The organism is Streptomyces sp. NPDC047002, from assembly GCF_040704505.1.
GTDB lineage: Bacteria > Actinomycetota > Actinomycetes > Streptomycetales > Streptomycetaceae > Streptomyces.
This window is the reverse complement of the sequence record NZ_JBEYWC010000009.1, coordinates 1-57336: the sequence shown is the minus strand read 5'-3', so window position 1 is coordinate 57336 and position 57336 is coordinate 1. Positions and strand designations below refer to the sequence as shown.

General features: G+C 74.7%; 49 protein-coding genes and 1 rRNA gene (1 of these 50 only partly in view). 12 read left to right on the top strand and 38 right to left on the bottom strand.

The window, feature by feature from the left end:
• Positions 1 to 573: the 5' portion of an SGNH/GDSL hydrolase family protein gene (locus AB0910_RS11575; RefSeq protein ID WP_366744347.1), read on the bottom strand. The gene continues 312 nt to the left of window position 1, outside the view; only the first 573 of its 885 coding nucleotides appear in the window; its start codon is at positions 571 to 573; the stop codon falls past the left edge of the window.
• 694 nt (positions 574 to 1267) lie between these two features.
• Between AB0910_RS11575 and AB0910_RS11570 the strand changes: the two genes are divergently transcribed.
• From AB0910_RS11570 to AB0910_RS11560, 3 genes are read left to right on the top strand one after another with little or no spacing between them, the layout of a single operon-like run.
• Positions 1268 to 2119, top strand: a complete 852-nt coding sequence (locus AB0910_RS11570) for a glycosyltransferase family 2 protein (protein WP_366744481.1) — start codon at positions 1268 to 1270, stop codon at positions 2117 to 2119.
• Positions 2116 to 3144 (top strand): glycosyltransferase family 2 protein, encoded by a 1029-nt coding sequence (locus tag AB0910_RS11565; protein ID WP_366744346.1) that lies wholly within the window; start codon positions 2116 to 2118, stop codon positions 3142 to 3144. The genes AB0910_RS11570 and AB0910_RS11565 overlap by 4 nt, the downstream gene beginning before the upstream one ends.
• A 38-nt stretch (positions 3145 to 3182) precedes the next feature.
• Positions 3183 to 3953, top strand: a complete 771-nt coding sequence (locus tag AB0910_RS11560; RefSeq protein WP_366744480.1) for a polysaccharide deacetylase family protein — start codon at positions 3183 to 3185, stop codon at positions 3951 to 3953.
• Positions 3954 to 4076: 123 nt separating this feature from the next.
• Here AB0910_RS11560 and AB0910_RS11555 read toward each other — a convergent pair whose 3' ends face one another.
• From AB0910_RS11555 to dnaE, 3 genes are all read right to left on the bottom strand, one after another.
• Positions 4077 to 4457, bottom strand: coding sequence for a GntR family transcriptional regulator (locus AB0910_RS11555; protein WP_366744345.1), 381 nt, complete (start codon positions 4455 to 4457; stop codon positions 4077 to 4079).
• Positions 4458 to 4558: 101 nt separating this feature from the next.
• Positions 4559 to 5518, bottom strand: a complete 960-nt coding sequence (locus AB0910_RS11550) for a hypothetical protein (protein ID WP_366744344.1) — start codon at positions 5516 to 5518, stop codon at positions 4559 to 4561.
• Positions 5515 to 9072, bottom strand: coding sequence for a DNA polymerase III subunit alpha (dnaE, locus tag AB0910_RS11545; protein WP_366744343.1), 3558 nt, complete (start codon positions 9070 to 9072; stop codon positions 5515 to 5517). Before dnaE ends, AB0910_RS11550 begins: the two co-directional genes overlap by 4 nt.
• Positions 9073 to 9260: 188 nt before the next feature.
• Between dnaE and AB0910_RS11540 the strand changes: the two genes are divergently transcribed.
• The gene (locus AB0910_RS11540) at positions 9261 to 10301 is read left to right on the top strand and encodes a DUF3533 domain-containing protein (protein WP_366744342.1); all 1041 of its coding nucleotides are present in this window, start codon (positions 9261 to 9263) and stop codon (positions 10299 to 10301) included.
• Between the two features lie 39 nt (positions 10302 to 10340).
• Here AB0910_RS11540 and AB0910_RS11535 read toward each other — a convergent pair whose 3' ends face one another.
• The 3 genes from AB0910_RS11535 to AB0910_RS11525 form a co-directional block, all read right to left on the bottom strand.
• A complete protein-coding gene (locus AB0910_RS11535) occupies positions 10341 to 10799 on the bottom strand; it encodes a lamin tail domain-containing protein (RefSeq protein WP_366744341.1) in 459 nt (152 codons plus the stop codon).
• Positions 10800 to 11107: 308 nt separating this feature from the next.
• Positions 11108 to 12208, bottom strand: coding sequence for a S1 family peptidase (locus AB0910_RS11530; protein ID WP_366744340.1), 1101 nt, complete (start codon positions 12206 to 12208; stop codon positions 11108 to 11110).
• Positions 12209 to 12765: 557 nt separating this feature from the next.
• Positions 12766 to 13983 carry a DUF5685 family protein gene (locus tag AB0910_RS11525; protein ID WP_366744339.1) on the bottom strand — a complete coding sequence of 406 codons (1218 nt, stop codon included), beginning with the start codon at positions 13981 to 13983 and terminating at the stop codon, positions 12766 to 12768.
• Between the two features lie 304 nt (positions 13984 to 14287).
• Between AB0910_RS11525 and sepF the strand changes: the two genes are divergently transcribed.
• A complete protein-coding gene (gene sepF / locus AB0910_RS11520; protein ID WP_366744338.1) occupies positions 14288 to 14728 on the top strand; it encodes a cell division protein SepF in 441 nt (146 codons plus the stop codon).
• Between the two features lie 73 nt (positions 14729 to 14801).
• Here sepF and AB0910_RS11515 read toward each other — a convergent pair whose 3' ends face one another.
• Positions 14802 to 15998: an acyl-CoA dehydrogenase family protein gene (locus AB0910_RS11515; RefSeq protein WP_366744337.1), complete on the bottom strand. Its 1197-nt coding sequence runs from the start codon at positions 15996 to 15998 to the stop codon at positions 14802 to 14804.
• A gap of 373 nt (positions 15999 to 16371) precedes the next feature.
• Between AB0910_RS11515 and AB0910_RS11510 the strand changes: the two genes are divergently transcribed.
• Entirely contained in the window at positions 16372 to 17367 is a 996-nt protein-coding gene (locus AB0910_RS11510; RefSeq protein ID WP_366744336.1) for a phosphatase PAP2 family protein, read from the top strand.
• A gap of 145 nt (positions 17368 to 17512) precedes the next feature.
• On the opposite strand, the gene AB0910_RS11505 is transcribed toward AB0910_RS11510, so the two are convergent.
• Positions 17513 to 17728, bottom strand: coding sequence for an I78 family peptidase inhibitor (locus AB0910_RS11505; protein WP_366744335.1), 216 nt, complete (start codon positions 17726 to 17728; stop codon positions 17513 to 17515).
• A gap of 540 nt (positions 17729 to 18268) precedes the next feature.
• Here AB0910_RS11505 and AB0910_RS11500 point away from each other — a divergent pair.
• Together AB0910_RS11500 and AB0910_RS11495 are read left to right on the top strand one after the other, a co-directional pair.
• Positions 18269 to 19057, top strand: a complete 789-nt coding sequence (locus tag AB0910_RS11500) for a hypothetical protein (RefSeq protein WP_366744479.1) — start codon at positions 18269 to 18271, stop codon at positions 19055 to 19057.
• A 161-nt stretch (positions 19058 to 19218) separates the two neighbouring features.
• The gene (locus tag AB0910_RS11495) at positions 19219 to 19509 is read left to right on the top strand and encodes a hypothetical protein (RefSeq protein WP_366744334.1); all 291 of its coding nucleotides are present in this window, start codon (positions 19219 to 19221) and stop codon (positions 19507 to 19509) included.
• A 78-nt stretch (positions 19510 to 19587) separates the two neighbouring features.
• Here the strand turns inward: AB0910_RS11495 and der are convergent, their stop codons facing one another.
• The 16 genes from der to AB0910_RS11415 form a co-directional block, all read right to left on the bottom strand.
• The gene (gene der / locus AB0910_RS11490; RefSeq protein ID WP_366744333.1) at positions 19588 to 21054 is read right to left on the bottom strand and encodes a ribosome biogenesis GTPase Der; all 1467 of its coding nucleotides are present in this window, start codon (positions 21052 to 21054) and stop codon (positions 19588 to 19590) included.
• A gap of 132 nt (positions 21055 to 21186) precedes the next feature.
• Positions 21187 to 21855: a lysophospholipid acyltransferase family protein gene (locus AB0910_RS11485; RefSeq protein ID WP_366744332.1), complete on the bottom strand. Its 669-nt coding sequence runs from the start codon at positions 21853 to 21855 to the stop codon at positions 21187 to 21189.
• The gene (gene cmk / locus AB0910_RS11480; RefSeq protein WP_366744331.1) at positions 21852 to 22574 is read right to left on the bottom strand and encodes a (d)CMP kinase; all 723 of its coding nucleotides are present in this window, start codon (positions 22572 to 22574) and stop codon (positions 21852 to 21854) included. The genes AB0910_RS11485 and cmk overlap by 4 nt, the downstream gene beginning before the upstream one ends.
• A 192-nt stretch (positions 22575 to 22766) precedes the next feature.
• On the bottom strand, positions 22767 to 23852 hold the full coding sequence (locus AB0910_RS11475; RefSeq protein ID WP_345654423.1) for a prephenate dehydrogenase: 1086 nt from the start codon (positions 23850 to 23852) through the stop codon (positions 22767 to 22769).
• Entirely contained in the window at positions 23849 to 24211 is a 363-nt protein-coding gene (gene aroH, locus AB0910_RS11470) for a chorismate mutase (protein WP_345654478.1), read from the bottom strand. The genes AB0910_RS11475 and aroH overlap by 4 nt, the downstream gene beginning before the upstream one ends.
• Before the next feature lie 118 nt (positions 24212 to 24329).
• On the bottom strand, positions 24330 to 25364 hold the full coding sequence (locus tag AB0910_RS11465; protein WP_366744330.1) for an ADP-ribosylglycohydrolase family protein: 1035 nt from the start codon (positions 25362 to 25364) through the stop codon (positions 24330 to 24332).
• The gene (locus AB0910_RS11460) at positions 25361 to 26137 is read right to left on the bottom strand and encodes an NUDIX domain-containing protein (RefSeq protein ID WP_366744329.1); all 777 of its coding nucleotides are present in this window, start codon (positions 26135 to 26137) and stop codon (positions 25361 to 25363) included. Before AB0910_RS11460 ends, AB0910_RS11465 begins: the two co-directional genes overlap by 4 nt.
• A gap of 319 nt (positions 26138 to 26456) precedes the next feature.
• Positions 26457 to 27539 (bottom strand): pseudouridine synthase, encoded by a 1083-nt coding sequence (locus AB0910_RS11455; RefSeq protein WP_366744328.1) that lies wholly within the window; start codon positions 27537 to 27539, stop codon positions 26457 to 26459.
• Complete coding sequence (scpB, locus tag AB0910_RS11450) at positions 27539 to 28171, bottom strand: SMC-Scp complex subunit ScpB (RefSeq protein ID WP_366744327.1); 633 nt, start codon at positions 28169 to 28171, stop codon at positions 27539 to 27541. The genes AB0910_RS11455 and scpB overlap by 1 nt, the downstream gene beginning before the upstream one ends.
• Positions 28168 to 29376: a segregation/condensation protein A gene (locus tag AB0910_RS11445; protein ID WP_366744326.1), complete on the bottom strand. Its 1209-nt coding sequence runs from the start codon at positions 29374 to 29376 to the stop codon at positions 28168 to 28170. The genes scpB and AB0910_RS11445 overlap by 4 nt, the downstream gene beginning before the upstream one ends.
• 49 nt (positions 29377 to 29425) lie before the next feature.
• Positions 29426 to 30034: a hypothetical protein gene (locus AB0910_RS11440; protein ID WP_366744478.1), complete on the bottom strand. Its 609-nt coding sequence runs from the start codon at positions 30032 to 30034 to the stop codon at positions 29426 to 29428.
• On the bottom strand, positions 30031 to 31152 hold the full coding sequence (locus tag AB0910_RS11435; protein ID WP_366744325.1) for a ParA family protein: 1122 nt from the start codon (positions 31150 to 31152) through the stop codon (positions 30031 to 30033). Before AB0910_RS11435 ends, AB0910_RS11440 begins: the two co-directional genes overlap by 4 nt.
• Positions 31153 to 31554: 402 nt before the next feature.
• Positions 31555 to 32670 carry an alanine dehydrogenase gene (ald, locus tag AB0910_RS11430; protein WP_366744477.1) on the bottom strand — a complete coding sequence of 372 codons (1116 nt, stop codon included), beginning with the start codon at positions 32668 to 32670 and terminating at the stop codon, positions 31555 to 31557.
• A gap of 221 nt (positions 32671 to 32891) precedes the next feature.
• Positions 32892 to 34937, bottom strand: a complete 2046-nt coding sequence (locus tag AB0910_RS11425) for a tetratricopeptide repeat protein (protein ID WP_366744324.1) — start codon at positions 34935 to 34937, stop codon at positions 32892 to 32894.
• A gap of 372 nt (positions 34938 to 35309) precedes the next feature.
• Positions 35310 to 35936 (bottom strand): NUDIX hydrolase, encoded by a 627-nt coding sequence (locus tag AB0910_RS11420; protein ID WP_366744323.1) that lies wholly within the window; start codon positions 35934 to 35936, stop codon positions 35310 to 35312.
• A 119-nt stretch (positions 35937 to 36055) separates the two neighbouring features.
• Positions 36056 to 37720, bottom strand: a complete 1665-nt coding sequence (locus tag AB0910_RS11415; RefSeq protein ID WP_366744322.1) for a CTP synthase — start codon at positions 37718 to 37720, stop codon at positions 36056 to 36058.
• Positions 37721 to 38099: 379 nt separating this feature from the next.
• Here AB0910_RS11415 and AB0910_RS11410 point away from each other — a divergent pair, with 379 nt between their 5' ends.
• Complete coding sequence (locus AB0910_RS11410) at positions 38100 to 39908, top strand: glycoside hydrolase family 15 protein (protein WP_366744476.1); 1809 nt, start codon at positions 38100 to 38102, stop codon at positions 39906 to 39908.
• A 62-nt stretch (positions 39909 to 39970) separates the two neighbouring features.
• On the opposite strand, the gene AB0910_RS11405 is transcribed toward AB0910_RS11410, so the two are convergent.
• Positions 39971 to 41485, bottom strand: a complete 1515-nt coding sequence (locus tag AB0910_RS11405; RefSeq protein ID WP_366744321.1) for an APC family permease — start codon at positions 41483 to 41485, stop codon at positions 39971 to 39973.
• 237 nt (positions 41486 to 41722) lie between these two features.
• Here AB0910_RS11405 and AB0910_RS11400 point away from each other — a divergent pair, with 237 nt between their 5' ends.
• Positions 41723 to 43375, top strand: coding sequence for a PucR family transcriptional regulator (locus AB0910_RS11400; protein ID WP_366744320.1), 1653 nt, complete (start codon positions 41723 to 41725; stop codon positions 43373 to 43375).
• Positions 43376 to 43405: 30 nt separating this feature from the next.
• On the opposite strand, the gene AB0910_RS11395 is transcribed toward AB0910_RS11400, so the two are convergent.
• The 5 genes from AB0910_RS11395 to AB0910_RS11375 form a co-directional block, all read right to left on the bottom strand.
• Entirely contained in the window at positions 43406 to 44521 is a 1116-nt protein-coding gene (locus tag AB0910_RS11395) for a glycosyltransferase family 4 protein (RefSeq protein ID WP_366744475.1), read from the bottom strand.
• Positions 44522 to 44730: 209 nt separating this feature from the next.
• Positions 44731 to 46467: a DNA repair protein RecN gene (recN, locus tag AB0910_RS11390; RefSeq protein WP_366744319.1), complete on the bottom strand. Its 1737-nt coding sequence runs from the start codon at positions 46465 to 46467 to the stop codon at positions 44731 to 44733.
• Positions 46468 to 46515: 48 nt separating this feature from the next.
• The gene (locus tag AB0910_RS11385) at positions 46516 to 47445 is read right to left on the bottom strand and encodes an NAD kinase (protein ID WP_366744318.1); all 930 of its coding nucleotides are present in this window, start codon (positions 47443 to 47445) and stop codon (positions 46516 to 46518) included.
• A complete protein-coding gene (locus tag AB0910_RS11380; protein ID WP_366744317.1) occupies positions 47442 to 48257 on the bottom strand; it encodes a TlyA family RNA methyltransferase in 816 nt (271 codons plus the stop codon). The genes AB0910_RS11385 and AB0910_RS11380 overlap by 4 nt, the downstream gene beginning before the upstream one ends.
• Before the next feature lie 7 nt (positions 48258 to 48264).
• On the bottom strand, positions 48265 to 48657 hold the full coding sequence (locus AB0910_RS11375) for a hypothetical protein (protein ID WP_366744316.1): 393 nt from the start codon (positions 48655 to 48657) through the stop codon (positions 48265 to 48267).
• Between the two features lie 42 nt (positions 48658 to 48699).
• Here AB0910_RS11375 and AB0910_RS11370 point away from each other — a divergent pair, with 42 nt between their 5' ends.
• Positions 48700 to 49050 carry a sterol-binding protein gene (locus AB0910_RS11370; RefSeq protein ID WP_366744315.1) on the top strand — a complete coding sequence of 117 codons (351 nt, stop codon included), beginning with the start codon at positions 48700 to 48702 and terminating at the stop codon, positions 49048 to 49050.
• Here AB0910_RS11370 and AB0910_RS11365 read toward each other — a convergent pair.
• The 4 genes from AB0910_RS11365 to AB0910_RS11350 form a co-directional block, all read right to left on the bottom strand.
• A complete protein-coding gene (locus AB0910_RS11365; protein ID WP_366744314.1) occupies positions 49039 to 49872 on the bottom strand; it encodes an ABC transporter ATP-binding protein in 834 nt (277 codons plus the stop codon). The genes AB0910_RS11370 and AB0910_RS11365 overlap by 12 nt on opposite strands.
• A gap of 68 nt (positions 49873 to 49940) precedes the next feature.
• Complete coding sequence (locus tag AB0910_RS11360) at positions 49941 to 51008, bottom strand: iron chelate uptake ABC transporter family permease subunit (RefSeq protein WP_366744474.1); 1068 nt, start codon at positions 51006 to 51008, stop codon at positions 49941 to 49943.
• 38 nt (positions 51009 to 51046) lie between these two features.
• Positions 51047 to 52102, bottom strand: a complete 1056-nt coding sequence (locus AB0910_RS11355; protein WP_366744313.1) for an iron chelate uptake ABC transporter family permease subunit — start codon at positions 52100 to 52102, stop codon at positions 51047 to 51049.
• Positions 52103 to 52208: 106 nt separating this feature from the next.
• Positions 52209 to 53276 carry an HAD-IIA family hydrolase gene (locus AB0910_RS11350; protein WP_366744312.1) on the bottom strand — a complete coding sequence of 356 codons (1068 nt, stop codon included), beginning with the start codon at positions 53274 to 53276 and terminating at the stop codon, positions 52209 to 52211.
• A gap of 70 nt (positions 53277 to 53346) precedes the next feature.
• Between AB0910_RS11350 and AB0910_RS11345 the strand changes: the two genes are divergently transcribed.
• Positions 53347 to 54621 (top strand): DUF1015 domain-containing protein, encoded by a 1275-nt coding sequence (locus AB0910_RS11345; RefSeq protein WP_366744311.1) that lies wholly within the window; start codon positions 53347 to 53349, stop codon positions 54619 to 54621.
• Between the two features lie 125 nt (positions 54622 to 54746).
• On the opposite strand, the gene AB0910_RS11340 is transcribed toward AB0910_RS11345, so the two are convergent.
• The 3 genes from AB0910_RS11340 to rrf all read right to left on the bottom strand — a co-directional run.
• Positions 54747 to 55706, bottom strand: coding sequence for a hypothetical protein (locus AB0910_RS11340; protein ID WP_366744473.1), 960 nt, complete (start codon positions 55704 to 55706; stop codon positions 54747 to 54749).
• Between the two features lie 65 nt (positions 55707 to 55771).
• Entirely contained in the window at positions 55772 to 56896 is a 1125-nt protein-coding gene (locus tag AB0910_RS11335) for a hypothetical protein (protein WP_366744310.1), read from the bottom strand.
• Between the two features lie 348 nt (positions 56897 to 57244).
• Positions 57245 to 57336, bottom strand: a 5S ribosomal RNA gene (gene rrf, locus AB0910_RS11330); the annotation flags it as partial.

Below are 57336 nucleotides of genomic sequence, written 5' to 3'. Positions count from 1 at the left end.
TGCGTGGGGCGCCTTGGCGCGGATGTCGCTGTAGAGGGTGTCGAGCGCGCCGGGGAGCGTGTTGTCGATATAGCTGTTGGCGGTGGCGATGCCGCTGAGGCAGGTGGCCTCCGACTTGAGGACACATGTCGTCATGACGTCGGAGAATCCGGCGTCGTTGCCGCCGATGGTGATCGAGACCAGGTCGGTCGCGGAGCTGAGGGCCGTGAGCTGGCTGGACTCGACATCACCCGTACGAGCGCCCGAGCAGGCGACGAAGCTGAAGGTGGCGGGGGCGTGGGCGGCGGCCCACAGGGCGGGGTAGCCGGCGGAGCTGCGCTTGCAGTCGCCGCTCGCGCTGTCGTAGCTGCCGGAGCCGAGGCCGGAGGAGTACGAGTCCCCGAGCGCGACGTAGGCGGTGCCTGCGGCGGGCGCGGCCTGCGCCGCCGCTGCCGTGGTGAGGGAGAGCGCGAGGCCCGCGGCGAGCGCGGAGGCGAGGGCGCCGAGTCTGCGCCTGCGGGGGCGCGGCGCCCGGCCGGGGGCCGCGGCGGAGGATGCGCCCGAGGAGGGCGAAGTGGAACGGGACAGTTTCATGGAACCTCCCCTAACAGTTCTGACCGCCACTCAGCGGTGTGCGGCCGTCAACTGTCGTACCAGCGGGCCCCCTCCACTGGAAGTGGACATGTCATTGATATGTCGGTTCACCGACCTGTCGCCCAACACGCCCGCGCACGGCACGTACGGGGCTTACGGCACGCACGGGCACGGGGCGCGCGCAGCGCGCGGAAAAGAGCCCGCGTACACCCCGTCGGGAAACGGGAAAACAGCCGGCGACTTCCGGCGACCACTGGGGCGGAAGAAAACCAGTGGGACGGAATGAGACGTGTAAAGACCCGGCGGGGAATGGCCAATACCGAGAAAGGCAAGGCTCCTCACCCGGTCTTGCCCTACAGCCCCCTTCGTCAATATCGTCGTACATCCACCCGCATCGGGGTCCGTGGCGCATACCGGCAAAAGGGGAGGGGCTCGAAAGCCGGAAGGACCGATGCGGAGCGCGGCAGGGGGGTGCCGCACCCGGTGTCAGCGACGGGCATCGCGCCTGCGCGGACGGCGCCGAGTCGCGGCCGTGCACGGCCAGTTGGACCAGCTCAGCAGGGTGCGCACAGTCCGCTGCCGCGCGCCGGGGCTGAGAACCCCCCTTTCGAACCGGAAACCCAGCCGGACCGCCCGGGGGCGGGCGGTCCGCCGGACGAGAGGGAATTGAATCGTGAGCTCCATTCTGCGCCCGGTGGTCACGGGCCTCGACCGGTTGACGCCGCCTCGCAGGAACGCCGAGGAGTACCGGCCGGTCTCGTCCCATCTCGCGATCGCTCCGCCGGTCAGCGTGGTCATTCCGGCGATGAACGAGGCGGAGAATCTTCCGTACGTGTTCAAGACGCTTCCCGACTGGATTCACGAGGTCGTCCTCGTGGACGGCGACTCCACCGACGACACCGTGGCGGTGGCCGAGCGGCTGTGGCCGGGCGTCACCGTCGTGCGGCAGCGGGGCAAGGGCAAGGGCGACGCCCTGATCAGCGGCTTCGCGGCCTGCACCGGCGACATCATCGTGATGGTCGACGCGGACGGCTCCGCCGACGGCCAGGAGATCGTCAGCTACGTCTCCGCGCTCGTCTCGGGCGCCGACTTCGCCAAGGGGTCCCGCTTCGCCAACGGCGGCGGCACGGACGACATGACCTTCGTACGAAGACTCGGCAACCGCGTCCTGTGCGCGGCGGTCAACGCCAAGTTCGGGGCGCGGTACACCGACCTCTGCTACGGATACAACGCGTTCTGGCGCCACTGCCTGGACGCCATCACGCTGGACTGCACCGGCTTCGAGGTCGAGACCCTGATGAACGTACGGGTCGTCAAGGCGGGCCTGAAGGTGCAGGAGATACCGAGCCACGAGTACGGGCGCATCCACGGCGCCTCCAACCTGAGCGCCGTCAGGGACGGCCTGCGCGTGCTCAGGGTCATCGTGCGGGAGAAGGGGGTGCCGCGCTCGGGCCGCCGCTGGACCGGGCGCCCCGGCGCGTTCGGCGGCGTCCCCGCGGGCCGGGCGCCCCTCGGCCGGGCGCCGCTCGGCGGGGAGGCGCCGTGAGCGGGCGCGTGCGGGCGTACACGGTGGTGATCTGCGTCTACACCGAGGAGCGCTGGACCGGCATCCTCGCCGCGGTCGACTCGGCGCGCGGGCAGTCGCTCGCGCCGCTCGAAACGCTGGTCGTGGTGGACCACGACGAGGCGCTGCGGGCGCGGCTCGCCGCGGTGTTCGCGGCGGCCGAGGGGGTGCGGGTGCTCGCCAACGCCGGGCCACGCGGCCTGTCGTCGGGGCGCAACACGGGTGTGGCGGCGGCGCGCGGGGAGATCGTCGCGTTCCTCGACGACGACGCCGTCGCCGAGCCCGGCTGGCTGCGGCACCTCGACGCCGCGTACGACGACGAGCGGGTCATCGCGGTCGGCGGGCGCACGCTGCCCGTCTGGGCGTCGGGGCGGCGGCCCGCCTGGTTCCCCGAGGAGTTCGACTGGGTGGTGGGCGCCACGTACCGGGGCCTGCCCGAGGGGCTTGTGCGGGTGCGCAACGTGCTCGGCGGCAACGCGTCGTTCCGGCGCACGGCGTTCGACGCGGCCGGCGGGTTCGCCACCGGCATCGGCCGCGACGGCGGCAGGCGGCCCCTCGGCTGCGAGGAGACCGAGCTGTGCATCCGCGTGGCGCGCGCCGTGCCCGGCGCGGCGATCGTCATCGACGACCGCGCGGTCATCCACCACAAGGTGCCGCACGCGCGGGAGCGGTTCGCCTACTTCAGGGCGCGCGCGTACGCGGAGGGCCTGTCGAAGGCGCTGGTGGCGCGCAGCGTCGGCGCGGCGAAGGGCCTCGAAGCCGAGCGCCGCTACGTGACCCGGGCGCTGCCCGCAGGGGTGGCGAGGGGCCTGGGCGACGCGGCGCGCGGGCGGCCGGGCGGGGCGGGCCGTGCTGCGGCGATCGTCGTCGGCGTGCTGACGGCGGCGTGCGGCTACGCCGTGGGCCTCGCCCGCACCCGGGGCGGCGCCGCGGCCTTCTCCCACGGTCCCGTCGGCCCGCCGGAGCGGTCGGCCGCCGTGCCGGGCGGCGGGGCGGGTGCGGCGTGAGGTGCCGGGAGCCGCGGGAGGCTGCCGTGCCGGTCCTGATGTACCACGCGGTGGCGCACGAGCCGTCCCCCGCGGTGCGTGCGCTCTCCGTGGCGCCCGGGGCGTTCGCCGAGCAGATGGCGGTGCTGCACGAGCGGGGCAGGACACCGCTGACCGCGGCGGCGCTCGGCGAGGCGTGGCGGCGGGGCCGCGCGCTGCCGCCGCGCCCGGTGCTGATCACTTTCGACGACGGGTACGCGGGCGTGCACCGGCACGCCCTGCCCGTCCTGGCGGCGCGGGGCTTCGCCGCGACGCTGTTCGTGACGACGGGCTGGCTGCGGGGCGCCGCAGGGGCGCGCGGCGCGCCCGACACGATGCTCGACTGGGGACAGGTGCGCGAACTCGCCGCGGCCGGCGTCGAGATCGGCGGGCACAGCCACACCCACCCGCAGCTCGACCAGCTGGCGGCGGCGCCCCTGCGGGCCGAGGTCGAGCGCTGCCGCGACCTCACGGCGCAGGAGACGGGGACGCCGCCGGTCTCCTTCGCCTACCCCTTCGGCTACGCGGACCGGCGGGTGCGGCGCGCCGTCAGGGAGGCGGGCTTCGCCCAGTCGCTCGCGGTGCGCAACGCCCTGGCCCGCAGGGACCAGGGCCCGTACGCCCTGGCCCGCCTGACGGTCCGCAGGACGACGACGACCGAGGAGTTCGCCCGGCTGGTGGAAGGAGAGGGCATCGCCAGGGCCTACGCCGTCGACCGCGCCCTGACCAAGGCGTACGCCCTGCCCCGCAGAACCCGCGCGGCGGCCCGCCGGGCCACAGGAAGGATGTAGGCAGGCACGCGGGGACCCGCGCGGCGGGCGTACGCGGCCCGGGACGTGCGGCGCCCGGCCCGCTCCCGTGCGGGCGGGGCGTCCGTGCTCACCGCCGCCCCACGGACCGGGGGGCTCCGGGCGCTAAGCCCCCCGCCCGTAGGCCGCGCGCAGGGCGTCGGCGGCGGCCGCGCGCGCCTCGTCCTCGGTGAGGCCCAGACGGCGGGCGCGCTGGGCGAAGGCGGCGGCTGCGCCTGCGGCCTCGTGCGCGGCCGCGTCCCCGGTCGCCGCGACGAACGTGCCGTTGCGGCCGCGCGTCTCGATCACTCCGTCGGCCTCCAGCGCGCGGTACGCCTTCGCCACGGTGTTGGCGGCGAGCCCGAGGTCCGCGGCGAGGCCGCGCACGGTGGGCAGCCGGTAGCCGACCGGCAGGGAACCGTCCCTGGCCCGGTCCGCGATCTGGGACCGCACCTGCTCGTAGGGCGCGGGCCCGCTCTCGGGGTCGATCTCGATCTGCAACGTCACCCCCCGATTCTCTCCCGCGCGCCCGCCCGCCGGAAAAAGCCGCGCAGCCGCACTCCGAGCCGGACCGACCGCGCCACCGCAGCCGGTGCGCACCCCGGCGCTCACGCCGCCAGCGTGCCCGGGCGGATGGCGGTGGGGCCGAAGCGGGCGCGTACGCGGTCCGCGGTCTCCTCCAGGCGGCGGGCGCGGTCGTCCGCGGGGTCGAAGGTGAGCTGGCGGGTGGCGCGTTCGGCGGGGACGAGGGATTCGGCGCGCAGCGAGAGGGCGCGGACCCTGGCGCGCTGGAGGCCGAGCCGCTCGTGCATCCGGTACGCGGCGTCGGTGAGCGCGGGGGTGTGGGCGGTCGCCTCGGGCAGGGTCCTGGTGCGCGGGGTGGCCGAGCCGTCCGCGTAGCGCACCACCAGGGTCAGCGTGCGGCACGCCTGGCCGCGGTCGCGGAGCCCCGCGCCCAGTTCCCCGGCCGCGGACAGCAGGGCGCCACGGTGGGCGCCGTGGTCAAGCTCGTCGCGGGCGAAGGCGCGCTCCGCCGCGAGCACGGTGGCGCCCCCGTCCGCGACCACCGCCGTGCGGTCGATGCCGTGCGCCTTCTCGTACACCGCGCGCCCGGCCCGTACGCCGAGGAGGCGCTGGAGGGTGGCGAGCGGGACGGCCGCGGCCTTGCCCACGGTGTCGAGGCCGTAGCCGCGCAGGGTGCGGGCCGTCGCGGCGCCGACGCCCGGCAGCGCGCCGACCGGGCGGGGCGCGAGGAACGCGGCGGCGGCGCGCGCGTCGTCCTCCACCGCGACCGTCTCGCCGTGGGCCGCCAGGCGCGCGGCCATGCGGGCGAGCAGCGGGGTGGCAGCGACGCCGAGGGCGCAGTCGGCGCTCGCGTACGCGAGCGTGCGCACCCGCAGCACCGAGGCGAGATGGGCCGCGTCCCGGCCGAAGTACCGCTCGGCACCCGCGACGTCGACCAGCGCGGTGTCCGGCGGCAGCGCCTGGACCACCGGGCTGATGCCGCGTGCCACGCCGAGCAGGTCGGGCAGCGCCGCGCCGTCGCGCAGCCGAACACAGATGATCATCCGGCGCTCCCCGGGCTCGCGTGCCACAGCTTCCGTCCCGTGCCGGGACCCTCGCCCGCGGGACGCAGGTCGGCCCAGGGGTTCATCCGGTAGCCGGTGGGGAGGTGGATACGGCGGTCGCCGCCCGGGGCGCCCCGGCCGTCGGGCGGGCCGCCCGGCCCCTCGCCGTCCCCTGCGCCGCCCGCGGCCAGCGCCGCGGCGACCGCTTCGAGGCCCTCGCGCTCGCGGAGTTCCGCCAGCTCGGCGAGGTTCCAGGCGCGCGCCCCCACCACGCTCAGGCTGCGCTGCCCGCGCCGCTGCACCACTCCGCGCACCAGCAGCAGCCAGGAGTGGAAGACGGTGTGGGCGCACGCCTCGTGCGAGTCGTCGAAGAAGGCCAGGTCCACCAGGCCCGTGCCGTCGTCGAGCGTGGTGAAGACGACCCGCCTGCCGGAGCGGATCGGCGGCGTCTGGGTGGCCACCTTGGCGCCGGCGACCAGCACCGTCGTGCCGTGCGGCACGTCGCGCAGCCGCTTCGCCCCGTACACGCCGAGCTCGGCGAGGAAGGCGTGGTGGTCGTCCATCAGGTTCCTGGACGCGTCCATGGACAGCACGCCGAGCTCGGCGCTGAGCCGCTCCGTGTCGTCCAGGTCGGGCAGGCCGACCGCCGCGGTCCTGCGCCCCTCCCCCAGCGGCAGCTGCGCGCCGGTCCCGCCCCTGCGTGCGCCCCTGCCGCGCTGGGCGGCGCCCAGTTCTGACAGGTGCAGCAGCAGGTCACGCCTGTTGGCGCCGAACGCGTCCAACGCGCCGACCTGCGCGAGCCGTTCGGCCACCGGCCGGCCGGGCCGCGCGCGCTGCCAGAAGTCGAGCAGCGAGGTGTACGGCTGCCCCGCGGCGATGCGCTCGCTCTCCGCCTCGCTGATGCCGTGCACGTCACCGAGTGCGAGCCGCAGGCCCCAGCGCCCCGCCACCGGCCCACTCTCGGACACCAGTTCGACCCGATGGGTGACCGCCGACCTGTTCACGTCGAGCGGCAGCAGCGGCACCCCGCGCCGCCGCGCGTCGGCGAGCAGCAGCCGCTTCGGGTACATCCCCGGGTCGTGGGTGAGCAGCCCCGCGTAGAAGGCCGCGGGGTGGTGCGCCTTCAGCCACGCCGACTGGTACGTGGGCACCGCGAACGCGACCGCGTGCGCCTTGCAGAAGCCGTACGAACCGAACGCCTCGACGATCTCCCAGGCGCGCGCGACGGTGCCGGGGCCGTATCCCCGCGCGGCGGTGGCGCGTTCGAACCAGGCGCGGATCGCGCCCTGCGCATCGGGGTCCGACAGGCCGCGCCGCACCCGGTCGGCCTCCTCGGGGCCGCAGCCGGTCATGATGTCGAGCATCCTGATGATCTGCTCGTGGAAGACGACCACGCCGTAGGTCTCCTCCAGCGCGCCTCGCAGGTCGTCGTGCGGGTAGCGCACGGGCGCCCTGCCGTGCCGCGCCTCGATGAAGGGCCGCACCATGTCGGCCGCGACGGGCCCTGGGCGGAACAGTGAGATGTCCACGACCAGGTCGTGGAAGGTGGCGGGCTGGAGCCTGCCCACCAGGTCGCGCTGGCCCGGCGACTCGATCTGGAAGCAGCCGAGCGTCTCGGCCGAGCGGATCAGCCGGTAGGTCTCCTGATCGCCGTCCGGCACCTGCGCGGGGTCGTCGAGGTCGATCTCCTCGCCGGTGGCGCGGCGGATCTCGGCGACGGCGTGGGCCATCGCCGACTGCATCCGCACGCCCAGCACGTCCAGCTTGAGCAGGCCGAGGTCCTCGACGTCCTCCTTGTCGAACTGGGACATCGGGAAGTTCTCGCCGCTGGTCGGCACGACCGGGGTGCGGCGCAGCAGCGAGGCGTCGGAGAGCAGCACGCCGCAGGGGTGCATGGCGACGCCGCGGGGCAGCGCGTCCAGCGCCTCCACCAGCTCCCAGAACCTGCCGTAACGTTTCTTCTCCTGCGCGAGGCCCGCCAGCTCGGGCAGCTCGGCGAGCGCGGTCCGCGCGTCCTTCGCCCGGATGTGCGGGAACGCCTTGGCGATCCGGTCGATCTCGGCCGGGTCCATCGAGAGCGCTGCGCCGACGTCCCGTACGGCGTGCCGCACCCGGTACGTCTCCGGCATGGCGACGGCGGCGACCCTGCGGGGCCCGAAGCGGCCGAGGATCGCGCGGTAGACCTCCAGGCGGCGCGCGGATTCCACGTCGATGTCGATGTCGGGCAGGCCGGGGCGGCGGGTGGAGAGGAACCGCTCCATCAGCAGGCCGTGTCCGACCGGGTCTGCGGGGGCCATCCCCAGCAGGTGGTTGACGAGCGACCCGGCGCCCGAGCCGCGCGCCGCGACCCGGATGCCCATCCCCCTGATGTCGTCGCACACCCCGGCGACGGTGAGGAAGTACGAGGCGAAGCCGAACGCGTCGATCGTGCGCAGCTCCGCGTCCAGCCGCCGCCAGTAGTCGCGGCGGTCGGGCCGCAGGTCGTAGCCGCGCGCGACCATCCCCGCCGCGGCGCGCGAGCGCAGCACCCTGGCGGCGGTCCTGTGCTCGGCGCCGACCAGGCGGGGCTCGGGGAAGTGCACGTTGTGCGCGCCGAACCCCCGGCTCATGTCGATCACGCCGATGTCGTCCGCCGGGTCGACCCGGCAGGCGTCGGCGGTGCGCTCGGTCAGTTCGAGCAGCCGCACCGCGGTGTCGCGCCCGAGCCCCGCGGCCTCGGCCACCCGCAGGGCGGTACGCGCCATCTCCGCCGCGCCCTTCAGCCAGCGCTCGCCCGTGTCGAGCCCCTTGCGCGGGTCGACGGGGACGAGCCTGCGGGCCGCGTCGAGCACGTCGGCGACCGGGCCGGAGCCGGGGTCCGCGTACCGCACGGCGTTGCCGAGCACGGCGGGCACACCCTGCTCGACGGCGAAGCCGAGGGTGCGGGCGGCGTGGCGCAGCGAGCCGGGGCCCGTGCCGGTGCGGCCGTGGTGCACGACCTCGAGGCGCAGGTGGCCGCCGTACGCCTCACGCCAGGGCGCGAGCAGCCCGGCCGCGCGGTCGGGCCGGCCCGCGGCGAGGGCGCGGCCGACCTCGGAGTCGGGGCCGAGGAGCACGGTGAGGGCGTCGCCGTGGTTGTCCTCCCAGCCGAGCAGGGGGGACCCGGCCCCGGAGCCGTGCGCGGTGGAGACGAGGCGGCACAGGTCGGCCCAGCCGGCCGCACCGTCACGGGCGAGGAAGACGGCGCGGGGTGCCGACTCGTCGACAAAGGCACCGCCGCGCACCGGCCCGGCGCGGCGGCGCGCCGCGGCCTCGCCGACCCCCTCGGGCCGCCCGCCCGCGCCCACCGGCGCCACCGCGAGGTCCGCGCCGAACAGCGGGCGCACCCCCGCCGCCTCGCACGCCTTGGCGAACCTGACGGCGCCCGCGAGGGTGTCGCGGTCGGTCAGGGCGAGCGCGTCGAGGCCGCGCTCGGCGGCGCGCCCGGCCAGCGCCGCCGGGTGGGAGGCGCCGTAGCGCAGGGAGAACCCGGAGGCGGTGTGCAGATGCGTGAATGTGGATACCGACGCCCCCACCGACACCTCCGCACCTCCGCTTCTCCGACCCTCGTGACACCGCCCCCACGCGCCCCACCATAACCAGTTTCGAACGCACGTGCGAACGACGCGGGAGTGCGCCGCAGGAGGGCGCCAGGCACCCGCCCGGCCAGCCATTCAGCCCTCCCCACCTGGGGGGAAGGCGGCTGCGGGCCGACGGTGGAGACATGGCGTTCATGGACGAGGTCAAGACAGCCGTCACCCCGAGGGCCGCACTGCTGGTGTTCGGCACGCTCGCGCTCCAGCTGCTGTTCATCGCGTCGTACGTGGGCGCGCTGCACCACCCGGAGCCGACGGACGTGAAGGTCGCGGTGGTGGCGCCCGGCGGCACCGCGGACCGGGCGGCGGCGCAGCTGCGGCGGCTCCCCGGCGGCCCGCTCTCGCCCCGGGTGCTGCCGGACGAGGCGGCGGCGCGGCGGCAGCTGCTCGACCGGGACGTCGACGCGGCGCTGATCGTCGACCCGCGCGGCTCGACCGACACCCTGCTGGTCGCCTCGGGCCAGGGGACGGCGGAGACCAGTGCGCTGCTGAACGTCTTCGGTCAGGTGGAACAGCAGCAGCAGCGCGCCCTGCGGCCCGTGGACGTGGCCCCCGCCTCGCCGCGGGACGCGGACGGGCTCTCGTCGTTCTACCTGGTCGTCGGCTGGTGCGTGGGCGGCTACCTGTGCGCGGCGATCCTCGCGGTCAGCGCGGGCGCCCGCCCCGCGAACCGCGCGAGGGCGCTGATCCGGCTCGCGACGACCGCGCTCTACGCGATCGCGGGCGGCCTGCTCGGCGCGGTGATCACGGGCCCGGTCCTGGACGCGCTGCCGGGCAGCGTCTGGGCGCTGTGGGGCCTCGGCGCCCTGACGGTCTTCGCGGTGGGCGCGGCGACGCTGGCCTTCCAGACGCTTTTCGGGGTGGTGGGCATCGGCGTCGCGATCCTGGTGGTCGTCATCGGCGGCAACCCGAGCGCGGGCGGCGCCTTCCCGCTGCCGCTGCTGCCGGACTTCTGGCGGGCGATCGGCCCGGCGCTGCCGGTGGGCGCCGCCACCTGGACGGCCCGCTCGATCGCGTACTTCCGGGGCAGCGCGGTGACCGGGCCGCTGCTCGTGCTCTCGGCGTGGGCGCTCGGCGGCATCCTGGTCAGCATGGCGGCTGTGGGCCTGCGCGGCGGGCGGCGCGGGGCGGCGGAGCCTCCCGCGCCCCGGCACGCCGCCGCGCCGTGACGCGGGGCCGGGGGCCGGGGGCGGGGAGCGTGCGCCGGGTCAGCACATGACGTAGTCGACCCGGGTGGAGTTGTAGGAGCAGGTGTCCGCCTTCGCCCCGGTGGACTTCTTCAGCGTCGCCGTGTCCTTGTCGTTGTTCCAGACGTAGGCGGCGCGGCCCTGGTACCGGTTGGCCGCCGTGTTGGTGCCCTTGCCGGTGTGCACGGTGACCGTCTTGCCCTTGCCGAGCGTGTACGCGCCGAAGGTGTACGTGTGGCGCGACGCGTCGGTCAGCGTCCAGCCCTTGAGGCTGACCGACGCGGACGTGGTGTTGCGGATCTGCACGTACTCGGCGTTGAGGCTGGCGTTCGAGCCGTGGTCCGCGCCCGGGCTGTCGTAGTAGATCTTGTACAGGTGCACGGAGCCTGCGGCCGCCTGCGCCTGCGCGGGCAGCAGCGCCACCCCGGCGGCCACGGAGACCGCCGCCGCGGCGGCGGACAGGGTACGGAGACGGGACATTCGGGACCCCCCACGGGTACTCCGGGCGTCTCGAACACGCCCGGCAGAAAAGCAGATTAAGTGCACATCAGGCTTCTCCCTCCCCCGGTTACAGAATCGGGACATCTCCCGGGCGCGCCCGCCGCCGCCCGGCCGCCGCGGCGGCGGGCGCACGGCCGGGCGCACGGCCGGGGGCCGGGTCGGGGATGCGGATCCCCGACCCGGCCCCCGGGTCCTGTCCTTGCTCTTGTCGCGTCCCGCCGTCCGGGCGCGCTGCCCCGCTGTTCCCTCCTGCCGCGCCGGTCCCGCGGGGCGTGTGCGCGGCCGGTTCAGCCGATCTCGGCGCCGAAGGCCGAGAGCGCCGCGGGCACCGGCTGGAAGAACGTCTCCCCGCCGGAGGTGCAGTCGCCGCTGCCGCCCGACGTCAGCCCGATCGCGGTGCTGCCCGAGAACAGCGAGCCGCCGCTGTCGCCCGGCTCCGCGCAGACGTCGGTCTGGATCAGACCGTTGACGACGTCGCCGTTGCCGTAGTTGACGGTGGCGTCGAGCCCGGTCACCGTGCCGTCGTGGACGTGGGTGGTCGAGCCGCTGCGCGACACGTTCATCCCGACCGTCGCGTCACCGGCGCCGGTGATCTTCTGGGTGGACCCGTCGTACAGGTCCACCTCGCTCGGGTGCGGGGTGTCGGAGGACGCGTACTTCACCAGCCCGTAGTCGTGGCCCGGGAACTCGGAACCGGCGTTGGAGCCGAGCTCGTTGCCCTGCCCGTCCGTCCAGTCGGTGATCTCGCTGGTGCAGTGGCCGGCCGTCAGGAAGTACGGCTCACCGCCCTTGACCACGTTGAAGCCGAGCGAGCAGCGGCCGCCCGACCCCTCGATCGCGTCGCCGCCCGCGATGAACGGCTTGAACTCCCCGGCGGAACGCTTCAGCTCCGCCTTGCCGCCGAGGTCCTTGACCGCGTCCGTCAGTCTGGCGAGCGCGCTGCCGGTGACGGTGCGGTCGGCCGTGACGACCACCTTGTCGGTCCTGGGGTCGATCGCCCAGGCCGTGCCCGCGACGGACGACGCGGTGCCGGACACCGTCTTCGCCGCGGCGTGCAGGTCGCTCAGCGAGTTCGTGACGATCTTGGCGCGGCCGCCCGCCTGCCGCACGGTGTCGGCGGCGTCGCCGTTGAGGACGTTGACGACGAGCGCCTTGGTCTTCGTGTCGTAGTACGAGCCCGCCGTGTCCTGCGAGCCGAGGTCCTTGCCGAGGGACGACGAGAGCTTTCCGGCCGCCACCGGGGTGAGCGCCTTCACCGTGTAACCGGGCGTTCCCTCGCTGGCGTTCGCACTCTGAAACGTGACGCCCGCCATCACCAGGGCTATCGCGGCGCCTCCCGCGACCGCCGCGCGCTTGCCGGTTATGCGACGTCGCTGACCGTTCTTCATATATGAGCCTCCTGTGGGGGACCGCGCCGGGAGCATGTGGGGTGCCCCGGCACGGAGGATGTGGCCGCCCACTATGGCGAAACTCGCGAGTAGCACACAACCCCCCGCCGGCGGTCTCGTCTGTGAACCTGCCGTGTCACGGACCACACGGCGCGCGGCGCCGCGCAGGCCCTGGCCGACCTGCCGGGATTCCGGTTCGCGAACGCCCCGCCACCCGCGCGGGGTTCGGTCCTCACGCGTCCGCCATGGCGGAAATCGCGCTGTGCCCTCCGCGTCCGCGGGGGCCGGCGGGGCGCGCCGCGTCCGCTCGCGCGGGCGGCTCCCGATGCGGTCCATACCATTCCGGTTCCGCGGCCGAACGCTCCGGCCACGACCCCGCGAGGCCCCGCGACCCGCACGCCCGCGCCCGAGTACTTTTCCCGGCCCGGACGCCCGCCGCCGGCGCGCGCGGGCCTCCCGGCCGCCGCGCGGACCCTTCTCCCCCTCGCCCTCCGGCCGTTCACCGCCGCCGCGCCGCCGGCCCGGCGGGCGGGCCCCGCGGGCCCCTTCCCGATCGGTCAGCAGTCGCAGCAGTCGCACCCGTCACAGCAGTCGCAGTCGGAACAGCACTGGCAGCAGTCGCCGCACCCGGAGCAGTCGCAGGCGCGGCAGAGCCCCTCGCGCCTGCGGCCCGACCAGGGCCCTTCGAACTCCTCGGCGCAGCAGGCACGGCAGGTGCAGCACAGCCCCGTGAGCACCGCGCAGCCGGCGAGCAGCCCGCGCCCGCCGGGCGGGCGCGGCCCCTCGGGGTCCCCGGGGTCCCCGAGGTCCCCGGGCCCGCCGGGCCCGCCGGGCCCCGGCGGGGCGTACGGGGTCCGCGGGTCGTGCGGCGCCCCCGGCGCCTCCTGTCCCGCCACTCCCGCGCGGTGCGCGCAGCCCGCCGTGCCGAACGCGCGGTCCACAGCGGCCCCCGGCTCGTGCGCGAGCAGGGCGTGTACGAGGCGTCCTTCGGCGAACTCGGCGTCCCGCAGGGCGAGCCGGATGCCGTGCACCGCGTCGTCGGCGAGCCTGCGCGCCTCGGCGCGCGGGGTGCGGGTCGCGGTGAGCGGGTTCCAGGCGCCCGCCGCCGCGTCGGCCGCCCGGTCCTCCACGGCGTCGAGGAGGTGGGCGAGGCGCCCGAACAACCTGCCCGCCTCGGCGAGCGGCGCCCGGTTGCCCGGCCGCCCGGCGAGCACCGCGGTGTGCGCGAACGCGGCGGCCGTCGCCGTCTCGGTGGGCTCCGTCACCGCGAGCAGCGCGTGGACCCCGGTCCCCGCCGCCGCCTCGACCTCCGCCTGCCGGGCCGCCGCCCCGACGAGCACGTCCGTGTCGAAGCCGAGTGCGGCGCCGGTCCGCGCGCCCGCGGTGACCCAGCCGGCCGCGGCCCTGCGCGCCACCGCTGCGACCGGGCGGCGGCGCAGCACGCCGTCGCCGTCGTCGGCGTGGTCGCGTATCTTCGCCGACGCGAGGACGAGCGAGACGGCGGCGGCGAGCCGCGGGCCCTCGCCCAGCGCGACCGGGGCGGTGCGCATGCCGCGCAGGGGGCAGGGGCCCGCCGTGCGGCGCGCCTTCCGCGAGCGCGGCGCCTGCGCCTCCGTCAGGACGGAGACGATCAGGCCGTCGTAGTGGGTGGCCGCACGCGCCAGCTGGCCGTGGTCGGCGCGGAGCGCCAGACAGAGCCCGCACAGATGTGCCAGCCACTCGGCCCTGAGGTCGCCGGCGAGCCGGTGGGCGCAGGGTCTGATGATTCCGAACATGGCCGTCTCCCCCGTGAGTCCGTGCGCCGGCCCGGGTCCTGCGCGGGTCGGCGTGCGGATCGCATCGTATCGGCGGATCGCTCATGTGTACGCCTGATACATCACCCGTCCGGCCGGAAATTCATATTTCGTGCTCATACATCCGCCGCGTCGGGGAAGAACGCTGACGAACCGCCATATCCTGTGTGCCAGTAGCGTCACGAATCAACTGCACGGCGGCTATCCCCTTGGCGCGGAATCCGCATGATGGACGACCATAGAGGGGATGCGGAACCACAAGTGACCGCGGTGAAAGGAGGCGTCCATGGGATCGGTGCGCAAGGCGAGCGCCTGGCTGGGCCTCGTCGAGGACAATGACGAGCGGTACTACGACGACGAGTACTCCGAAGGTGTCGAGACCGGAAGCGGCGACGCCTGGAAGACCGACCTCCGCCTCCAGGCCCCCGTGGAGGCCGCCGAGGACCACGACCGCAGGATCGCCACCGTGTCCCCCGACAGCTTCCGGGACGCGCGGGCGATCGGCGAGCTGTTCCGCGACGGCGTCCCCGTCATCGTCAACCTGACGGCGATGGAGCCCGCGGACGCGAAGCGGGTGGTGGACTTCGCCGCGGGGCTGATCTTCGGCCTGCGCGGCTCGATCGACCGCGTCGCCAACCGCGTCTTCCTGCTGACCCCCGCCCACACCGAGATCGTCTCGGGCGACGGCGGCAGCCGCGCCCAGGACGGCTTCTTCAACCAGAGCTGAGCAGGGCCGCTCACCGGCACCGCGGCACACCCGGGCGCCGGAGCGCCGCGCGGGCCCGCACGCGGGGCGCGCGTCAGCGGAAGGCATCGAGACCGGTGAGCGCCTTGCCCAGCACCAACTGGTGCATTTCCACCGTCCCTTCGTAGGTGAGCACGGACTCCAGGTTCGTGGCGTGGCGCATCACCGGGTACTCCAGGGAGATCCCGTTGGCGCCGAGGATCGTCCGTGCGGTGCGGCAGATAGCGATCGCCTCCCGTACGTTGTTCAGCTTGCCGAAACTGACCTGCTCGGGCCTGAGGGTCCCCGCGTCCATCCGCCGCCCGAGGTGGTGCGCGAGCAGGATGCCCTTGTGCAGTTCGAGCGCCATGTCGGCGAGCTTGGCCTGGGTGAGCTGGAAGCCGCCGATGGGCCTGCCGAACTGCTCGCGCTCGCGCGCGTAGCCGAGGGCCGCCTCGAAGCAGGCACGCGCCGCGCCCATGGCGCCCCACACGATCCCGTACCGCGCCTGGTTCAGGCAGCTCAGCGGGGCGCCGAGACCCTGCGCCCCGGGCAGCGCCGCGTCGGCGGGCAGCCGTACGCCGTCGAGCACCAGCTCGCTGGTGACCGAGGCGCGCAGCGACCACTTGTGCCTGATCTCCGGCGCGGAGAAGCCCGGCGTGTCCGCCGGCACCAGGAAGCCCCGCACCCCCTCGTCGGTGGCGGCCCAGACGACCGCGACCCCGGCCACGCTGCCGTTGGTGATCCACATCTTGCGGCCCTCGATGACCCAGTCGCCCCCGTCGCGCCTGGCCCGGGTGCGCATCCCCGCGGGGTCGGAACCGTGGTCGGGCTCCGTGAGGCCGAAGCAGCCGAGGGTCTCGCCCGCCGCCATCGGCGGCAGCCAGCGCTGCTTCTGCTCCTCGGACCCGAAGCGGTGGATCGCGTACATCGCGAGCGAGCCCTGTACGGAGACAAGGGAGCGGATACCGGAGTCCGCGGCCTCGAACTCCAGGCACGCGAGGCCGTACTGCACGGCGCTCGCCCCCGCGCAGCCGTACCCCTCCAGGTGCATGCCGAGGGCGCCGAGGCCGCCGAGCTCGCGGGCCAGCTCCCGTACGCCGGGCAGTTCGCCGCGCTCGTACCAGTCGGCCACCTCCGGCAGGATCCGGTCGGCCGACCAGGCGCGCACGGTGTCGCGGACGGCCAGGTCCTCGGGTCCGAGCAGGTCGTCGATGCCGATCGGGTCGCCCGGGTCGAAGGGCGGGCGTTTCGCGGCGGACGACTGGGACATGGGCTTACCTCCGGCGGCACCTGGAAACCGGCCGTGCTGATCACGGCCCGGTGAGGCTACGGGTCCCGGCGGCCGGACGTCCACAGCGGGCCGCCGCCCGGCGGCCCCGGCGGACCCGTCAGCCCCACCCGTACCGCGGGCCCGCCGGCAGCCGAGCGGCCGGGAAATTCCGCGCGACACCCCGGTGAACGCATTTCGAGCGGCGCACGTATTGGACACCGCTCGGCAAGCCGAATAAATAAGAACAAGATCAACTGGATTTCGGGAACCGGGCCGGATAAACCGTGATCTGAGACATACTCCACATCACATCGTCATCACAAAGAGACCTGAGCGACCTGTACACACACTCACTCGCTGTAACGTCGATTAGGTGCGTACCGACATCTTTGCCCGCCTCGACCGGGAGCCGGAGCCGCCGAAGATAGAGCCGCCGCGGATGAGCTCCACCCGCACGGCCCTCTTCGGGGCGACGTTGGCGTTCTACGTCGTCGTCGTCGCGGCCGTGCTCACCAACTCCTGGCTGGTGGCACTGGACTGGAAGACGATGCTCTTCCGGCCCTACCAGCAGTGGCCCGGGCTGCACGCGTTCCTCGACTACTTCGTGGTCCTCGGGCAGCGCGGCCCCACCGCCGTGATGATCGCCGCCTGGCTGGGCTGGCGGTCCTGGCGGCAGCACACGCTCAGGCCGCTGCTCGTCCTCGGCACCTCCCTGCTCCTGCTGAACGCGACCGTCGGCGCGGTCAAGCTGGGGCTCGGCAGGCAGGGGCCGCACTACGCGACCCAGATCGGCTCGCCCGAACTCTTCTCCGGCGGCGACATATTTCCCTCGGGCCACACCGCGAACGCGGTCGTGACCTGGGGCATCCTCGCCTATCTCGCCACCACCCCGCGGACCCGCCGCTATCTCTCCCTCGGCTCGTCGGCCCTCTCCCTCGGCGTCGGCGCGACCACGGTCTACCTCGGTACGCACTGGGTCAGCGACGTGCTGCTCGGCTGGGCGGCCGGGCTGCTGATCCTGCTGGCCATGCCCTGGTTCGAGCCGATGATCGGCCGCGCGGAGCTGGCGATCTTCGGGGTGCGCGACCGCTGGCGCGCCTACCGCAGAGCTGCGCGGCGCGCCCCGGGCGGCGTGCGCCCGGGGCAGCCGCCGCTGCGCCCGGCCGCGGGGGACGACGACGAGCAGCCGCGCAAGCCGGTCGGCGCGGGCCGCGGGCCCGCCGCTCCCCCCGCGTGCCCCTCGGGCGGCGCGGGGACGGGGACGCTCGCGCAGTCGAGGGCGCACCACCCGGTGCGCTCGGACCACTCCCCGATCACCCCGTCGGGCAGCCGCAGACCCCCGCAGTCCCGGCAGGTCACGGGCGGCTGAGCAGCCCGGCGTACGCACACGGCGGCGCGCGGCGCGGAGAGATCCGCGGCGCGCGCCGCCTTTCGTAGTGCCTGCGGGGCCGCTCCCGGCCTCGTAGGGGCCCCGCGCTCCCGTGCCTGCCGGGTCCCTGCGGGGCGCCCGTACGTCAGCCGCGCCAGCAGCGGGTCACGGTGCCCTCGTCCACCTCGAAGTTCAGCCGGCCCTCGCGGAACTCCAGCGTCACGACGGAACCGGGCGGCAGCGCGCGCACGGTGGTCCAGCCCCGCTCGCGCGCCCTGCGCTCGGCGGCCCCCGCGTCGAGGCCCACATAGGTCTCGGGGGCGTCGTCCTGGCCCTGCGGCGATCCTGAAGTGTGTGCCATGGGTTCACCGTAGGTGTCCGCGCCCCGCGGAGGGAAGGCGGCGACCGGGCCGGGCCCCCCTTTCGGCCCACCGGAGTCACACTTCTGTCACAGAATCCCGATGCCTCGCCGACCGTAATCGCAGAGCCGCGCTTCTTCCTGCGCCGCACGCTCCCCGGAATGTCGTACGCCCGACGCCACGGTGAATTTCAGGGCTCCCTGCACTCGTGTCCATGACGGTTTTCGAGACCTCCAAAAAATAGTCGATAATGCCCGCCCAAAAGGGGACGTGCATTTTCGAACACCGTGCGGAGCAGCCGTGGAGAGGCGCGGGCGGGCGCCCTCGCGAGTGCCTCCGCACCCCGCGCGAGGCGGGGCGCCCCGCCTCGGCACGCGCCCGCGCGGCGGCCACGGCCCGCGCCCCCCGGCGGGCCCGGGGGCGGCTCCCTGGGAGATTCGATTTCGCGCGTACCGCGTGCGTGACCCCGGCGACGGCTCGCCCGTTGTCTTCGTATGAGCCGGGAACAGCCCGGCCCCACGTACCAGTTCGAGGAGCCACCCGTGCCGCGCATGCTCGACGTCAGTGAAGACGTACGTGCCGAGATCGGCGACGAAGAAGCCGACAGGCTGCTCGCAGGCGAGAACTCGCCGGGCAGTTACGACTGCACCTCCTGCCGCACGCCGGGCGACTCGGAGCAGGAGCGGACGAGCACGGTGCTGTTCGTCGGTGAGGAGACCGCGGTCCTCGCCTTCGCCCACGCCTCCTGCATCCCCTCCCAGGTGGTGCAGGTGGCGGAGGACCAGCTCCAGGGGGCGGTCAGGTCCATCACCGGTGCCGAGGGCGGCGCGCCCGCCGCGCCCGCCGCGCCCGCCGTCGGCGAGCAGGCGGTCCTCGGGGTCACCAGCGGCCTGGTGCTGATCGAGGGCGACCTGCACCCCGCCCTGGTCGTGGAGCCCACGGCGCCCATCGCGCGGCCCGGTACCACGGGCCCCGACCAGTTCCTCCAGCTCCTCGTGGAGCAGGGCTTCCAGCCGGTCGCCGACCTGTCGGCGGTGCCCGCCGCGCTGCCCGGCTGGTCGGTCCTGCTCGCCATGGGCCAGCTGCACGCGGTGCTCCAGCCGGGGCCGAACGGCGGCGGCCAGGTGGCGTGGTGGCAGGCGCACCAGCCGCTCCAGGTGACCGAGGGCTGGCGGGCTGAGGCCAACAAGTCGAACACGGTCCTGGTGTTCGCCGCGCCGGTCGGCTCCATCGGCCAGCAGCCGCGCGAGGACCTGCTGCGGGACGCGCTCGACAAGGCGGCGGCCGACGGCCGCCTCGTCGCGGCCGCGATGCCGCTGGCGGGCACGTGACGGCGCCGTACCCGGCGGGCCCGCGCGCCGCGGAGGCGGTCTCCGGCGGCCGCCGGGCCAAAACCCGGACAATAACGGACGACGGCCCGCATCCCACCGGTCCCGGGGTCGTTGGGCGGTATGTGCACCCATACGAATCGACCCGAGCCCATCTCCCCTCGATGCGTCCCGCGCAGGACCTGGTGGACGGATACAGCACCACGCCGATCTACGACGCGCTGTACTCCGAGTACCTGAGGTCGTTCAGAGCCCTGCCGGGCGACCGCAGCGGCGAGGAGGACCTCGGCTTCACGGCCTTCGGGATCGGTACGGTCCCCAGGCCCGGCCAGCTCGGCCGGTACGGGGAGCGCCCCGTGCACCAGGGGCAGTGGCAGCGCGACCCCCAGCAGCCCCAGCGGCCCGCGCGGCACGCCGCCGCGGCGCTGCCGCCGGGGCCGCGCCGCTCCTCCTGAGCCGCACGGGGACACTCGCCGGAAAGGGTGCGGGGGTGGGCGGTGGCCCGGCCACCGCCCACCCCCGCAGCCCGCGGGTCACTTCTTGCGGCCGCGCTTCTCCCGCACCCGCACCGAGATGTGGATCGGGGTCCCCTCGAAGCCGAACTCCTCGCGGAGCCTGCGCTCCACGAATCTGCGGTAGCCCGCCTCGATGAACCCGGAAGCGAACAGCACGAACCTGGGTGGCCTCGTGCCCGCCTGCGTGCCGAAGAGGATGCGCGGCTGCTTGCCGCCCCTGATCGGGTGCGGGTGGCCCGCGACGAGTTCGCCGAGGAAGGCGTTGAGCCTGCCGGTCGGCACCCGGGTCTCCCAGCCCGCGAGGGCCGTCTCGATCGCCGGGACCAGCTTCTCCATGTGGCGCCCGGTGCGCGCCGACACGTTGACCCGGGGCGCCCATCCGACCTGCGCGAGCTCCGTCTCGATCTCACGCTCCAGGTAGTAGCGGCGCTCCTCGTCCAGCGTGTCCCACTTGTTGTACGCGATGACGAGGGCGCGGCCCGCCTCCACGGCCATCGTGATGATGCGCTGGTCCTGGACGCTGATGGACTCGCTGGTGTCGATCAGGACGATCGCCACCTCGGCCTTCTCGACGGCGGCCGCGGTGCGCAGGGACGCGTAGTAGTCGGCGCCCTCCTGCATGTGGACCCGGCGGCGGATGCCCGCGGTGTCGACGAACTTCCATGTGGTCCCGCCGAGTTCGATGAGCTCGTCGACCGGGTCGCGGGTGGTGCCCGCGATGTCGCTGACGACCACGCGCTCCTGCCCTGCGAGCTTGTTCAGCAGGGACGACTTGCCGACGTTCGGGCGGCCGACGAGCGCGATGCGGCGCGGGCCGCCGACCGCCGAGCCGAAGGTGTCGCGGGGTGCGTCGGGCAGCGCGTCGAGCACGGCGTCGAGCATGTCGCCCGTGCCGCGCCCGTGCAGCGCGGAGACGGGGTGCGGCTCGCCGAGCCCGAGGGACCAGAGCATGGCCGCGTCGGCCTCGCCGCTCTGGCCGTCGACCTTGTTGGCGCAGAGCACGACGGGCTTGCCCGCCTTGCGCAGCAGCCGTACGACGGCGCCGTCCGTGTCGGTGGCGCCGACCGTGGCGTCCACCACGAAGATCGCCGCGTCGGCCGCGTCCATCGCGTACTCGGCCTGGGCCGCGACGGAGGCGTCGAGGCCCAGCACGTCCTGCTCCCAGCCGCCGGTGTCGACGACCTTGAAGCGGCGGCCCGCCCACTCGGCCTCGTACGTCACCCGGTCCCTGGTGACGCCGGGGCGGTCCTCGACGACCGCCTCGCGGCGGCCGATGATGCGGTTGACGAGCGTCGACTTGCCGACATTGGGGCGGCCCACGACGGCGACGACGGGCAGCGGGCCGTGGCCGGCCTCGTCGATGGCGCCCTCGACGTCCTCGGGGTCGAAGCCCTCCTGCGCGGCGATCTCCATGAACTCCGCGTACTCGGCGTCGCCGAGTTCACCGTGCTCGTCGCCCGAGCCGGCTGTGGTCTGGTCGTCCATGAGAAGTGCGTACCTCGTTCGTCCGTCGTGATCGGTGGCAGCGCGAGGGCGCGCCACCGGTGGTGCGGGCCGCACCCGTGTGCGGCCGGGCGGCCCCTGCGCCGTCCGCCGCGGGGCCTGCCTGCCGCGGTGTCAGCGGCCGGTGAGCTGCCGCGCGGCCTTCAGGTGGGCGGTCAGCTGCTGCTGGACGTGCACGGCCGCGTCGTCGAGTGCGGCGCGGGTGCGGCCGTCCGAGGAGACCTGGAAGGGGTCGCCGAAGACGACGTCGACGCGGCCGCGTATCGGGGGCAGCGCCCGTATCAGCCGGCCTGGCCGGTCCGAGCTTCCCAGCACCGCGACGGGCACCACCGGCGCACCGGAGCGGACCGCGAAGTACGTGAGTCCGGCGCGCAGCGCCCCGAAGTCGCCGCCCGCCCGGGTGCCCTCGGGGAATATCCCGAGCGCCTTGCCGTCGGCGAGCACGTCCAACGCGTCCATTATGGCGGCTCGGTCGACCGCCTTGCGGTCCACGCTCAGCTGGCCGATGGAGCGCAGGAAGGTGCCGAGCGGCCCGATGAACGCCTCCTTCTTGATCAGGAAGTGCACCGGCCGGGGCGCGAGGCCCATCACCAGGGGCCCGTCGACGTTGTGGGAGTGGTTGACGGCCAGTATCACGGGGCCCTGCGCCGGCACCCGCCAGGAGCCGAGGACCCGGGCGTTCCACAGGCCGTTGATCAGCCCGATGCCGAGCCCCCTGCCGAAGGCGGCACCGCGCTCCGACGCCGCGGCGCGGCGCCCGCGGGGGGTTGCGGACGGGCTCACCTGGCGGCCCGCTTCTCCTCGACCAGCGCGACGATGCGGTCGATGACCTGGGCCAGGGTGAGGTCGGTCGTGTCGATCTCGGTGGCGTCCTCCGCCTTGGCGAGCGGGGAGGTCTTACGGGTCGAGTCGGCCGCGTCCCGCTGGATCAGGGCCTCCTTGGTGGCGGCGACGGCCGCGCCCGAGGTGGCGCCGAGCTCGCCGCTGCGGCGGGCGGCGCGGGCCTCGGCCGAGGCGGTGAGGAAGATCTTGACGTCGGCGTCGGGCAGGACGGTCGTGCCGATGTCCCGGCCCTCGACGACGATGCCGTGGGGCGCGGAAGCGGCGATGGAGCGCTGGAGCCCCGTGATGACCTCGCGCACCTCGGGCACGGCGCTGACCGCGCTGACGTTCGCGGTGACCTCGGGCGTACGGATGGGACCCGAGGCGTCGGCGCCGTCGACGGTGATGGCGGGGGCCTCGGGGTCGGTGCCCGAGACGATGGCGGGCTTGCGCGCGAGGGCGGCGACGGCCGACGGGTCGGAGACGTCGACGCCGTTGCCCGTCATCCACCAGGTCATCGCGCGGTACTGCGCGCCGGTGTCGAGGAAGCTCATGCCGAGCCTGGCGGCGACGGCCCGCGAGGTGCTCGACTTGCCGGTGCCCGAGGGGCCGTCGATGGCGACGATCACCGCGGGACCGGTCGCGGGGGCGGCGGGTGCGGCTTGTGCGGCGGTTTCCACGGGGACGGACACCTTCCTGGCTGACGCGGTTACGGGGGGCGCGCTGCTGCGGGCCGGAACGCGCCCTGCGGGGCGCGGGCCCGAACACGTTCCCCGTAGAGGTTACCGACTGCCAGGATCGGCCCGCGCACGTGTACGGCCCGTGCGCCCCGGCGCGGGGCCGCGCGCGGGCCGGGGCGCCCGGGTCCCGCGCTACTGCCGGATCGACCAGCCGCGCTCGCGCAGGGCCGCGCTGAGGAGGGGCGCGGCCGACGGCTCGACCGTGAGCTCGGCGAGTCCTGCCTGCTGGCCGGTGGCGTGCTCGATGCGCACGTCCTCGATGTTGACCCCGGCCTCGCCCGCGTCGGCGAAGATGCGGGCCAGCTCGCCGGGGCGGTCGGTGACGAAGACGGCGACGACCTCGTAGGCGGCGGGGGCCGCGCCGTGCTTGCCCGGCACCCTGCTGCGGCCCGCGTTGCCGCGGCGCAGCAGGTCCTCGACGAGCCGCACGCCGCCCTGCCGCTTGTCCTCGTCGGAGGATTCGAGGGCGCGCAGCGCCTGCACGGTGTCCTGGAGGTCGCCCGCGATGCCGGAGAGCACGTCGGCGATGGGGCCGGGGTTGGCGGTGAGGATGTCGATCCACATGCCAGGGTCGGAGGCGGCGATCCTGGTGACGTCGCGGATGCCCTGCCCGCACAGGCGCACGGCGGACTCCTCGGCGTCCCGCAGCCGCGCCGCGACCATGGACGACATCAGCTGGGGGGTGTGGGAGACGAGGGCCACCGCGCGGTCGTGCGCGTCCGCGTCCATCACCACCGGCACTCCTCGGCACAGCGACACCAGTTCGAGGGCGAGGTTGAGCACCTCGGTGTCCGTGCCGCGGCCGGGGGTGAGGACCCAGGGCCGGCCCTCGAAGAGGTCGGCCGTCGCGGCGAGCGGCCCTGAGCGCTCCTTGCCTGACATGGGGTGGGTGCCGAGGTAGGAGTCGAGGTCGAGGCCGAGCGCTTCGAGCTCGCGGCGTGGCCCGCCCTTGACGCTCGCCACGTCGAGGTAGCCGCGGGCCAGCCCGCCGCGCACGGCGCGGGCCACGGTGGCCGCCACATGGGCGGGCGGCACGGCGATCACGGCGAGGTCGACGGGGCCCTCGGGGGGCGCCTCGGTGCCCGCGCCGAGCGCGGCGGCGGTGCGCGCCGTCCCGGGGTCGTGGTCGGAGAGGTGCACCGTGACACCGCGGGCGCTGAGCGCGAGCGCGATCGAGGTGCCGATCAGCCCGGTGCCGATGACCAGGGCGGTCCTCACTGGGCGATGTCCTTGCGCAGGGCCGCCGCGGCGCCCAGGTAGACGTGGGAGACCTCGGACTTGGGGCGGTCGGACTCGACGTGGGCGAGGATCCGCACGACGCGGGGCATGGCGCCTGCGATGTCGAGCTCCTGGGCGCAGATCAGCGGGACGTCGACGATGCCGAGGTCGCGTGCGGCCGCTGCGGGGAAGTCGCTGTGGAGGTCGGGGGTGGCGGTGAACCAGATGCTGATGAGTTCGTCGGCGGTGAGGGCGTTGCGCTCCAGGATCGCGGTGAGCAGCTGCTTCACCTGCTCGCCCATGTGCTTCGCCTCGTCCTGCTCCAGCTGGACCGCTCCACGAACCGCTCGTACCGCCACAACGTGCTCCTTGGTGATCGTCTCGTCGGTCCAGCGTAGTGTCCTGGATCCGCCGCGGGTCCTCGCGCCCGCCCTGCGAGACGGCGGGCGGCGCGGCGCCTGGTGGGGCCGCGGCCGCTCAGGCGTCCCAGCGGCGGCCGAGCTCCAGCAGCCGGGCGCGGTACTCGACGCGCCCGCTCCAGTCGGCCGGCCAGGCGGCGGGGCCCAGGTGCGCGCCGGCGAAGGCGCCCGTGAGGCAGGCGATCGAGTCGGAGTCGCCGCGGGTGCAGGCGGCCCTGCGCAGGGCGGTGAGGGGGTCGCGGGGAAAGAGCAGGAAGCAGTGCAGCGCGGTGGCCAGGGCCTCCTCGGCGATCCAGCCGTCGCCGGTGGCGAGGCAGGGGTCGGTCTCGGGGGACGGGTGGGCCAGGGCGGCCCTGAGGCGGTCGAGCGCCGCGAGGCACTCGTCGAAGCCGCGTGCGGTGTACGCGTCGGGCGTGGGATCGCCGGCCAGGGACCAGAGGTCGCCGAGCCAGGCGTGGTGGTAGCGGGTGCGCCGGTCGAGGGCGTACGAGCGGAGCCTGCCGACGAGTCCTGCGGGGTCGGCGCCCCCGGCGAGCAGGTGGACGGCGTGGGCGGTGAGGTCGGAGGCGGCGAGCGCGGTGGGGTGGCCGTGGGTGAGGGCGGCCTGCGCCTGCGCCGCGCCCGCCCGCTGCTCTGCCGTGGTGCCGGGTACGAGGGCGACGGGCGCGACCCGCATGTTGGCGCCGCATCCCTTGGAGCCGGTGCGGGAGGCGCGCTGCCACGGCTCGCGCGGCCGGTCGAGGGCGTCGAGCGCGGCGCACGCGGCGAGGCAGGTGCCGCCGGGTGCGCGGTTGTTGTCGGGGTCGTGGTACCAGCGCACGAAGGCGTCGCCCGCTTCGAGGGCGAACCGGTCGGGTTCGAGCGGCCCGTGGTCGAGGGTGGCGCGCAGCGCGTCGCCGAGCGCGAGCGCCATCTGGGTGTCGTCGGTGACGAGCGCGGGGGCGGGCAGTTCCATCTCGCGCCACGGCCCGGTCTCGGCGAGTACGGCGGGCACGTCGAGGAACTCGGTGGGCGAGCCGAGCGCGTCGCCGAGCGCGAGGCCGGTCAGCACGGCGGTGGCGGCCCCGCGGGTGCGGGTCGCTGTCGGGGTCATGGCGTGGTCCTTCCTTCGGGCCGCAGCAGCGGTGGGTGGAGTACGGCGGCGTCGCCTGCGCGGTAGAGCACGGCGGGCTTGCCGCGGCCGCCGGTCCTGCGCCTGCCGTCGTGCGCCGGGGTGACGAGGCCGGGCGTGGCGAGGACCTTGCGGCGGAAGTTGGGCCGGTCGAGGGTGGTGCCCCAGACGGTCTCGTACACCTGCTGGAGTTCGCCGAGGGTGAACTCGGGCGGGCAGAAGGCGGTGGCGAGGCCGGTGTACTCGAGCTTGGCGCCGACGCGGTCGTGGGCGTCGGCGAGGACGCGGTCGTGGTCGAAGGCGAGTGCGCGGGCCTCGGCGAGCGCGGTCCAGCGGGCGTGTGCCGCGTCGCCGCCGCCGCGCGGCTCGGGCAGCGGTCCCGGTACGAGTGCGGCGTACGCGACGGACACGACGCGCATCCGGGGGTCGCGGTCCGGGTCGCTGTAGGTGCGCAGCTGTTCGAGGTGGAGCGGGGCCGACGGGTCGTCGGACGCGAGTCCCGTCTCCTCGGCCAGCTCGCGCCGCGCCGCGGCCTCGGCCGACTCGCGGGGGCGCAGGAAGCCGCCGGGGAGGGCCCAGCGGCCGCGGTAGGGCTGCTCGCCGCGCTGGACGAGCAGCACGTGCAGGCGGGCCTCGCGCACCGTGAACACGGCGAGGTCCACCGTGACGGCGAACGGTTCGAAGGCGGCGGGGTCGTAGCCCTGCGGCGCGGTGTGCGCCGGGTCCGCGGTGCGTGCGGGTGGTGTCTCGGTCACCGTGCTCTCCGGTCTCCTGCTCCGTCCCGGGCTCGCGGGTGCGGGCCCGCCGCGGTCGCGCGCTCGCCGCGGCCAGGACGGAGTCCCTTGCTCAGTCCCCTGCTCGCCGACGGTGTGCACGGTCGCCGGCTGGTCCGGTCCACCCCCGTGGGCCCGGACCGGCCGACGGCCGACCTCTTAATGGTCATCCTGACTATAAAGAGCGCTGCGGGGGCCTGGCAAGGGGCGGGTGGCGGCTTCGGGAACGCGCGAGGGCCCGCGGCCGTGGCGGCCGCGGGCCCTCGGACGGCGCGCCCCGCGGTGCGGGGCGGCCCTTCGCCTACAGGTCGACCTCCTGCATCAGCATCCCGACCTCGGTGTTGGTGAGGCGGCGCAGCCACCCCGACTTCTGGTCGCCGAGCGGGATCGGCCCGAAGGCCGTGCGCACCAGCCGGTCGACGGGGAAGCCCGCCTCGGAGAGCATGCGGCGCACGATGTGCTTGCGGCCCTCGTGCAGGGTGACCTCGACGAGGTAGTTCTTGCCGTTGTTCTCCACGACCCTGAAGTGGTCGGCGCGCGCGTAGCCGTCCTCCAGCTGGATGCCGTCCTTGAGCCGCTTTCCGAGGTCGCGCGGCAGGGGCCCCTGGATCGCGGCGAGGTAGGTCTTCTTCACGCCGTAGCGGGGGTGGGTCAGCCGGTGGGCCAGCTCGCCGTGGTTGGTGAGCAGGATGATGCCCTCGGTCTCGGTGTCGAGCCGACCGACGTGGAAGAGGCGCGTCTCGCGATTGGTGACGTAGTCGCCGAGGCACTGGCGGCCGTCCGGGTCCTCCATCGTGGAGACCACGCCCGCCGGCTTGTTCAGCGCGAAGAACAGGTACGACTGGGTCGCCACGGTCAGCCCGTCGACCTTGATCTCGTCGTGCGCGGGGTCGACCCGCATGCCCTGTTCGAGCACGATCTCGCCGTTGACCTCGACGCGCGCCTGCTCGATCAGCTCCTCGCACGCCCGCCGCGAGCCCATGCCGGCGCGCGCCAGCACCTTCTGGAGGCGCTCGCCCTCCTGCTCGGCGCCTGGGAAGGTCTTCGGCGTCTTCTTCTCGGGCCGCTGCGCGTACCGGTCGCGGTTGCGCTGCTCGATCTGCGCGTCCAGCTCGCGCGGGCGCGCCGGGGCGCTGCGGGGGCCGCCGCGCCTGCCGGAGCCCTGCGCGGGGCGCGGGCCGCCCTTGGCGCCGCCGCGCGCCGCGTCGCCGCGGCCCTTGCGGGGGCCGCCGCCCCCGCCCTCGGGCGCGCCCTGGCCGCCGCCCACGTCGTAGCGGCGCTCCTCGGGGCGGGGCCGGCGGGGGCGCTGCCCCTGCTTGTCGTCGCGCTGGTTGCCCGCTCCCCGGTAGTTCTTGTCGTTCCTGCCGCTGCCGCTGCTTCGCATCAAATGTCCGTCGTCGTCTCGTCGCCTGCGTGGGTGTCCGGTGCGTCCGGATCGAACGACGGAACCCCTTCCAGCGACTCGGCCTCGACCGCGTCCGCCTCGGGGAGGAAGGGCGCGAGCTCGGGCAGTTCGTCGAGGCCGCGCAGGCCCATGCGCTCCAGGAAGTAATTCGTCGTCCTGTACAGGATCGCACCTGTCTCGGGTTCCGTGCCCGCCTCCTCCACGAGACCGCGCTGGAGGAGGGTGCGCATGACGCCGTCGCAGTTGACTCCGCGCACCGCGGAGACCCTGGAGCGGCTGACCGGCTGGCGGTACGCGACGACGGCGAGCGTCTCCAGCGCCGCCTGCGTGAGCCGGGCGTGCTGGCCGTCCAGCACGAAGCCCTCGACGGCGGCCGCGTACTCGGCACGCGAGTAGAAGCGCCAGCCGCCGGCGACGAGGCGCAGCTCGAAGCCGCGGCCCGCCGCGGTGTACTCGTCGGCGAGGGCGTGCAGCGCGTCGGCGACGGCGCGCCTCGGCCTGCCGAGGACCTTGGCGAGGTGCTCCTCGGTCGCGGGCTCGTCCACCACCATGAGGACGGCCTCGAGTGCGGGTCCGATGGGCAGTTCCTGCACTGCCTGGGGGTCGTTCACGCGGTCGCCTCCTCCTGCTCGCCGGTTCCCGCGACGAGATCGAACTCACCGACGCGGATGTCGTCGGCCCCGTCCCCGCCGGTCCAGTGGACGACGAGGGCGCCGAGCGCCTCCTCCTGGTCGAGGCCGACGGCCCTGGCCCGGTACAGTTCGAGGAGGGCGAGGAAGCGCGCGACGACGGTCAGGGTGTCGTCGGTGTCGGCCGTCAGCTCCCCGAAGGTCGCGTGCCCGCGCTCGCGCAACAGGCCCACCACGACCTGCGCCTGCTCCTGCACGGACACGAGCGGCGCGTGGATGTGGTCGACGTAGACCTGCGGCTCCGGCTTCGGCTGCATGGCCTTGACCGCGAGCCGCGCGAACCCCTCGGGCCCGATCCTGATGACGACGTCGGGCAGCAGCGCGGCGAGGCCGGGGTCGAGCGCGACGGTACGGGGGTAGCGCCGCGCCTCGGCGTCGAGGCGGTCCGCGAAGACCGCGGCGACCTCCTTGTACGCGCGGTACTGGAGCAGCCGGGCGAAAAGCAGGTCGCGCGCTTCGAGCAGGGCGAGGTCTGCCTCGTCCTCCACCTCCGCGGCGGGCAGCAGCCTGGCGGCCTTCAGGTCGAGGAGCGTCGCGGCGACGACGAGGAACTCGGTGGTCTGGTCGAGGTCCCAGTCGGGCCCCATGGCGCGGATGTGCGCCATGAACTCGTCGGTGACCTTGGAGAGCGCGACCTCGGTCACATCGAGCTTGTGCTTGGAGATGAGCTGGAGCAGCAGGTCGAAGGGCCCCTCGAAGTTGACGAGCCGCACGGTGAACCGCCCGTCCTCGGCACCCGCCTGCGCAGGCTCGGCGCCGTCGGGCACCGCGGCGGCGGACGGGGCGGCGTCGGGGGCGCCCGGGGCCGCCTGCGGGGGCGTGGGCGCCTCGGAGAGGGCCGCGGCGGGCGCGGGGGCTCGTGGCGGCTCGGGGGCGGGTTCCGGCGCGGCTGCCTCGGCGGGGTCGGCCGCCGCTCCGGCGGGCCGGGCGGGGTCGGAGGCCCCTCGGGGCGCCTGCGGGGGCGCGGGGGTCGCCTCTGAGGAGTTCGCGGCGTCCCGTGGCGGTGGGGCGGTGTCCGCCTGCGGGGGCGCGGGGGCCTCGGGCTCGGGCGGGGCCGTCGCGGGGTGGGGGGCGGCCGTGCCCGGGCCCTGGCCGAGGCGGCGGCGTGGCGGGTTCGTGGGCGGCATCGGGGTCCTGGTCAGGGGCGCCGCGCGGGACGCCGACCGGGCGTGCCGGTCAGCGGCCGCGCAGGCGCCGTACGAGAATGCTCGCGTCGCCGCGCGATTCGAGGTCCGCGAGGACCACGGCGACCGCTTCCCGGACGATACGCCCGCGGTCCACCGCGAGGCCGTGCTCGCCGCGCAGGACGAGCCGCGCGTGTTCCAGGTCCATCAGCTCTTCGGCGGAGACGTAGACCGTGATCTTCTCGTCGTGGCGCTCGCGCCCACTCGGCCTGCGGTTGGCGCCGCGGCCGCCCTTGCGGCGCTGCTGCTGCGGCGCGGGTGCCGTACCCGCCTGCTGGGGTACGCCAGAACCGCCGCCGCCCGCCTCGGGGCCGCGCCGCTGCTTCGCGGCGGCGGCGGCCGCCTGGGCCTCCGCTTCGGCCGTGCGGGACCGCGCGGCGGCCGGGCCGCTCTGGGAGTCGGGTTCCGCGGCGGCCGCGTGCTCCTCGGGCGCGGGGCGCGCCGCGGGCGCCGGGGCCTCGGCGCCCGCCTCGGCCTCCCCCGCCGGTGCGGGGACCCGGGCCTCGCCGTTCGCGCCGCGGCGCCGGTCCGCGGGCGAGGACGCCTGGAGGGCCGTGCCACCGGTCGTGCGGAAGAGTTCGTCGGCGCCGGGCAGACTCACTCGGCGTGACACCGGGCGAGCACCTCCCTGGCGAGCTGTCGGTACGCGGCGGCGCCCACGGAGTTGGAGGCGTAGGTCGTGATCGGCTCGCCGGCGACCGTGGTCTCGGGGAAGCGGACCGTACGGCCGATCACCGTGTGGTACACGTGCTCGTCGAAGGCCTCGACGACGCGCGCGAGCACCTCGCGGCTGTGCACCGTGCGGGAGTCGTACATCGTGGCGAGGATGCCGTCGAGCTCCAGGTCGGGGTTGAGCCGCTCCTGGACCTTCTCGATGGTCTCGGTGAGCAGGGCCACCCCGCGCAGCGCGAAGAACTCGCACTCCAGCGGCACGATGACCTTGTGCGCCGCGGTGAGGGCGTTCACCGTGAGCAGGCCGAGCGAGGGCTGGCAGTCGATCACGATGTAGTCGTAGTCCTGCATCAGCGGCTTGAGGGCGCGCTGGAGCGTCGACTCGCGTGCGACCTCGCTGACGAGCTGGACCTCGGCCGCGGACAGGTCGATGTTGCTCGGCAGCAGGTCCATGTTGGGGACCGCCGTCTTGAGCAGCACCTCGTCGGCCGCCATCCCCCGCTCCATGAGCAGGTTGTAGACCGTGAGGTCGAGCTCCATCGGGTTGACGCCGAGGCCGACGGAGAGGGCGCCCTGCGGGTCGAAGTCGACGAGCAGGACGCGCCGCCCGTACTCCGCGAGCGCGGCGCCCAGGTTGATGGTCGACGTGGTCTTGCCGACGCCGCCCTTCTGGTTGCACATCGCGATGATCTTCGCGGGGCCGTGGTCGGTCAGCGGTCCGGGGATCGGGAAGTACGGCAGGGGCCGTCCCGTGGGGCCGATGCGCTCGCGGCGCTGGCGGGCCGCGTCGGGGGCCAGCGTGGCCGCGTACTCGGGATCGGGCTCGTACTCGGCGTCGGGGTCGTAGAAGTGCCCCTCGGGCACTTCCTCGTAGTCGGCGAATGGGGTGGGCTCGCGGCTTCCCTCGTTGCCGGCCGTGGCGTTCACGTGTTGGCCGTCCATCGTCTGGTGGGCTGTCGTCAAGTGCTGGGTGGTGGCGGAGGTGCGGACAGCGACGGAGCCGACAGCCTCGAAGCCGGACGGAGCGCTCGCGCCCTCCGCAGGCATTCCTGGTTGACCACCCCCGGGAGTAAATGTCGACTCATTCACAAGTCGTCTTACCTCCTCGGGTGCAACCAGGAAACTTATCGATAGGTCAGCGTGGCACCATGCCGACGGTTGGCGACTCTATGGCGTGTCACCGGTCCGCAGCAACACAATCCGCCGGACCCGGCCCGATGTGTCGGCAACGGAACACCCCCATGTCAAGGGCGCAGACCCCTCTCACCAAGGCACAGCGCTCGGTCACGACCGACGAACAAACCGGAACAATCGTTACTTTCAGCGCGTGTTGGAGCCGGGCGGGTCGTGGCCGGTCGTGGCCGGAAGACGACCGGTTACGCACCGGGGCCGGACCTTGTCGTGCAAGGTCCGGCCCGGGGTGCGGCGTTGACGGCGCCGATTGACGACTCAGCCGAGCAGCGCGCCCAGTTCGACGTGGTCGAGGTCGTGGGCCTCGGCCACCTCACGGTAAACCACCTGGCCCTCATGGGTGTTGAGGCCCCGGGCGAGCGCGGCGTCGCGGCGCAGCGCCTCCCGCCAGCCGCGGTCGGCGAGCTCCACGACGTACGGGAGCGTGGCGTTGGTCAGCGCGTAGGTGGAGGTGTTGGGGACGGCGCCCGGCATGTTGGCCACGCAGTAGAAGACCGAGTCGTGCACGCGGAAGGTCGGCTCGGCGTGGGTGGTCGGCCGCGAGTCCTCGAAGCAGCCGCCCTGGTCGATCGCGATGTCGACAAGAACACTTCCCGGCCGCATCTTCGCGACCAGCTCGTGGGTGACCAGCTTCGGCGCGCGGGCGCCCGGGATGAGCACCGCGCCGACGACGAGGTCGGCGCCGGTGACGGCGCGCTCCAGCTCGTAGGCGTTGGACACGATCGTGCGCACCTTCGTACCGAAGATCCGGTCGGCCTCGCGCAGCTTCTCGATGTCCTTGTCGAGCAGGGTCACGTGGAAGCCCATGCCGACCGCGATCTGGGTGGCGTTCCAGCCGGAGACGCCGCCGCCGATGACGACGGCGCTGCCCTGCCCCGTACCGGGCACCCCGCCGGGCAGGACGCCGCGGCCGCCCGCCGACCGCATCAGGTGGTACGCGCCGACCTGGGGTGCGAGCCGGCCCGCGACCTCGGACATGGGCGCGAGCAGCGGCAGCGCGCGGTTCGCCGTCTCGACGGTCTCGTAGGCGATGGCGGTGGTGCCCGAGGCGAGCAGCGCGTCGGTGCAGGCGCGGGAGGCCGCGAGGTGCAGGTAGGTGAAGAGGGTCTGGCCCTTGCGGAGCCTGTGGTACTCCTCCGCGACCGGCTCCTTCACCTTGAGCAGCAGGTCGGCCGCGCCCCACACCGCGTCGGCCGTGGGCAGCACGGCCGCGCCCGCGGCCGCGTACTCGGCGTCGGCGATGGACGACCCGGCGCCCGCGTCCCGCTCGACGACCACCTCGTGGCCGTGGCGCACCAGCTCGTGCACGCCTGCGGGGGTGATCGCCACCCGGAACTCGTTGTTCTTGACCTCGCGGGGGATGCCGACCTTCACGTCGATCACGGTCCTTGGCTCAGAGGGGTGCCTGATGAACTCATACCCGGGCGATCGGCGCACCGGTACACGAAGGCACCTGGACGGCGACAAGTCGACGCATCGGGCAACACCGCGAACGACCGCGGCAGAGCCAGTCTAATGAAGGATTTCTCGCTGTCTAGCCTTGCAATAAAGGAATCTCTCCACGATGAGCTACGGAATTCGTAGGTCAGGCCGCGTCAGGCCCGTGCTTCGTCCGGGCCGAGGAGCCGCTTCGCTCGGGTACGGTGCAGCGCCGCGGCCGCCGGGTCGCCGACGCGCTCCAGGGTGTCGGCGAGCCGGAGGTGCAGCGCGGCGCTCAGCCGCTCGTCCTCGGCGAGCGACGCCCACTCCAGGGCCTCCTCGCAGGTGCGCACCGAGTCGTGCGGGCGCCCCGCGGCCTCAAGTACACGCGCCACCTCGCTCAGCGCCCGCGCCACGCCGGGGGTGTCGCCGACGCGCCGGTGACAGGCGACGGCCGCACGCCACTCGCGCAGCGCCTCGTCGAGGTCGCCCGCGTACGCGTGGACGGCGCCGAGGCGCCCGTAGAGGCGTGCCTCGTCGGCCCGCTCGCCCCTGCTGAGGCGCTGGGCGAGCGCCCTGCCGTACCAGTCGGCGGCCCGCTGCCAGTCCTCCAGGTCCTGGTACGCGCCGCCGACGGATTCCATCGCGCGGCCGGTCGCGTAGTGGTCGTCGGCGGCGCGGCCGGCGTCGAGCGCGGCGCGGTAGCGGGCGAGGGCCGCGCTGGTGCGGCCGGTGCGGGCGTCGAGGTCGCCGATGTTCAGCAGGGCGGCGGCCCGCTCGCGGTGCAGCCCGCGCCGCTCCGCCACGCCGAGGACGAGCTGGTGGAGCCCGTAGAGGTCGGGCGCGGCCGCCTCGGTGCCCTCGTGGGCGGCGAGCGCGCGCACCAGGGCGGCGACCAGGCGTCTGGCCAGCGTGTCGAGCTCGCCGTCCGCGACGGCGAGACGGGCGGCGGCGAGCAGCACCTGCCGGTTCGCCCGCAGCCAGGCGGCGGCGTCCTGCGGGTCGGGGAAGCGCAGCGCGCGGGGCAGCCCGGCGAGCTGCTTGCGGGCCGGCGAGCCCTCGGGCTCGGTGACCGCGCGGCAGGAGCGCAGCAGCCGTACGGTCCGCTCCAGCATGCGCGCCCGCGCGAGCCTGAGCTCGCCCGGCCTGTCCTGCTCCTCGGTCCGCGCGCGCAGCAGCGGCACGAGGCAGCCCGGCAGGGCGTAGCGGCCCTCGGGTCCGCGGCCCGCGGGCAGCAGGGCCGGCCCCGCGGTGCCGGCCGGCGGCGCGGGTCTGAGCAGGCCGAGGGCGGCGAGGTCGCGCAGGGTGGCCTCGGCCGCGGGGACCGAGCACCCCGCGAGCGCCGATGCGGTGTGCGCGTCGGCGAGCCCGGCGGGGGCCAGGGTGAGCAGCCGCAGCGTGTGGGCGGCGGACGGCGAGAGGGAGGCGTACGCGAGGCGGAAGACCCGGGCGAGCGGCCGGTCGCCCACCGGGACGCCGGGTTCGGACGGCAGCTCGCGCAGCCGCCGCGCCAGGTCGGCGACGGAGGCGGTGGGCCTGGCGGCGAGCCAGCCGCCCGCGAGCACCAGGGCGGCGGGCTGGCCGCCGCACTCCTCGACGAGGGACTCGGCGGCCTGCGGGTCGACGGTGATGCGTACGGCGCCGGTGCGGCGGCCGAGCAGCTCGACGGCGGCTGCGGTGTCGAGGCCGCCGACGGTGCAGGGCCGGACGTCGGGGATGCCGGTGAGGGGGCCGCGCGACACGGCGACGACCAGGCAGTCGGCGGAGTCGGGCAGCAGCGGGTCGACCTGCTCGGCGTCGACGGCGTCGTCGAGCAGGAGCAGCGCCTTGCGGGCGGCGAGCGCCTCGCGGACCCGCTGGGTGAGGGAGTCCTCGTCCTCGCCCGGCGGGGCCTCGACGCCGAGCGCGGCGAGGACCTCGCGGGCGGAGCGCTCCCCGGGCACGGGCTCGCCGCCCGGTTCGCTGAGCGCGGCCCGTACGACACCGCCGGGGCAGCCGTCGCGCAGCCGCCTGGTGATCTCCTCGGCGAGCGCGGTGCGCCCCGAGCCCGGCCGCCCCGCGACCAGCAGCACCCGGGCCCGTGGCTGCTTGCGGCCTGCGAGGGTGTTGAGTCCCGCGCGCTCCAGGTCGGCGCGGAGCTCGGTCAGCTCGCGGTGGCGGCCGAGGAAGGGGGTCCCCGCCACCCGGTCGAGGCCGCTCACGTCCACCGCCTGATCCGTCACGGGATCACGCTCCGTCCACCTGACCACAACCCGGACCCACGGGGCCCCGCGGGCGCCCCGAGCCTAGTTGAACGCGCGGTGCGGGAACGCCCGGACGTGCCCGACGATCACCAGATCGGATCAACGGACAGTACGACCGCAAACCCGCCCCCGCACGGGCCCCTGCCGCGTAGGGGCCGCTCGACACCGGGGCGCTCACCGCCGGGCCGCTCGACGCCCGGGGCGTCCGGCGCGGCCCGCGGTGGGACCCGCGGCCGGGACCGCGATCGGACCCGCGGCCGGGACCGCGATCGGACCCGCGGCCGGGTCCGCCGCGGGGTCGCACGTCGGCTGCCGCGGGGGCCGTGGCTCAGTCGCGGCCGGGGCCGGGGGTCAGCTGGTGAAGGGGCGGGCCGGCCACGGCGCGTCCGCGGGGCGCAGGGCGTCGAGGCCGTCGCCGGCGAGCGCGGCCGTCAGCGCGAGCACGCCCACGGCGAGGCAGGTGTTGTGGAGTTCGCCGGCGAGCACCCCGCGCGCAAGGTCCGCAAGCGGGACCCGGTCGAGCTCCATGTCGGCCTCCTCCTCGGAGACCTCGAAACGCTCGCCCTCCGCCTCGCCGAGGTCGCGGGCGAGGAACACCCGCACCGCCTCGTCGGAGCCGCCCGGCGAGGTGTAGACGTCCGCGAGGACCCGCCAGTCCCCCGCCTTGACGTGCGCCTCCTCGTAGAGCTCGCGCTGCGCGGCGTGGAGCGGGTTCTCGCCCTCGACGTCGAGCAGGCCCGCCGGGATCTCCCAGAGCTTCTGCCGCACGGGGTGGCGGTACTGGCGCAGCACGACGACCCGCCCGTCGTCGTCGAGCGCGAGGATCGCGACGGAGCCGGGGTGCACCTGGTAGTCCCGCTTGACGACCGCGCCGTCCGGCATGACCACCTCGTCCGTGCGGACGCCGGTCTTGTTGCCGCGGAACGGCATCGCGGTCCCGGTGACCCGCCACTCCTCGTGGGCGTCCTCGACGGTCATGAAACGGCCCTCCACGTGCTCGCGAAACGGACAACCGGGGCGCCGGATCTGTCCGATCCGTACGCCCCGGTACCACCGTATCGCCAGCCGGCGGGCCCCAGCCCGGCGCCGGGCCCCGGCTACGCGTCGGTGCCGAGCCTGCGCGCGACGGCGGCCTTCACCAGCCCGGCGAAGAGGGGGTGCGGGCGGGTCGGGCGGGAGCGCAGCTCCGGGTGCGCCTGGGTGGAGACCAGGTACGGGTGGACGCTGCGCGGGTACTCGACGTACTCGACGAGCTTGTTGTCGGGCGAGGTGCCGGAGAAGACAAGGCCCGCCTTCTTCTCCAGCTCGGCGCGGTAGGCGTTGTTGACCTCGTAGCGGTGCCTGTGGCGCTCCTCGACGTACGGCTCGTCGCCGTAGGCCTCGCGCACCAGGGAGCCCTCGGCGAGCTTCGCCGGGTAGAGGCCGAGGCGCATCGTGCCACCCAGGTCGCCCGCGCCCTCCACGTACGCCAGCTGCTCCTCCATCGTGGAGATCACCGGGTGCGCGGTGCCCGCGTCGAACTCGGTGGAGTTGGCGTCCGGGATCTCCGCGAGGCTGCGCGCCGCCTCGATGACGATGCACTGGAGCCCGAGGCAGATGCCGAGCAGCGGGATGCGGTTCTCCCTGGCGTACCGGATCGCGCCGATCTTGCCGGTGACCCCGCGGTCGCCGAAGCCGCCGGGGATCAGCACGCCGTCCACGTCGGCGAGCTGCCGCGCGGCGTCCGCCGGGGTCTTGCAGTCGTCCGAGGTGACCCACTTCACGTTGACCCGGGCCCGGTTGGCGAAGCCGCCCGCGCGCAGCGCCTCCGTGACCGAGAGGTAGGCGTCCGGCAGGTCGATGTACTTGCCGACGAGCGCGACGGTGACCTCGTGGTCGGGGTTGTGCACCCGGTCGAGCAGGTCGTCCCAGACCGTCCAGTCCACATCGCGGAACGGCAGGTCGAGCTTGCGCACGACATAGGCGTCGAGCCCCTCGGCGTGCAGCACCTTCGGGATGTCGTAGATCGACTTGGCGTCGATCGCGGCTACCACGGCCGCCTCGTCGACGTCGCACATCAGCGAGATCTTGCGCTTGATGGAGAGCGGGACCTCGCGGTCGGCGCGCAGCACGATCGCGTCGGGCTGGATGCCGATGCTGCGCAGCGCCGCCACCGAGTGCTGGGTCGGCTTGGTCTTCAGCTCGCCCGAGGGGCCGATGTACGGCAGCAGGGAGATGTGCACGACGAAGACGTTGTCGCGGCCGACCTCGTGCCGCACCTGACGGACCGTTTCGAGGAACGGCTGGGACTCGATGTCGCCGACGGTGCCGCCGACCTCCGTGATGACCACGTCGACGTCGTCGGTGGCCATGCGCCGGATGCGGTGCTTGATCTCGTTGGTGATGTGCGGGATGACCTGCACGGTGTCGCCCAGGTAGTCGCCGCGGCGCTCCTTGGTGATGACCGTGGAGTAGACCTGCCCTGTGGTCACGTTGGCGCTGCCGTCGAGGTCGACGTCGAGGAAGCGCTCGTAGTGGCCGACGTCCAGGTCGGTCTCTGCGCCGTCGCCCGTGACGAAGACCTCGCCGTGCTGGAACGGGTTCATCGTGCCGGGGTCGACGTTGAGGTACGGGTCGAGCTTCTGCATGGTGACCCGCAGGCCGCGCGCCTTGAGCAGCGCTCCGAGGCTGGAGGCGGTCAGGCCCTTGCCGAGGGAGGAGGCAACACCCCCCGTGACGAAGATGTGCTTGGTCGTCGAGGATGTCGAGGATCGGTTCGGCATGGCCAAGAGGGGCTCCCGTGGTCGCGGTCTGGGGTGGCGTCGCTGCGGCTTCGGGGCGCCCTGTCTGCGGATTTCACGCCTGAGGGAGACCACCGGTCCACGGGCTACCAGACTAACAGCGCCCGGGACCGACTGCTTCCGGCCACACGTCACCCCGGACACCGGCCGCCTCACCCGTGACTCACTCGTTCGTCGGACCTAGGGTGCCGTGAGCGGTCACAGAAGGGCGGGGTCGCGTCGTATCCTGCTCGGACATTCGCTGCCGAGTCAGGCCGGCAAACGGCACCACCCCCGCCCGTATTCCCGGAAAAAGAGCTCGTCAACGACCCCTTGACCGCAGTAAGAGCCCCTCAGGGGCGACGTGGCCGTTGGACTGGAGATGCACGTGGCAGGGCGCATCGAGGATTACGCACTCATCGGAGACATGCAGACCGCAGCACTGGTCTGCCGGGACGGCACAGTCGACTGGCTGTGCCTGCCCCGCTTCGACTCCCATGCCGTGTTCGCCGCCCTTCTCGGCACGGAGGAGCACGGCTTCTGGCGGCTGGGGCCCGCTTGTCCTGCGGGTTCCGAGCCGCCGCGGGCGGACCGCCGCCGCTATGCCGGCGATTCGCTGATCCTGGAGTCCGAGTGGGACACCCCGCACGGAACGGTCAGAGTGACCGATTTCATGCCCCCGCGCGACGGCGCGCCGCAGGTGATCCGCATCGTGGAAGGCGTCAGCGGCCGGGTGCCGATGCGCTCCACCCTGCGGATGCGGTTCAGTTACGGACGGGTGACCCCGTGGGTGCACAAGGTCGGGGAGCGCACGGTCGCCGTCGCGGGCCCCGACTCGGTGTGGCTCGACACCGAGGCGGAGACGTACGGCAGGGACCTGACGACCTACTCCGACTTCACCGTCTCCCCCGGTGAGCGGATCGCCTTCACGATCAGCTGGCAGCCCTCGCACCGCGACCAGCCCGCGCTGCCCGACCCCGAGGGCTCGCTCGTCGCGACTGGCGAGTTCTGGCAGGAGTGGGTCGGCCAGTGCACCTACCACGGCCCCTACCGCGAGGCCGTGGTCCGCTCGCTGATCACGCTCAAGGCGCTGACGTACGCGCCGACCGGCGGCATCGTCGCGGCGCCGACGACGTCCCTGCCCGAGGAGATCGGCGGGGTGCGCAACTGGGACTACCGCTACACCTGGCTGCGGGACGCGGCGATCACCCTGTCGTCGCTGCTGCGCACCGGCTACCGCGAGGAGGCCCGCGCGTGGCGCGAGTGGCTGCTGCGGGCCGTGGCGGGCGACCCGGAGAACCTCCAGATCATGTACGGCATCGCCGGTGAGCGGGAGTTGGGCGAGGCGGAGCTCGACTGGCTTCCCGGGTACGAGAATTCGTCGCCCGTCCGGGTGGGGAACAACGCGGCACACCAGCTCCAGCTCGACGTGTACGGCGAGGTGACCGAGGCGCTGCACCTGGCGCACATGACGGGCCTCGCCCGCAACGACTACGCCTCCGTGCTCCAACTGCGGCTGATCCGCTACCTGGAGACCCACTGGCACCAGCCGGACGAGGGCATCTGGGAGGTGCGCGGGCCGCGCCGCCACTTCGTGCACTCGAAGGTGATGGCGTGGGTCGCCGTCGACCGGACGATCAAGCTGCTCGAAGCCGGTGAGACGGAGGGCCCGCTGGAGGAGTGGCGGGAGCTGCGCGACGACATCCATCGCGACGTGTGCGAGAGGGGCTACGACGCGGAGCGCAACACCTTCACGCAGTCGTACGGCTCGCAGGAGCTGGACGCGTCACTGCTGCTGATCCCGCAGGTCGGCTTCCTGCCGCCGGACGACAAGCGCGTCATCGGGACGATCGAGGCGATCCAGCGCGAGCTGTCCACCCCCGACGGGTTCGTGATGCGCTACCCGACGTCGGGCGAGGAAGCGGGCCTCGACGGGCTCGCGGGCGACGAGGGCGCGTTCCTCGCCTGCTCGTTCTGGCTCGCCGACGACCTGGCGATGATCGGCCGGGTCGACGAGGCCCGCAGGCTGTTCGAGAAGCTGCTGAGCCTCCGCAACGACCTGGGGCTGCTCGCCGAGGAGTGGGACGCGCACTCCCAGCGCCAAGTGGGCAACTTCCCGCAGGCGTTCAGCCATGTCCCGCTGATCGACACGGCGCTGCGGCTGACCGCGTCGGGCGCGTACTCGGGCTGAGGCGGGCCGGGGGTCCGCGTGGGGCGGCCGCGGCGCACGGGGTGCGCCGCGGCCGCCCCGCGTCAGGTGTCGGCGCGTTCGACCGCGTCCTCCAGGACGATGCGGCCGATCAGCTCGTACCGCCGCGGCCTGCGGGCGCGCAGCCACAGGCCGAGGGCGAGCCCGCCGAGGAAGACCGCGCCGACGATCCACGGGATCAGGTGGAAGAACAGCGATCCGGCCGCGGTGCCTGCCGCCGTGTCGAGGTTGAGCACGAGCAGGACCACCACCGCGATCATCCCGAGGCCGCCGAGCAGCGGCGCGGTGAAGGTGCGGAACCAGTGCCGGTCCTCGGGGTGGTGGCCGCGGAAGTAGCCGATGACCGCGAAGGAGCACAGGGTCTGCACGATGAGGATCGCCATCGTGCCGAGGATCGCGAGCAGCGTGTAGAGGTGGGTGTACGGGTCCTGCCCGCTCGCCCAGAACGCGGCGACGAGGCCCACCGCGATCACCGACTGCGTGAAGGAGGCGACGTACGGCGACCCGTGGCGCGGATGGGTGCGGCCGAGCGCCCGGTGGATGAGGCCCTCGCGGCCGATGGCGTACAGATAGCGCGACGCGCACTGGTGGAAGGCCATGCCGCAGGCGAACGAGCCGGTGATGAGCAGCCATTGGAAGGTCCGCACGGCCCACGCGCCGAGGTAGGCGCGCGCCGGGTCGAAGAACAGGTTCAGCGGGCTCGTGCCCGCGGACACCTTCACCGCGCCGTCGAGGCCGTTGCCGGCGATCGTCATCCACGACACGTAGATGTAGAACAGGCCCACGCCGACGACGGAGATCAGGGTGGCGCGCGGGATGACGCGCTTCGGCTCGCGCGACTCCTCCCCGTACATCGCCGTCGACTCGAAGCCGACCCACGACCAGAACGCGAAGAAGAGGCCGAGCCCCGCGGAGGTGCCGGTGAAGGCGTTGCGCGGGTCGACGGGCCGCAGCGGGATGCCGTCGGGCCCGCCGCCGCGCACGAGGACGGCGGTGGCGACGGCGAACAGCACCGCGATCTCCAGGACGAGCATGACCCCGAGCGCCTTCGCCGTCAGGTTGATGTCGAAGTACGACAGGACGCCGGTGACGGCGAGCATCACCGCCGCGTACGCCGCCCAGGGCACGTCGACGCCGAGCTGGTCGCGCACGGTGGTCTGTGCGAAGTACGAGAACACGCCGACGATGGACGCCTCGAAGACGATGTACGCGAGGACGGCGAGCAGCCCCGACGCCATGCCGACGGTGCGGCCGAGGCCGTGCGAGATGTAGCCGTAGAAGGCGCCCGCCGCCGTGATGCGCTTCGCCATCGCGACGTAGCCGACCGAGAAGACGGTGAGCACGACCGTCGCGAAGAGGTAGCCGGCGGGCGCGCCGTCTCCGTTGCCGAAGCCCACGGCGATGGGCAGGTTGCCGGTCATCGCGGTGATCGGCGCGGCGGTCGCCACGGCCATGAAGACCACGCCCGCGAGGCCCACGGAGTCGGCCTTGAGCCGGTGCACCTCGGGCGGTGCGGCCGCGTCCCGCGCGGTGCCTTGCTGTGTGCTGCCTGCTGCCATGGGGTGACCGCCTTCCTTGTCCGTGCCCGGACCCGTGTTCCCTGCCCCCGGCCCCCGCGGATCGCGGCCCACGGGTGGTGGGCGATCTTCGCGGGGGCGCCGCGCGCCCGCAACCGACAGGTGGTCGCGGAATCCGGCGCCGCGCGCGACGGGCTGCCGGGTGTACGGGGCCGTGGCCACCGGCCGTGACGCGCCCGAGACGTCCGGGCAACACGGGCCGCGGGTAGGGTCCCCGGCATGGAGGCTCGGGGCGGCATCACCGTACGGCAGGCGCTCGGCCTGCCCGCGCTGCGGGGCGGGCTGCCCGAGGTCGTGGCGGGTGCCGACCGCCTCGGCGGCACGGTGCGCTGGGTGCACGCGGGCGAGGTGCCGAACATCGCGTCGCTCCTCAAGGGCGGCGAGCTGCTGCTGACGACGGGCCTCGGTCTCGGCCACCGGGCGGCGGAGCAGCGGGCGTTCGTGGGGCGCCTCGCCGAACGGGGCATCGCCGCGCTGGTGGTGGAGCTCGGTCCGCGCTTCGAGCGGCTGCCGCTGCCGCTGGTCGAGGCGGCGCGCGCGGCCGGGCTTCCGCTGGTGCAGCTGCACCGCGAGGTCGCCTTCGTCTCGGTCACGGAGGAGATCCACACCGAGATCGTCAACGGCCACTACGCGCTGCTGCGGCAGGCCGAGGAGGTGCACACGCGGTGCACGCACGCCCTGCTCGCGGGCGGCGGCGTGCCCCACGTGCTGCGCGTCCTCGCGGACTTCGTCCGCGGCCCGGTCTTCCTCGAAACCCCCGAGGGGCAGTTGCTGTACGCGGCGGGGCCCGGCGGATCCCCCGGGAACGGCTCAGACAACGCCTCGGAGAACACGGACGCGCTCGCCGTGTGGGAGGGGCTGCGGGGCGGCAGGGCCGCGCGGGAGGCCGGGCCGCCGCAGGGGTCGGTGCTGGTGGACGTGGCGGGCGGCGGGCAGGGCACGGGGGCGGTACGGGCCAGACTGGTGCTGCCCGCCGTGTCGGCGCCGCTCGGCCAGGCGCACCGGCTGGCGGCCGAGCGGGCCGCGGGCACGCTGGCCGTGGTGCTGATGCAGGCGCGGCAGGAGGAGGAGCTGGCGGCGCGCGGCCGGGGCGACTTCCTGACGGACCTCGCGGAGGGCCGGGTCGCGCCCGAGGCCGCGCCGGGCCGCGCGAAGGCGCTCGGCTTCAAGCCGGGCGGCGGCCCGCTGCTGCCCGTGGTGATGCGGCTCGCGCCGCAGCTCGCCCCCTCGGGCGACTGGGCGGTGCTCGCGCGTGCCGTGCTCGGGGAGCTCGCGTCGGTGGGCGTGCCGGTACTGCTGGGGGTGCGGCCCGTGGAGGGCCGGGTGCCGCTGCTGGTCGGGCTGCGGGCGGAGCAGGAGCGCACGGCGGTCGCCGACCGGGTGGCGACCGCCCTGCGGGCGGGTGTCGAGCGGGCAGGGCTCGAACGGGCAGGCGCGCAGCGGCCGGTGGTCGTGGTCGGCACGGCAGGCGGCTGGGCCGCGGCGAGCGCGGGGCTGCGGCACGCCGCGGAGACGGCCGCCGCGGCGCAGGGCCTCGGCGAGCCGCCGTGGTACGACGCCCGCGGCCTCGACATCGAGCTGCTGCTGTGGCGGCTGCGCGAACACCGGGACCTGGCGGCCTTCGTGGAGCGCGCGCTCGGCCCGCTGCTGGCCCACGACCGCGCGGCGCGGCCCCCGCTCCTGCCGACCCTCGAAAGCTATCTCGCGCACGCGGGCCGCAAGGCGGAGACGGCGAGGGAGCTGCACCTGAACCGGCAGACCCTCTACAACAGGCTCGCCAAAATCGGCGAGTTGCTCGGCCGCGACCTGGAAGAACCGGGGACCGTGCTGACGCTCAGCCTGGCGCTGCGCGCGCGCCGCCACACGCCCTGAGCGCGGTACGGGCGCGGCCCGGGCGCGCCGTCACAGGCCGGGCCGCGGGCCCCTGCCGCCGTGCGGGTGCGCCAACTCGTCGTAGACGCTGAGCACCTGGCCGACCGTCTCGTCCTCGGTGGGCCAGGTCGCGGCCTGCGCCCGCCCCGCCTCGGCGAGTTCGGCACGCCGCCGCGGGTCCCCGAGCAGCCGCAGCAGTGCCGCGCAGAGCGCGTCGGGGTCCCCGTACGGTACGAGCTCCGCGGCGCGGCCCACCAGTTCCGGCACGCCGCCCACGGCGGTGGCGACGAGCGGCACCCCGATGCGCAGCGCCTCCTGCGCGAGGACGGACCGCGACTCCCAGCGGCTCGGCAGCACGGCGACGTCGGCGGCGGCGAGGAGTTCCGCGACGTCGTCGCGGCGGCCGAGGAAGCACACCGGCAGGTCCTCGTCCTCGACGCGGCGCTGCAGCGCCGGGCGCTCCCTGCCCTCGCCCGCGACGACGAGCAGCGGCAGCGGGTCGGCGCCCGCGGTCCGCCAGCGCGCCACCGCGTCGAGCAGGAGGCCGTGGCCCCGCTCGGGCACCAGGCTGCCGACTGCCATCACCAGCGGCCGCTCCACCGCGCCGAGTTCGGCGCGCGCCTTGCTCTCGGCGCCGAGCGCGCGCGGCGGCCCGGCCGCGGGCACGGCGAGGGGCGCGAGCCGCACGTCGCCCGCGCCCCGCGCGCGTGCCGTGTCGACCAGGTCGGAGGAGGTCGCGAAGATGACGGACGCGGCGCGCAGCGCCCGCCGCTCCAGCAGCCGGTTGACCGTGCCGCGGGCGCCCTCCTCGGCCGAGCGGGTGTGCCAGGTGACGACGAGCGGCACGGCCCTGCCGCCGAGCGCGAGCGCGGTGCGGGCCGCCGCGTGCAGCCCGTGGGCGTGCACGAGGTCGGCGCCGGTGCAGGCGGCGCGCAGCGCGGCCACCGCCACGGGGTCGCTCCTGCGCGGCACGGGGAGGTGCCGGGCGCCGCAGCCGCGGAAGTCGTAGGCGCGCTCGACCGCGTCGGGCGCGCACACCGTCACCCGCACCCCGTGCGCGACGAGCCCCGCGGCGAGGGACCTGACGTGCGCGCTGCTGCCCGCGCTGCCGCCGCCGAGCACCTGGACCGTACGCAGCGGTGTCACCTGGAGGGGCTCCCGGGTTCGAGGTGGGTTGCTCACGTCGCCCCCAAGGATGCCAGTTCGCCCGGACGCCACTCGGCCGACGGCGTCACCCGTGGGGGTGATGGACGGCCCGCCCACCGTACGCGCCCCGGCACACGCGCCCGCGCGCCGTGCGGACCGTACCCCGCCCGCCCCGCACGCGCCGTACGCCCCGGGCCTGTGCGGGAGTGTCAGGCGTCCGCCTGCGCCGACGCAAGGAGTTCCTCGGCGTGGGCACGCGCAGAGGACGAGTCCGACTGGCCCGCGAGCATCCGGGACAGCTCCCGCACCCGGTCCTCGCCTTCGAGCACGGTCACGCCCGAGCTGGTCACGGAGCCGTCGTGGGTCTTCTCCACGAGCAGCTGCCGGTCGGCGAACGCGGCGACCTGCGGCAGGTGCGTGACCACCACGACCTGCGCCGATTTGGCGAGTTTCGCGAGCCGCCTGCCGACCTCGACCGCGGCCTTGCCGCCGACGCCCGCGTCGACCTCGTCGAACAGGTACGTCGGCACCGGGTCGGAGCCCGCGAACACGACCTCCACCGCGAGCATCACCCGGGACAGCTCGCCGCCGGAGGCGCCCCGCGCGATGGGCCGCGGCTGCGCGCCGGGGTGCGGGGCGAGCAGCAGCTCGACCTCGTCGGCGCCGTGCGGCCCGTACGCCACCGTGCGGCCGCCGACCTCGACGCCCTCCTCCGCCGCCACCTGGCTGATCGCGAAGGACACCCGCGCGTGCGGCATGGCGAGCGAGGCGAGCTCCTCGGTGACGGCGGCGGCGAACCGCTCGGCCGCCTCCGTGCGCGCGTCGCTGAGCGCCTGGGCGAGCCCGGCCAGCTCGCCGCGCAACGCGTCTCGCTCCGCGGTCAGTTCGCCGATGCGGACGTCGTCGCCTTCCAGCTCGGTCAGCCGCGCTGCGCTCTCCTCGGCCCAGGCGAGCACGGCCGCGGTGTCCTCGCCGTACTTGCGGGTGAGCGCGGTGAGCGCGGCGCGGCGCTCCTCGACGGCCGCGAGGCGCAGCGGGTCGGCGTCCAGGTCGTCCGCGTAGCCGGCGAGTTCGCCCGCCACATCGGTCAGGAGGATGGAGATCTCGCCCATACGCTCGGCGAGCCCGCCGAGCACCGGGTCGTGGGAGCGGACCGCGTCGAGCGCGCGCCCGGCGGCCGCGACGAGCGTCGTGGCGTCGACGGCCTCCGGGTCCTCCGGCACGCCCGCGAGCGCCGCGTGCGCGACGGAGGCGGCGGAGGCGAGGGCCTCCGCGTTGCCGAGGCGCTCGGCCTCGGCGGCGAGCTCGGCGTCCTCGCCCGCCACGGGCTCCACCGCGGCGATCTCGCCGAGCCCGAACCGCAGCAGGTCGGCCTCCTGCGCCCGCTCGCGGGCCCTGGTGGTCAGCTCGTCGAGCTCTGCGGAGACGTCCCGCAGCCGCCGGTACGCGGCGAGGTACTTCTCGTGCGGCACGGACACCGCCTCGCCCGCGTACCTGTCGAGCGCGCCGCGCTGCCTGGCCGGGCGCAGCAGGCCCTGCTGGTCGGTCTGGCCGTGCACGGCGACGAGATCGTCGGCGAGTTCGCCGAGCACCCCGACCGGCACGGATCTGCCGCCGAGGTGGGCGCGGGAGCGCCCCTCGGCCGAGACGGTCCTGCTGATCAGCAGCGCGCCCTCGTCGAGCTCGGCGCCCGCCTCCTGCGCGCGGGCGGCGGCCGGGGCGCCGGGCGCGAGCCGCAGCCTGCCCTCGACGACGGCCGCCTTGGCCCCGATCCTCACGAGCCCGGGATCGGCGCGCCCGCCGAGCAGCAGCGCGAGGCTGGTGACGACCATGGTCTTGCCCGCGCCGGTCTCACCGGTCACCGCCGTGAAGCCGGGCGACAGCTCGACCACGGCGTCGTCGATGACACCGAGCGACCGTATCCGCATTTCCTCCAACACGGTCATGACCATACGAGGTGCACGCCCGCGCACGCCACGTCGAGGGGTGCCGCGTCAGCGCGGCGCGCCCCGCCACCCGGAGACCGGCAGTGCGAATTTCGCGACGAGGCGGTCCGTGAACGAGGCGTGGTGCAGCCGCGCGAGCCGTACGGGCACGGCGCCGCGCCGCACCTCGACCCGGGCGCCCGCGGGCAGTTCGACGGTCCTGCGGCCGTCGCACCACAGCACGCCGTGCGGCCCCTCCGCCTGCACCTCCACCGCGAGGACCGTGGTGGGCGAGGTGACGAGCGGCTTGGCGAACAGCGCGTGCGCGCTGATCGGCACCATCAGCAGCGCCTCCACGTCGGGCCACACCACGGGCCCGCCGGCGGAGAACGCGTAGGCGGTGGAGCCCGTGGGGGTGGCGCAGACGATGCCGTCGCAGCCGAAGCCGGTGACCGGCCGGCCGTCGATCTCCAGCACGACCTCCAGCATCCGCTCGGGCGAGACCTTCTGGACGGCGGCCTCGTTGAGGGCCCAGTCGGTGTGCACTATGTCGCCGTCCGCGTGCACGACCACGTCGATGGTCATGCGCTCCTCGACGTCGTACGAGCGGCTGACGACCCGGTCGACGACGCGGGCGAGGTCGTCGCGCTCCGCCTCGGCGAGGAAGCCGACCCGGCCGAGGTTGACGCCGAGCATCGGCACGCCGGAGGCGCGGGCGAAGGCGGCGCCGCGCAGCAGGGTCCCGTCGCCGCCGAGCACGATCAGCAGTTCGCACCCGTCGAGGACCTCGGGCGTGGCGTCCTCGACGGTCCGCACGGCCTCCGGCAGGCCCGGCAGGTCGGCCGCCTCCGCCTCCAGCACGCGCACGCCGATGCCGCCTGCGACCAGCGCCTTGACGACGAGTTCCGCGCTGCGCACGGCGGCCGCCCTGCCGGTGTGCGCGAGCAGGAACACCGTGCGGCCCGGCTCCGTCGCCGCGGCCTTCGTCCCTGACGTCACTTGGGTCCCTCCGAAACCGCTCGGTCCACCGCTGCCGGGTCGAGCGCAGGCGCGCCCGCCCGCAGCCACAGGAAGTACTCGACATTGCCCGAGGGGCCCGGCAGGGGGCTCGCCGTGACGCCCCTGACGCCGAGTCCCCGCTCCGCGGCGCGCCGCGCCACACCGGTCACGGCCTCGGCGCGCAGCTCGGGGCTGCGCACGACGCCGCCGCTGCCGAGCCGCTCCTTGCCGACCTCGAACTGCGGCTTGACCATCAGCACCAGGTCGGCGCCGGGCGCCGAGCAGGCCACGAGGGCGGGCAGCACCAGGCCGAGCGGGATGAAGGAGAGGTCGCCGACGACCAGGTCGACGGGGGTGCCGCCGAGCGCGTCGAGCGTCAGTTCGCGGACGTTGGTGCGGTCCTTGACGGTGACCCGCTCGTCGTTCCTGAGCGCCCACACCAGCTGCCCGTAGCCGACGTCGACCGCGACCACGTGGGCGGCGCCCGCGCGCAGCAGCACGTCGGTGAAGCCGCCGGTGGACGCCCCCGCGTCGAGCGCCCGCCGGCCCTCGACGGCCAGCCCGAGCGGCCGGAACGCGTCGAGCGCGCCGGCCAGCTTGTGGCCGCCGCGCGAGGCGTAGCCGGGGTCGGAGGCGTCCGCGGTGACGACGACCGCGGCGCTCGTCTCGACCTGGGTGGCGGCCTTCGTCGCGGTCATGCCGCCCACGGTGACGCGGCCGGCGGCGATCAGCCGGGACGCGTGCTCCCGCGAGCGCGCCAGTTCGCGGCGCACCAGCTCGGCGTCGAGGCGTCGGCGTGCCAGTCCTGCCACGTGGGTCTCAGCTCCTGTGCTCGTGCGGGGGTGGTACGGGGCGGGCGTCCAGCGCGCTGAGCGCCTCACGCAGTCCCTGGTGAACATCCTCGTACACCGCGATATGCCCGTCGGTGGGCAGGTGGTCGGCGTCGGCGAGGCGGGCGAGGCTCGCGTCGACCCGCGCGTCGCCCGTCGGGGTGCGCTCGACGCCGAGCGGCGCGGGGGCCGCAGGCTCCGCGGGCCGCGGCCCCGCGGCGTCCGCGCCGCGCCCCTCGGCGCCTGGCTCCCCCTCGGCGGGCCCCGGCGCGGCCGTGTCCTGCCCGGCCGCGGCCGGGGCGGCCGGGGCGCCGGGGTGCCCGCCGCCGGCCTGCGGCCCCGGGCGCTCCGCCTCTTCGCGGTCGGGGGTCGTGTCGCTCATGGCGGAACGCTACCGCGCCGGCCTCCGGTACGGTCGTCCCCCATGGCCACCCCCCAGCAGTGCAGGGACGCGCTCGACCGGCTCGCGCAGAACCTCGCGGGCGCGGACGGCGCGGTGCGCGCCGCGGCCCGGCTCGACCGCTCGCTCAGCTGCCACATCACGGACCTCGGCCTCACGTTCACCGGCCGGCTGCGCGGCGGCACGGTCGAGGTCGACGACGCCGTACGGCAGGGGCCGCCCGCCGAGCGTGCGCAGATCAGGCTCACGACGACGGGCGACGACCTGGTGGCGCTGGTGGAAGGGCGGCTCGACTTCGTCAGGGCGTGGGGCTCGGGCCGGGTGAGGTTCGAGGCGGGCGTGCGGGACCTGCTGCGGCTGCGGTCACTGCTGTAGCGACGCCTCCGCGCGCTCCTGGCCCGCCCCCGCGGCGCGGGCCCGCCGCCCGGCGGGCACGACGAGGGGCGTGCCGGTCTCCGGGTCCTGGATGACCTGGCAGCGCAGTCCGAACACCTTCTCCACGAGCGGCGCCGTGACGACGTCGGCGGGTGCGCCCTCCGCCACGACGCGCCCCTCGCGCATCGCGATCAGGTGGGTGGCGTAGCGGGCGGCGTGGTTGAGGTCGTGGAGGACTGCGACGAGCGTGCGGCCCTGGGTCTCGTGGAGCTCGGCGCACAGGTCGAGCACGTCGATCTGGTGTTGGATGTCGAGGAAGGTGGTGGGCTCGTCGAGCAGCAGCAGCGGCGTCTGCTGGGCGAGCGCCATGGCGATCCACACGCGCTGGCGCTGGCCGCCCGACAGCTCGTCCACGTACCGCTCGGCGAGTTCGGCGATCCGGGTCGCCGCCATCGACTCGTGCACGATCCGCTCGTCGTCGGGCGACCACTGCCGCAGCAGGCCCTGGTGGGGGTAGCGGCCGCGCGCGACCAGGTCGGCGACGGTGATGCCGTCGGGCGCCGTCGAGGACTGGGGAAGCAGCCCGAGCGTCCTCGCGACCTTCTTGGCGGGCATGGTGTGGATGGCGGCCCCGTCGAGCAGGACCCGGCCCTGGGCGGGCTTGAGCATCCGGGACAGGGCGCGCAGCAGGGTCGACTTGCCGCAGGCGTTGGGGCCGACGACGACCGTGAAGGAGTGGTCGGGTATCTCCAGGGACAGGTCTCGGGAGATCACCCTGCGGTCGTAGCCGAGGGTCAGGGACTCCGCGGTGAGGCGCTGCATCGTCGTACTCCTGGAGGGCTCGGGGTGTGCGGTCGGTGGGTGCGGTGTGCCGGACGGCGCGCGCGGTGTCATATCCGGCCCGCCTTGCGCTCGGTCACCAGCAGCCAGAGCAGGTAGACGCCGCCGACCACGGCCGTGACCACGCCCGCGGGCAGCTGCCTGTCACCGAAGGCGTGCGTGGCGAGCAGGTCGGCCACGCACAGCAGCAGCGCCCCCATCGCCGCGGAGGCGGCCAGGTTGGGCCCGGGGGCGCGGGTGAGCCTGCGGGCGAGCTGCGGGGCGCTGAGGGAGACGAAGGTGATGGGCCCGGCAGCGGCGGTCGCCGCGCCGACGAGCAGGACCGCGCACGCCATCAGCAGGATGCGGGTGCGCTGGACGGGCACGCCGAGCGCGTACGCCGCGTCGTCGCCCATCTCCATCATCCGCAGCCGCCGCCCGCCTGAGAGGGTCAGCGGCATCAGGACGGCGCAGAGGGCGAGCAGCGGCCACACCTGGCTCCAGGCGGCGCCGTCGATGGTTCCTGTCATCCACAGCACGGCGCGCGTCGCGTCGACGAGGTCGGCCTTGGTGATCAGGTACTGGGTGACGGCGGTGAGCATCGCGGCCGCACCGATGCCGACGAGCACGAGCCGGTAGCCGTGCACGCCGCGCTTCCAGGCGAGCAGGTAGATCGCGGCGCCGGTCACGAGCCCGCCGACGATGGCGCCGAGCGCGGTCTGCGCCGCGCCGCCGTGCAGCAGGATGATGGCGCCGAGCGCGCCGACCGAGGCGCCCTGGCCGAAGCCGATGACGTCGGGGCTGCCGAGCGGGTTGCGGGTGACGGACTGGAAGACCGCGCCGCCGAGGCCGAGGCAGGCGCCGACGAGCAGCCCGACGAGGGCGCGCGGCAGCCTGAGGTCCCGCACGATGAACTCCTGCGCGGGGCTGCCGCCGCCGAACAGGGTGGTGAGCACCGTGCCGGGTGACATCGGGTAGTCGCCGCTGCCGATGACGACGACGCCGGCGAGCAGCGCGGCGGCGAGCAGCAGCAGGAGCACCAGGGCCGTCCTGCTCTCGATCCGTACGGACAGCAGCCCGCCGGGGGTGCGTACTGCCCTGACCGCGCGGCCGCGGCGTGGCGGGCGGCCGCCCGGCAGGGTGTCAGGGGCGGCCGAGGGGGAGGGAACGCGGGCGGTCACAGCTTCGCCATCCTCTTGCGCCGTACGAGATGGATGAAGACGGGCCCGCCGATCAGCGCGGTCACGATGCCCACCTGGATCTCGGAGGGCCGCGCCACGACCCGGCCCACCACGTCGGAACCGATCAGCAGCACGGGCGCGAGGACCGCCGCGTACGGCAGGATCCACCGCATGTCGGGCCCGGTGATGCCCCGCACCAGGTGCGGCACCATCAGGCCGACGAAGACGATGGGCCCGCAGGCCGCGGTCGCGGCGCCGCACAGCAGGGTCACCGACGCCATCGCGAGGACGCGGGTGCGGGTGAGGTGCGCGCCGAGCGCGCGTGCCGTGTCGTCGCCCATCTCCATGGCGTTCAGCGGCCGCGCGATGAGCAGTGAGAGCAGCATCCCGGCCGCGATGAACGGCCACATCTTCCGGATGGTCGACATGTCGGCGGACGCGAGCGAGCCGACCGTCCAGAACCTGAGCTGGTCGAGCGCCGCGGTGTTGAGCAGCTGCACCGCGTTGACGTACCCGTACAGCGCCGCGCTCGCCGCGGTGCCCGCGAGCGCCAGCCGCACGGGCGTGGCGCTGCGGCTGCCGCCCAGCACGTACACGGCGGCCGAGACCACGGCAGCGCCGAGGAACGCGAACCACACGTATCCGGTGAAGGAGCTGACGCCGAGGAAGCTGATGGCCGACACGACGGACGCCGAGGCGCCCGCGTTGACCCCGAGCAGGCCGGGCTCGGCGAGCGGGTTGCGGGTGAGCGCCTGCATCACCGCGCCCGCGAGCCCGAGCGCGGCGCCCGCGAGCAGCCCGATCACCGTGCGCGGCACCCGCACCTGGCTGACGATGACGTCGTTGCGGGTGCCCGTGGACGAGAACAGCCCGTGCCACACGTCACCGATCGGCATGGACTTGGCGCCGACGGCGACGCTCAGCACGCACACGGCGGCGAGCAGCGCGAGGGCCACGACGAGCCCCACGCCCCGCACGGTCCTGCGGCCGCGGGGCACCGGCGCGGCGACCGCCTGCGCGCCGCTCTGTTCTGGAGGGCTTTCGACCAACACGAAGGTTAGGCTAGCCTACCCTCCTCGCGGGATCGATGGTGAGTACATCACGATCCGTCCCCGTGCCGTGCCGGAACGCGGCACCGGCCCTCCTCGCGGGACCCCCTCACTCCACCAGCCGGGCCAGCGCCTTGTCCGCGTCCAGGTCGCAGCGGCCGTCGCCCGCCCGGGTCCAGGCCGCGGCGCACAGCGCGCGCAGCCCGTCCACGCGGTCACGGTCCGCGCCGCCTCGCGCATCCGCGGCGCGCTCCCCCGCGGCGTCGAGGCGGAGCGCGCCGCCGTCGGCGGACGCCGTCCACCGGCCGCAGCTGAACGCCCCGCCGCCCGCTTCCGCCACCTCCGGCTGCTCTGCCAGCAGTCCGCGCAGGTCCGCGTCGACATACGTCGGCCGGTGCCGGGGCCCTGCGGCGAGCAGCTGCCGCGCGTCGGTCACCCCGGTCAGCACGAGCAGCGAGTCGACGCCCCCGTTGAACGCGCCCTCGATGTCGGTGTCGAGCCGGTCCCCCACCACCAGCGGGCGGCGCGCGCCGCTGCGCAGGATCGTCTCCCGGTGCATCGGCGGCAGCGGCTTGCCCGCGACCCGCGGCTCCGCGCCCGTCGCGATCCGCACGACCTCGACGGCCGCGCCGTTGCCCGGCACGATGCCCCGCGGGCTCGGGATGGTCAGGTCCGTGTTGGAGGCGAACCACGGGACGCCCGCGTTGACGGCGGCGCACGCCTCCCAGAACCGCCGCCACGCCATGTCGGGCCCGCCGTAGCCCTGCGCGACGGCGGCGGGCCCGTCGTCCGCGGACTCCACCGGCACCAGGCCGCGCTCGCGCAGCGCGAGCCGCAGCCCCTCGCCGCCGACGACCAGCACGCGTGACCCCTCGGGCACCTCGTCGGCGATCAGCCGGGCCACCGCCTGCGCCGAGGTGATCACGTCCTCGGGCGACGCGGGCACCCCCAGCTCGGTGAGGTGCTCCGCCACGTCGCGCGGGGGCCTGAGCGCGTTGTTGGTGACGTACGCGAGCCCCATGCCCGCGGCGCGCGCCGCCGCCAGCGCGTCCACGGCGTGCTCCACCGCATCGCCGCCCGTGTACACCACCCCGTCCAGATCGAGCAGCGCCGTGTCGTACACCGCGCTCGGCGCGGCGCCGCTGGCGCCCGGCCTGGTCCTGCTCGGCTGACTCATCGCCCGTACTCCTCGCTCCGGCTGCTCACCCGATCATCGCTCATACCGGCAGCGCACATACGATGCACGGATGAACAGCACAGGCCGGGCAGGCGGGGGGCTCCGGCTGGCCGCGTTCCAGGGCGTGCGGTACGTGCCGGAGCGGGTGACCAGCCTGTCCGCCGTGACGTCGCCGCCGTACGACGTGGTGGTACGCCCCGACGGGCTGCACCACCTGGAGTCCGCGGACCCGCACAACATCGTGCGGCTGATCCTCCCGCAGGGCCCGACCGCGGAGAGCCGCCACCGGCAGGCGGAGCTGACCCTGGAGCGCTGGCTCGCCGACGGCGTGCTGGCCGCCGACCCCGAGCCCGCCCTGTACGTGTACGAGCAGCGCGGCGACGGCCTCCTCCAGCGCGGGGTGATCGGCGCGCTGGCGCTCTCCGAGCCCGCCGAAGGCGTCGTGCTCCCGCACGAGGACGTGATGCAGGACGTCGTCGAAGACCGCGCCGACCTGATGCGCACCACCGCGACCAACCTGGAGCCGCTGCTCCTCACCTACCAGGGCGGCGAAGCCGACCCCACGGCGCGCATCGTCGACCGGGTCGCGGAGCGCGCCCCGCTCCTCGCCACGACGACGGAGGACGGCTTCGCGCACCGCCTGTGGGCGGTGACGGACCCGGCGGACCAGGCGGAGATCGCCGACGGGCTCGCCCGCCACCAGGCGCTCATCGCGGACGGGCACCACCGCTGGGCGACCTATCTGCGGCTGCGCGCGGAGCACGGCGGCGCCGGCCCCTGGGCATACGGCCTCGTCCTGCTGGTCGACACGGCGCGCCACCCGCTGCGCGTGCGCGCCATCCACCGCCTGCTGCACGGGCTGCCGGTGGCCGACGCCGTGGCGGCGCTCGATGCCGTCTGCCGGGTACGGCGGCTCTCGGCAGGCCTGCCCGAGGCCCTCGACGCGCTCGCCGCCGCGGCGGCCGAGAGCAACGCGTACCTGCTCGCGGGCGACGGCGGCTTCCACCTCGTGGACCACCCCGATCCGGCGCTGCTTGCCCGCACGATCCGCGCGGACCGCCCGGCGGCCTGGCGCTCCCTGGACGCGACGGTCCTGCACAGCGCCCTGCTCGACACGGTCCTGCGGGTCCCTGACGCGCCGGAGCACATCGCGTACCTCCACGAAGCGGAGGCCGCGGTCGCCAAGGCCGAGCACGACGGCAGCACGGCGGTGCTGCTGCACCCGGTGCGCGAAGAGGTCGTACGCGACCTCGCGCGCCAGGGCGTCACCATGCCGCGCAAGTCGACCTCGTTCGGCCCCAAGCCCGCGACGGGCCTGGTCCTGCGCACCCTCGGCACCGCCTGAGCCGGGCGGCGCTCCGGCCCCGCGCGTCGTCGCGTGTCCCCGCGTACCGCCGCCCGTCCTCGCGCCGGACATGCCGAGGGGCCCGCGCCCTGAAACAGGCGCGGGCCCCCCGGACACGGCGGTGGTCAGTCGTCGTCGGCGCCGGCCTCCCGCGGGACGGCCCGCGGCGCCTCGTCGTCCGTCCGCTTCTCGTCCGGCCCGGGTTCGGCCCGGGACGTCGCGGGCTCTGTCCTGGCCGTGTCGGATTCGGTCGTGGCGGCGGCGCGGGGTTCGTCCTCCGCGGCCGTGTCGGCGGATCCGGTGTCCCCGGCGACGGCGTCCCCGGCGGGCTCGGCGTCGTCCGTGGCGTCATCGTCCGTGGCGTCGGCGCCGTCGTCCGTGACGTCGGCGTCCTCGGCCAGACCGGTGCCCGCGGCCGTGTCGGTGCCGGCGGCCTCTCCCGGTGCCTCGGCGGCGCCGTCCTCGTCGGCCAGGGCGTCCACGAACTCGATACCGTCGAGTTCGGCGAGCCGGTCGGAGGCGTCGGTGGCGCCGTCCTTGTCGGCCTCGATGGCGCGGGCGAACCACTCGCGGGCCTCGCCCTCGCGGTCCGCGGCGAGAAGCGCGTCCGCGTAGGCGTAGCGCAGCCGCGCGGTCCACGGGTGGATGGCGTGCGAGGCGAGCTCAGGGCTCTGGAGCGTCACGATCGCCGCGTCGAGCTGTCCCATGTCGCGGCGCGCACCCGCGGCCACCAGTCGCATCTCGACCTGCCCGGCCTTGTCCAGCTTCTGCACCTCGGACTCGCCCGCCATGGCGAGCGCACGCTCGGGCCTGCCGAGTCCGCGCTCGCAGTCGGCCATCACGGGCCACAGCTCGACATTGCCGGTCATCCGCCGTGCGGCCCGGAACTCGGCCAGGGCCTCGGAGTACTTCTGCGTGGCGTACGCGGCGAACCCCGCTGCCTCCCGCACGGCGGCGACGCGGGACGCGAGCCGCAGCGCGATCCGCGAGTAGGCGTACGCCTGCTCGGGCTCCTCGTCGATCAGCTGCGCCACCATCACCAGGTTCCGGGCGACGTCGTCGGCGAGGGTCTTGGGCAGGCTCATCAGCTCCTGCCTGACGTCCTTGTCGATCTCCTCACCGGTGACCTCCGGCGGGATCGGCAGGCGCTTCACCGGCTCGCGATCGCCCCTGTCGCGGTCCCGGTCCCGGTCGTCGCGGCGGCCGTAGCCGCCGCCACCGCGCCGGTCGTCACGCCGGTCATCCCTGCGGAAACCGCCGCGGTCGTCGCGCCCGCGGTAACCGCCACGGTCCCCGCGGTCCCGGTCGTCACGGCGGGGCGCCGGACGGTCATCGCGACGGAACCCGCCACGGTCACGGTCGTCGCGGCGCCCGTAGCCGCCACCGCCGCCGGGGCGCCCCCCGCGGTCGTCCTCACGGCGCGGCCCGCGCGGCCGGTCGTCGCGGCGGTCGTCCCTACGGTCGTCGTACCGCCCGGCCGGCCGGTCGTCCCTGCGGTACGTGGGACGGTCGTCGCGCCGGTCGTCGCGCCGGAACCCGCCACGCTCCCCGCCACGGTCGTCACGGCGGGGCGCCGGACGGTCATCACGGCGGAAGGAGGGACGGTCGCCACCGCGGTCGTCACGCCGGTCGTCGCGACGGAAGCCCCCACGGTCATCGCGGCGGTCGCTGCCACGGTCGTCGCGGCGGAAGGAGGAGGGGCGGTCGCTGCCACGGTCGTCACGGCGGAAGGAGGAGGGGCGGTCGCTGCCACGGTCGTCACGGCGAGGCGCCGGACGGTCGTCGCGGCGGAACCCGCCACGGTCATCACGGCGGTCGTCACGACGGAACCCGCCACGCTCCCCACCCCGGTCGTCACGGCGCGGTGCCGGACGGTCGTCACGGCGGAAGGCAGGACGGTCCCCGCCCCGGTCGTCACGGCGAGGCGCGGGCCGGTCGTCGCGGCGGAACCCGCCACGGTCATCACGGCGGTCGTCACGACGGAACCCGCCACGCTCCCCACCCCGGTCGTCACGGCGGGGCGCCGGACGGTCATCACGGCGGAAGGAGGGGCGGTCCCCGCCCCGGTCGTCACGGTGGTCGTCGCGGCGGAAGCCTCCACGGTCGCCACCACGGTCATCGCGGCGCTCGCCGCCACGGTCGTCACGCCGGAAGGAGGGACGGTCGTCGCGGTCCCTGCGCCCGTATCCGCCGGAACCGCCGGGCCGACCGCCCCGGTCGTCGTCGCGGCGGAAGCCGCCGCGATCCCCACCACGATCACGGTCGTCGCGGCCACCGCGGAATCCACCGCGGTCGCCCCGGTCGTCACGGCGCGGACCCGACCGGTCGTCCCGGCGGTCGTCACGCCGGAAGGACGGCCGGTCGTCCGAACGTCCGCGGAAGCCGCTCCGGTTGTCACCACTGTCCCTGCGACGCGGCTCGCGCTCAGGACGGTCGTCGGAGGAATTGGGGGACATCGGTAAAGCTCCTGTCTCAGGGCACCGCGATCTGTCGGAAGTGCCGTAGTAGTCGTCGTCGCGCAGCCGGCGAACCGCTGCACGGGTGTGTGCATTGCCGCGAAGAACGCAACAAAAAAGGACCCGTGGTCCAGCTTGAATGCTGGACCACGGGTCCCAGAAAAATTGTTCGGCGGCGACCTACTCTCCCACAAGGTCCCCCTTGCAGTACCATCGGCGCAATAAGGCTTAGCTTCCGGGTTCGGAATGTAACCGGGCG

Bases quoted from the DNA above. Each gene is read 5' to 3' on its own strand.
- der (WP_366744333.1), bottom strand. From the start codon at position 21,054: ATGGACGACCAGACCACAGCCGGCTCGGGCGACGAGCACGGTGAACTC.
- AB0910_RS11465 (WP_366744330.1), bottom strand. From the start codon at position 25,364: ATGACCCCGACAGCGACCCGCACCCGCGGGGCCGCCACCGCCGTGCTG.
- AB0910_RS11400 (WP_366744320.1), top strand. From the start codon at position 41,723: ATGGAGGCTCGGGGCGGCATCACCGTACGGCAGGCGCTCGGCCTGCCC.
- AB0910_RS11420 (WP_366744323.1), bottom strand. From the start codon at position 35,936: ATGACCGTCGAGGACGCCCACGAGGAGTGGCGGGTCACCGGGACCGCG.
- AB0910_RS11410 (WP_366744476.1), top strand. From the start codon at position 38,100: ATGCACGTGGCAGGGCGCATCGAGGATTACGCACTCATCGGAGACATG.
- AB0910_RS11535 (WP_366744341.1), bottom strand. From the start codon at position 10,799: ATGTCCCGTCTCCGTACCCTGTCCGCCGCCGCGGCGGCGGTCTCCGTG.
- AB0910_RS11560 (WP_366744480.1), top strand. From the start codon at position 3,183: ATGTACCACGCGGTGGCGCACGAGCCGTCCCCCGCGGTGCGTGCGCTC.
- AB0910_RS11340 (WP_366744473.1), bottom strand. From the start codon at position 55,706: ATGAGCCTGCCCAAGACCCTCGCCGACGACGTCGCCCGGAACCTGGTG.
- AB0910_RS11435 (WP_366744325.1), bottom strand. From the start codon at position 31,152: ATGCCTGCGGAGGGCGCGAGCGCTCCGTCCGGCTTCGAGGCTGTCGGC.
- AB0910_RS11515 (WP_366744337.1), bottom strand. From the start codon at position 15,998: ATGTCCCAGTCGTCCGCCGCGAAACGCCCGCCCTTCGACCCGGGCGAC.
- AB0910_RS11540 (WP_366744342.1), top strand. From the start codon at position 9,261: ATGGCGTTCATGGACGAGGTCAAGACAGCCGTCACCCCGAGGGCCGCA.
- AB0910_RS11530 (WP_366744340.1), bottom strand. From the start codon at position 12,208: ATGAAGAACGGTCAGCGACGTCGCATAACCGGCAAGCGCGCGGCGGTC.
- AB0910_RS11365 (WP_366744314.1), bottom strand. From the start codon at position 49,872: ATGCAGCGCCTCACCGCGGAGTCCCTGACCCTCGGCTACGACCGCAGG.
- AB0910_RS11415 (WP_366744322.1), bottom strand. From the start codon at position 37,720: ATGCCGAACCGATCCTCGACATCCTCGACGACCAAGCACATCTTCGTC.
- AB0910_RS11345 (WP_366744311.1), top strand. From the start codon at position 53,347: ATGAACAGCACAGGCCGGGCAGGCGGGGGGCTCCGGCTGGCCGCGTTC.
- AB0910_RS11350 (WP_366744312.1), bottom strand. From the start codon at position 53,276: ATGAGTCAGCCGAGCAGGACCAGGCCGGGCGCCAGCGGCGCCGCGCCG.
- AB0910_RS11405 (WP_366744321.1), bottom strand. From the start codon at position 41,485: ATGGCAGCAGGCAGCACACAGCAAGGCACCGCGCGGGACGCGGCCGCA.
- recN (WP_366744319.1), bottom strand. From the start codon at position 46,467: ATGACCGTGTTGGAGGAAATGCGGATACGGTCGCTCGGTGTCATCGAC.
- AB0910_RS11370 (WP_366744315.1), top strand. From the start codon at position 48,700: ATGGCCACCCCCCAGCAGTGCAGGGACGCGCTCGACCGGCTCGCGCAG.
- AB0910_RS11525 (WP_366744339.1), bottom strand. From the start codon at position 13,983: ATGTTCGGAATCATCAGACCCTGCGCCCACCGGCTCGCCGGCGACCTC.
- AB0910_RS11550 (WP_366744344.1), bottom strand. From the start codon at position 5,518: ATGATCATCTGTGTTCGGCTGCGCGACGGCGCGGCGCTGCCCGACCTG.
- AB0910_RS11495 (WP_366744334.1), top strand. From the start codon at position 19,219: ATGCGTCCCGCGCAGGACCTGGTGGACGGATACAGCACCACGCCGATC.
- AB0910_RS11445 (WP_366744326.1), bottom strand. From the start codon at position 29,376: ATGCCGCCCACGAACCCGCCACGCCGCCGCCTCGGCCAGGGCCCGGGC.
- AB0910_RS11455 (WP_366744328.1), bottom strand. From the start codon at position 27,539: ATGCGAAGCAGCGGCAGCGGCAGGAACGACAAGAACTACCGGGGAGCG.
- AB0910_RS11375 (WP_366744316.1), bottom strand. From the start codon at position 48,657: ATGAGCGACACGACCCCCGACCGCGAAGAGGCGGAGCGCCCGGGGCCG.
- AB0910_RS11505 (WP_366744335.1), bottom strand. From the start codon at position 17,728: ATGGCACACACTTCAGGATCGCCGCAGGGCCAGGACGACGCCCCCGAG.
- sepF (WP_366744338.1), top strand. From the start codon at position 14,288: ATGGGATCGGTGCGCAAGGCGAGCGCCTGGCTGGGCCTCGTCGAGGAC.